Origin of the sequence: Allobosea sp. 47.2.35 (assembly GCF_024655635.1) — a bacterium.
In the GTDB taxonomy this organism is placed as follows: Bacteria; Pseudomonadota; Alphaproteobacteria; order Rhizobiales; family Beijerinckiaceae; genus Allobosea.
The window spans coordinates 1-57152 of sequence record NZ_JANLGI010000007.1; the positions used below are offsets into that span (position 1 = coordinate 1).

Below are 57152 nucleotides of genomic sequence, written 5' to 3' on the forward strand. Positions count from 1 at the left end.
CGTTGAGCGCGAGCAGGTTGGTCTGGAAGGCGATGTCGTCGATCACGCGGATGATGTCGGAGATCTTCTGCGAGGCGGTCTCGATGCGGGCCATGGCGTCGACCGCCTGGCCGGCGATGGCGCCGCCCGACTGCGCCGCCTGCATCGCCTCGTCGGCGATGCGCGCGGCATCCTTCGAGGCCTGGGCCGAGGCCTTGACGGAAGCGGCGAGCTCCTCGGTCGTGGCCGCGGTCTCCTCCAGCGAGGAGGCCTGTTCCTCGGTGCGCTTCGACAGGTCGTCGGCGCCCATGTTGATCTCGCGCGCCGCCAGCCCGACATCGGCCGAGGTCGTCTGGATCGTCGCCACCGTGTCCGAGAGGCGGTCAACCGTCTCGTTGATCGCGCCCTTGAGATCGGCGAAGCGGCCGCGATAGGCCGTCTCGACCCGGTTGGTCAGGTCGCCACCCGCGATCCCCTGCAGGATCTCCGCGAACTCCGTCGTCGCGCCGTCAACAACCGCGTTGATCTCGTTGATGCCGGCCACCAGCCGCTGCATCTGCTCGTCGGCATCCTCGATCTGGAGCCGTGCCGAGAAATCGCCGGCCGCAGCGGCGGCGACGACTTCGCCGACATCGGAGACCACCGCTTCCATCGACTGCGCCCGGGCAAGGCGCGCTGCGGCGGCAGCGCGTTCCTGCTCCTGCAGCAAGGCGACCTGCTCGGTGCTCTGGCGCAGCACGGAGACCGCGCGCGCCATGGCGCCGATCTCGTCCGGACGGTTGGAATGAGGGACGTTGACGCTGGTATCGCCTGCGGTGAGCTTCTCCATGACCTGGCTGAGGTCGAGGATCGGCTTGGTGATCGAGCGCTGCGCGAACACGAGCGCGACGCCGACCGAAACCAGCAGCGTCGTGAGCAGCACGAGCGGCATCAGCCACTGGATCTGCTGAGAGAAGACTGTGGCTTCATCGCCGACTGCGATACCGGCCTGCTCAATGCGCTGGCTGAAGCCGATCAACAGGTCGTTGAGGGCCTTACGATTGGCGCGATTGGCTTCGTTATTGCCCTGCTCATTCGCGGCTGCGGCGGAAACCTCGCGGCCGAGCCGAGCAGTTTCGGCCCGGAACGTGATGAATTCCTCGACGGCCTTGGCGATTTTCCCGACCGTTTCACGCTCTTCCGCCGGAGCGGCCTTCTGAAGGTCGGCGGTGAACTTGCGCAGTGTCGGGAGACGGTCCTCAATGCCCTTGCCGTATGCCTGCATTTCCTGCGGCGTTTTCGCCATGTAGACGCCGCGCGATTCCATCACCACGGCGGTGACGACGCCGTTGATGCGCTGGGTAAGCAACGCGACATTGCCCTGCATCTGGGAGCGCGAATTCAAGTCGTCCGCCTTTTGCAGGCCATAGATACTGATGATCGCCGACAGGATGGCGCCGCCGGCGACGATGGCCAGCATGGCGAGGATTTTCAGCCGGATTGATTTCATGATGACGCCCCGAGGCGGCTTCCCGACGATGGAAGCCGATCTAAACCCTGACCTTTGGGCGTTAATGATAAAAAACTGCTTAAAAGTTTATCATTAAGGCAATCCCGAATTCTGCTGCGGATGCTCTACGGCAGAGGCCAAGGACTCGCGTGCATGTGGTGGAGCTTATCGCTGATATGGCTTCGCATATGCCACGAAAGCTGAAATTCAACTGCAAGTGAATATGGTCATTCAAGCGCAGGTTGTGTATTTCACTATACCCTTCACAAGTGGCATGCTGGCGCCCCCCTTGATAGTGCGGCCTCTCCTGAACATGTTTGGCAGCATCCGCTGCCCTGTCTCGACCTCCGGTTGGCCATCTCATGTCTGAAAACAGCACCACCCCCGTGATGCACGCCACCACCATCCTCATGGTGCGCAAGGGCGGGCGCGTCGTCATCGGCGGCGACGGCCAGGTTTCGCTCGGCCAGACCATCATGAAGGGCAATGCCCGCAAGGTCCGCCGTCTCGCCAAGGGGCAGGTGATCGCGGGCTTCGCCGGTGCCACTGCCGATGCCTTCACCCTGTTCGAACGCCTGGAGAAGAAGCTGGAGCAATACCCGACCCAGTTGCTGCGCGCCTGCGTCGAGCTCGCCAAGGACTGGCGCACCGACCGCTATCTGCGCCGGCTGGAGGCGATGCTGCTCGTCGCCGACAAGGAGGTCTCGCTTTTGATCTCCGGCACCGGCGACGTGCTGGAGCCGGAAGCCAGCGAGCATGGCGCTGTGATGGCGATCGGCTCCGGCGGCAATTACGCGCTCTCGGCGGCACGCGCCCTGATCGATGTCGAGCCCGATGCCGAGGCGATCGTGCGCAAGGCGATGAAGATCGCCGGCGACATCTGCGTCTACACCAACCACTCGCTCGTCATCGAGACGCTGGAGGCGGCGTGACGCAGCGCGATCACGGCGAAATCGCCTTTCAGCCGGTCGAGCGGGGCGATTATGCGCTGCTGGCCGAGTGGCTACGCCGCCCCCATTGGCAGGAATGGTGGGGCGAGCCGGAGACCGAGCTCGGCTATATCCGAGACATGGTCGAGGGGCGCGATCTGACCTGCAGGCCGTTTCTGTTCGCAGTGACGGACAGGCCTGCCGGCTATATCCAGTTTTGGCATGTCGCGCCGCATCAACGACCCGAATGGGCGGATGACAATCCCTGGCTGATGCAGGTGCCGGCCACGGCGGTCGGCGTGGATCTGTCATTGGCCGATGGCGACCGGCTTGGTCAGGGTATCGGCTCGGCTGTGCTGCGCCGCTTCTGCGAGCAGCTCTGGTCTCAGGGCTATCGCACCATCGTCATCGATCCCGACCCCGGCAACGGACGTGCGGTCGCGGCCTATCGCAAGGCTGGCTTCCGGCCGATGCCGGAGGTCACGAGCGGCACTGATGCCGCTCTCATCATGCAGTTTCATTCGGACAAGCCAGCATCATGACTTCTTTTTCCCCCCGCGAGATCGTCTCGGAGCTCGACCGTTTCATCGTCGGCCAGAAGGACGCCAAGCGCGCCGTCGCTATTGCGCTCCGCAACCGCTGGCGCCGCCAGCAGCTCGAAGGGCCGCTGCGCGAGGAGGTCTCGCCGAAGAACATCCTGATGATCGGGCCGACCGGCTGCGGCAAGACCGAGATCGCGCGACGCCTTGCGAAGCTCGCCAATGCGCCCTTCCTCAAGGTCGAGGCGACGAAGTTCACCGAGGTCGGCTATGTCGGCCGCGACGTCGAGTCGATCGTGCGCGATCTTCTTGAGGTGGCGATCGCGCTGGTGCGCGAGAGCCGGCGCAAGGATGTCCAGGCCAAGGCCCATGTCGCGGCCGAGGAACGCGTGCTCGATGCCCTCGTCGGCGCCAATTCCAGCCAGGCGACGCGCGATTCCTTCCGTCGCAAGCTGCGCAACAACGAGCTCGACGACAAGGAGATCGAGGTCGAGGTGGCGGCAGGCAGTGGCGCCTCCGCGCCGATGTTCGAGGTTCCCGGCATGCCCGGCGCCTCGATCGGCGCGATCAACCTTTCCGACATGCTCGGCAAGGCCTTCGGCCAGAAGGGCAAGCCCAAGCGCGTCCTGGTCAAGGACGCCTATCAGCCGCTGCTGGCCGAGGAGAGCGACAAGCTCATCGACCAGGATGCGATCATCCAGGCTGCGATCCGCGAGGTCGAGGAGAACGGCATCGTCTTCCTCGACGAGATCGACAAGATCTGCGCCCGCGAGGGCAAGGGCGGCGCCGATGTCTCGCGCGAAGGCGTGCAGCGTGACCTGCTGCCGCTGATCGAAGGCACCACCGTCGCGACCAAGCACGGCGCCGTGAAGAGCGACCATATCCTCTTCATCGCATCAGGCGCCTTCCACGTCTCGCGCCCCTCCGATTTGCTGCCGGAATTGCAGGGCCGCCTGCCGATCCGCGTCGAGCTCAACCCGCTCGACATCGAGGATTTCAAGCGCATCCTGACCGAGACGGAAGCGAGCCTGATCAAGCAGTCGGTGGCGCTGATGGCGACCGAGGAGGTCAGCGTGACCTTCACGCCGGACGCGATCGACGCCATCGCCCGCATCGCCGTCGAGGTGAATTCCACGGTCGAGAACATCGGCGCCCGCCGGCTCCAGACGGTGATCGAACGCATTCTGGACGAGATTTCGTTCACGGCGCCGGATCGTTCCGGTGAGGTCGTGACGATCGATGCGGCCTATGTCGAGGCCCGCATCGGCGATCTCGCCAAGAATGCCGACCTGAGCCGGTTCATTCTCTGATGGAGAAGCCGGCGGCATCGACGCCGGAATCCTCCCGTCTGGCCCGCGATTCCGCGGTCGTCGGCGCGGCCACGATCGCCTCGCGCCTGCTCGGCTTTGCCCGTGACGTTCTGATCGCGCGGCTGCTTGGCGGCGGGCCGGTGGCCGATGCTTTCCTCGCGGCTTTGCGCCTGCCCAATCTCGTCCGGCGCGTGCTCGGCGAGGGCGGCCTCAATGCGCCCTTCGTGCCGCTCTATCTCTCCATCAAGGGCGAGCGTGGCGAAGCGGCGGCACGCGGCTTTGCTGGCGAGGGGGCCGGGCAGATCGGCCTGTTGCTGCTGGTGCTCGTTGGATTTGGTGAGCTGTTCGCGCCCTGGCTCGTGCTCGGCCTGGCCGGCGGCTTCGCCGATGCGCCCGAAACCCTGGCGCTGGCGGCGTCTTACACGCGATTGATGCTGCCCTTCCTGTTCCTGACCACGCTGGCTGCCATGCTGGCCGCGTTGCTCAATGCCGAGAAGCGCTTTGCCGTCGCGGCCTTGGCCCCGGCCCTGATGAACGCGATCCTGCTCGTCGTGCTGCTGCTGCTGCACGCGAAGGGCGCGCCGCCGGAAACGGGCGCGCGCTGGCTCGCGCTCTGCACCAGCCTGACCGGCCTCGCTCATCTCGTCATGATCTTGCTGGCACTGCGCGGCCCCGGTCTGCCGCGGCCGCGCCTGCGCTGGTCGCCGGACATGACCCGGCTCGTCCGCACCGGTGGAGCCACCCTGCTCGCGGCTTCCGCCGCGCAGCTCGTCCTGCTGGTGGCGACGCAGATCGCCTCGACCGGCCCGGGCGCCGTCGCCGCGCTCTATTATGCCGATCGCGTCTTCCAGCTCCCGCTCGGTTTCGTCGGCGTCGCGATGGGCACCGTCGTGCTCTCCGACATGGCGCTGGCTGCAGACCGGGAAGGCCCTGACGTCATGCTCGGTCAGGCGCTGGCGCTGGGCCTCGCGCTGGCATTGCCCGCCGCTACCGCGCTGGTCGCGCTGGCTGAGCCGATTGTTTCCGTGCTGTTCGAGCATGGCCGCTTCGATGCCGCCGATCGCGATCGCACGGCGGCGGCGCTTGCCGCCTTCGGTTACGGCCTGCCCTTTGCCATCGCCGCAAAAGTCTTCGGACAGGTCTATTTCGTCCGTCGTGCGCCGCGCCTGCCTTTGATCTCCGGCGGCCTCGCGGTGCTGATCGCCGCCATCATCGGCTTCTGCCTGGCGGACGAGAGCAATGCTGCCGGGGTGGCTGCGCTTGCGGCGACCTGCGCCTTCGTTGCGCAGGCCTGCCTGCTCGGCGGAATGCTGCTGCGGGACGGCATCTGGCGCCCGAGCCTCATTGCCTTGCGGCCGATCGCCGCCAGCCTCGGCGCCAGCGCAGTCATGCTGGCTGTGCTGGAACTGCTGCTCAGACTGCTGAACGGGCCTTTGGCCTCCGATCAGCCGGCCTTGCACCGGGTCGGAGCGCTCGGACTGCTCTGCCTTGCGGGGCTCGCGAGCTACGGCGCCGCGGGCTGGGCGCTAGGGGCCTTCGGCGCTCTCCCCTTGCGCAAGCGGCGGGGTTGAGCCAGAAGCGCCGCTTCCCTTCTCCATCGTGACGACGGAGTGCCCCATGTCGGGTTTTCATCAGCGCGTATTCTCAGGCATGCAGCCGACTTCGACGCTGCATCTCGGCAATTATCTGGGCGCGCTGACCAACTGGGTCGCGATGCAGGATACGCATGAATGCATCTATTGCGTCGTCGACATGCACGCGATCACGATGTGGCAGGACCCGGCCGACCTGAAGCGTGCCATCCGCGAGGTCACGGCCGCCTATATCGCGGCCGGCGTCGATCCCAAGCGCAGCATCATCTTCAACCAGAGCCAGGTGCACGGCCATGCCGAGCTCGCCTGGGTGTTCAACTGCGTCGCCCGCCTTGGCTGGCTCAACCGCATGACCCAGTTCAAGGAAAAGGCCGGCAAGGACCGCGAGAACGCCTCGGTGGGCCTCTATGCCTATCCGAACCTGATGGCGGCCGACATCCTGCTCTACAAGGCGACGCATGTGCCCGTCGGCGAGGACCAGAAGCAGCATCTGGAGTTGACCCGCGACATCGCCCAGAAGTTCAACAACGATTTCGGGGCTCAGATCGCCGAACGCGGCCTCGGCACCGGCGAGCTCGGCTTCTTCCCGCTGCCCGAGCCGATGATCCAGGGCCCGGCGCCGCGCGTGATGAGCCTGCGCGACGGCACCAAGAAGATGTCGAAATCGGATGCCTCCGACTATTCGCGCATCAACCTGACCGATGATGCCGAGGCGATCGCCCAGAAGATCCGCAAGGCCAAGACCGATCCGGAGGCGTTGCCCTCCGAGGAGAAGGGCCTTGAGGGCCGTCCGGAGGCGGAGAACCTCGTCGGCATCTATGCCGGTCTCTCGGGAGCGTCGAAGGATGCCGTGCTCAAGCAGTTCGGCGGCAGCCAGTTTTCCGGCTTCAAGGCGGCGCTGGTCGATCTCGCGGTCGAGAAGCTCGCGCCCATCGCCGGCGAGATGCGCCGCCTGCTGGCGGACCCCAAGCATATCGACGATATCCTCGGCGCGGGCGCCGATCGGGCCGATGCGATCGCCGCGCCGATCATGCGCGAGGTCAAGGACATCGTGGGCTTCGTCCGGAGTCGGTGACGTAAGGGTCTGCCCTCGCTATGGGCGCTGTTTTGACGCTGGGCATTTTTGGTCGGCGGGCAGGAGCGTGGCCGCAGCAAACCGCCCGGTTTGCAAGGCCGCGCGACGCACCAGCCGCCCAAAATGCCCGCGCCCCTTCGGGGTCGAACCAAAACGGGCGATAGCTGTGTCGGTCCCTTGCCCGATACCTCGGGTATCGGGCGGCGGGCTCCTCCTTGCTCTCGACCGTTTTGGTTCGATCAAAATAGTGCCCATAGCGAGGGCAGACCCTGGGTGCACTTGCGCCGGGGTACCGGCGCAGGCCACCATGCCCGTCCCTGAAGCGGCGGCAGGACAGTTCATGGTCAAGAGACGGCGGTCCTACGAGACGGGCCATCGCCCGAAATTCCTCGCCGTGGTCGACGGCAGCGAGGAATGCGGCAAGGCGATTCGCTTCGCCGCGCGTCGCTGCGCCCGTGTCGGCGCGGCGATCGTTCTGCTCGGCGTCGCGACCCCGCCCGAGCACGAGACCTGGCTCGGTGTCGGCGAAGTGATGCAGGCCGAAGCCGAGGCCGAGGCCGAAAAGCGCCTTGAAGGCGCTGCCGCGGCGGTGCGTGCGCTGGCCGGGCTCGAACCCGAGATGGTCGTGCGCGTCGGCAACAAGGCCGACGAGCTCGTCAAGCTGATCGAGGAGGACGAGGATATCTCGCTGCTCGTGCTGGCGGCTGGTACGAGCAGCAAGGGGCCGGGCCCGCTGGTCTCGGCGCTTGCCGGCAAGTCCTCGGCGAGCTTCCCGATCCCCGTCGCCATCGTGCCGGGCCATCTGGAGGATGAGGAAATCGACGCCCTCGCCTGAAGATGGCGGCCTGCGCGTCCATGCCGCTGGAATGATTCCAGCCGGCAGCCTATATCGGAGCCAGGAACGGCGACCTTGAATCGCCGGTACCGGAGGCAAGCCCATGTTCATCCAGACCGAAGCGACGCCGAATCCGGCGACCCTCAAGTTTCTTCCCGGCCGCGCGGTCATGCCCGACGGCACGCTCGACCTGCGCGACGTCATCGACGCCGAGCGCTCGCCGCTGGCGCAGCGCCTGTTCGGCGTCTCCGGCGTCTCCGGTGTCTTCCTCGGCTCCGATTTCATCACCGTCACCAAGTCGGACGGTGAATGGCCGCATCTGAAGCCCGCGATCCTCGGCGCGATCATGGAGCATTTCATGTCGGGCGCCCCGGTCCTGGCTGCCGGCTCGGCCGCCGACGTGATCGAGGAGGGCGAGTTCTTCGATCCCGCCGATGCGCAGACCGTCGAGACGATCAAGGACCTGCTCGAAACCCGCATCCGCCCGGCGGTGGCCGGCGATGGTGGCGACATCACCTTCCGCGGCTATCGCGACGGCACAGTCTATCTGGCGATGAAGGGCTCCTGCTCGGGCTGCCCCTCCTCGACCGCGACGCTGAAGCACGGCATCCAGAACCTGCTGCGCCACTTCCTGCCGGATGTGCGCGAAGTCGAAGCCATCTGAGCGAAACGGAACCGTTGGTGACGATGAGCCGGGCCTTTCGCGGAATGACATCCTGATGCGCATTCTCGCGATCGATACCGCGCTTGGTGCCTGCTCGGCCTGCGTGATGGACACCGCCGACATGGTGAAGCCGCTGGCGGTCGAGCAGGTCGCCATGGATCGCGGCCATGCCGAGGCGCTGATGCCGCTGGTCGAGCGGGTCATGAAGGATGTCGAGGGCGGCTTCGGCTCGCTCTCCCGCGTCGCCGTCACCGTCGGCCCCGGCAGCTATACCGGCCTGCGTGTCGGCGTCAGCGCGGCCCGCGCCATCGCCTTCGCGGCCGGCATCCCGGCGGTCGGCGTCACCACCGTCGCGGCCTGTGCCGCGCCCCTGATCGGGCGCGAGTCGGGCCGCGTCATCGCCGCTGCGCTCGACGCCAAGCACGGGCAGGTCTGGTTCCAGGCCCTGACGGCCGAAGGCAAGCCGCTGGTCTCGCTCCGGCAGGTCAGCTATCGCGATGCGGCCCGCGCCATCGGCGCCGGCCCCGTCAGCCTCGTCGGCTCGTCGGCTCTGGCCGTCGCCAACGAAGCCTGGGCGATCGGCCTCGACGCGCTGGTGATCGACGATGCCAAGGCGCCCGATATCGCCTGGGTCGCCCGGCTCGGCTTCATCGCCGATCCCGAAAGCGCGCCGCCCCGCCCGCTCTACCTGAAGGCGCCCGAGACGACGCCGCAGGACAAAGCCCGCCTGCCGCGCCGGTGAGCGCATCCTCCAAATGGTGGTTGCCGTTGCGTCAATCTGTGCGAACAGGAGGCATGGCTTGGCTGCGCAGATTGCTTCACGCTGATTCGGTCCCGCTGCGGACGATGCGGCTCGATGCCGGGCACGCGCTCGATGTCGCGACCCTGCATCATCATGGCGGCTTCGCCCGTGGCTGGGAGCCTGCCGAGTGCGCGGCGTTGATCGCCGATCCCGCGGTCATGACGGACGGCGTCTTCAGCGGCGGCGGCAGGCATCCCGAAGGCTTCGTCATCTCCCGCAAGGCCGCCGACGAGGCGGAGATCCTGAGCATCGTCGTCGCGCCCGCCCGTCGCCGCGATGGTTTCGGCCGCGCCCTGCTCGCCGCACATCTTGCCCGTCTGGCCGAAGAGGGCGCCGCGCAGGTCTTTCTCGAAGTCGAGGAGGGCAACCTGCCGGCAGAGCGGCTCTACCGCCATTTCGGTTTCCGCGAGGTAGGCCGGCGCAAGGGCTATTACCCCAAGCCCGATGGGACGCGCGCGACCGCGATCGCGATGCGGCTCGATCTTGCGTGACAAGCCGGCGCAATCGCGCCATTGACGGCACTCCAGTTTCCACGAGATCGCCGCTTCGCCGATGACCGGACCCGCCTGCGCATGAACGGACTCCGCATTGGCGCGCTCGCCCGGCTGGTGATGCTGTGCACGGGTACGCTCGGGCTCGTCCTCGCCCAGCTGGTCGTCATGCGAGTCATGCCCTCGCGGCGAGGGGCCTTGCCGCTGCGCTTCCACCGCCTGACCTGCTGGTGCCTCGGCGTTCGGCGAAAGGTCCAGGGTGCTCCGCCACCGGCCGGAACCGGGGCGCTGATCGTCGCCAACCACGTCTCCTGGCTCGATATCGGCGTGATCGGCGCCGAGCGCGAGCTCGCCTTCGTCGCCAAGAGCGAGGTCGGCGAATGGCCGGTGGTCGGCTTCCTCGCCAATCTACAGCGCACGCTCTACATCGACCGGCAGCGCCGCAGTGCGACCGCCGGCATGGCCGCCACCATGGGCGCGCGCATCGCCAATGGCGAGGAGGTCGTGCTCTTCGCCGAAGGCACGACCGGCGACGGCACGCGCATCCTGCCTTTCCGCTCCTCCCTGCTCGGCGCCGCGCATCAGGCGATGGGCGATGCCACGGCGGATGTGACGGTCTATCCGCTGACCCTCACCTATACCGGCTGGCAGGGCCTTCCGGGCGGGCGCGGCGGGCGCGCGTCCCTGGCCTGGTATGGCGATACCGAACTCTGGCCGCATCTCAAGCATGTGCTGGAATGCGGCGCGGTCGATGTCGAACTGGTCTGGGGCGAGCCGATCGTGATGGGTCGAAAGACCTCGCGCAAGGAAGCGGCGCGGCTGGCCGAAGCATCCGTCCGCAAGGCCCGCCAGCGGGCTGTCACCGGCCGCGCGGAGGCGTGACACCGGTTGGTCCGCCGCTTGCTTATCTTGCCCTTGCGCCCTGCGGCCGTTCCCAAGGCGCCCGATCCGCAGTAAAGAATGCGCTTTGGAGACCCGATCCGCACCGATGAAGAAAGTCCATATCAAGTCTTTCGGCTGCCAGATGAACGTCTATGACGGGCAGCGCATGGCCGATATCCTGAGCCATCAGGGCTATGAGGAGACGGCGACGCCGGAGGGTGCGGACCTCATCCTGCTCAACACCTGCCATATCCGCGACCGCGCGGTGCAGAAGGTCTATACCGAGCTCGGCAAGCTCCGCGACATCAAGAAGGCGCAAGGCGCCGAAGGCCAGGAGACGAAGATCGTCGTGGCGGGCTGCGTTGCCCAGGCTGAGGGCGGCGAGATCCAGCGTCGCCAGCCTGCCGTCGATCTCGTGGTCGGGCCGCAGGCCTATCACCGCCTGCCCGAATTGCTGGCCGAGGCGGGCAAGCGCCGCGTCGTCGATACCGATCTGCCGGTCGAGGACAAGTTCGGCTTCCTGCCGGCGCCGAAGCGTCAGGCGATCCTGGCGCGCGGCGTCTCGGCCTTCGTCACCGTGCAGGAAGGCTGTGACAAGTTCTGCGCCTTCTGCGTCGTGCCCTATACGCGCGGCGCCGAGTTCTCGCGGCCGGTCGCGCAGATCATGGCCGAGGTCGAGCGCCTCGCCGAGGCCGGCGTGCGCGACGTCACCCTGATCGGCCAGAACGTCAACGCCTATCATGGCGAGGGGCCGGACGGCGCGGTCTGGAGCCTGGCGCGCCTGATGCACCGGGTCGCCGCGGTGCCGGGCATCGCCCGCATCCGCTATACCACCAGCCATCCCCGCGACATGGACGACGACCTCATCGCCGCCCATCGCGACCTGCCGCAGGTCATGCCTTTCCTGCACCTACCGGTGCAGGCGGGTTCGGACCGCATCCTCGCCGCGATGAACCGCAAGCATACTGGCGACGAATACCGCCGCCTGATCGCGCGCATCCGCGACGCCCGGCCCGATATCGCACTCTCCTCGGATTTCATCGTCGGCTTCCCCGGCGAAACCGATGCCGATTTCGAGGATACGATCCGTCTCGTCGACGAGATCGGCTTCGCGTCCAGCTATTCCTTCAACTATTCGCCGCGCCCCGGCACGCCGGCGGCCGATCTCGACGCGCAGGTTCCGCGCGAACTGATGAAGGAGCGGCTCTACCGTTTGCAGGAGCGCATCGAGCATCACCGGCAGGCCTTCAACCGGGCCATGGTCGGACGGACGGTGGATGTCCTCCTGGAAAGAGCGGGACGCTATCCGGGACAGCTTGCCGGCAAGTCGCCCTATCTGCAGGCTGTGCAGATCGAGAGCGACGCGAATCAGATCGGCGACATCGTGCGGGTGGTGATCGAGAAGACGAGCACGAATTCCCTGTTCGGCCGGCTGGTGGAAGCCGGAGAGACCGATGGAAAGGGGCTGGCCGCTTGAGCGCGCCCGGGCTCATCACCATTTGCCAGGGACGGGCGCCGGCCTGTCATCAGGCTGAGATTGTTGCGTCCGGTTATGCTGCGAGACGACCCGGCCGGGCGCTCCTGCCCGGCTGGAATAGGTACCGGAACCGGATCATCCGGCTCTCGGACCTGAAGCGAGGCGACGCATTTGGCACAGGCTGATTCGACGCAAAGACCCGATCGGAACCCGCGGCGCGATCTCGCGCCCGCCCGCCCCGAGGGCGGCGTGCGCGAAAGCGCGGTCCGTGAAGGGCTTTCGGCGACGGAGGTCGTGCTCTCCTTCGACGACAACCGGCTCGCGAGCCTGGTTTTCGGCCAGTACGATCAGAACCTCGCCCATCTCGAGCGCCGGCTCGGCGTCGTGGTCAGCCCCAACGGCAACCACGTCACGGTGAAGGGCGCCCGCGAGACGGCCGAGCAGGCCGGGCGCGTGCTGAAGACGCTCTATGCCCGTGCCAAGGCCGGCGCGCCGGTCACGCTCGGCGAGGTCGATGGCGCGATCGAGGAAAGCAACGTGCAGCGCTCGCTCTTCCCGACCGCCGATGCCGGCAAGACCTCCTTTGACGCGGTCGTGACCCGCAAGCGCGGGCCGGTCCGGGCGCGCAACGCGGCGCAGGATGCCTATCTGCGCCAGCTCAAGCGCCACGAACTGGTGCTTGCCGAAGGCCCGGCCGGCACCGGCAAGACCTGGCTTGCGGTCGGCCACGCCGTCTCGCTGATCGAGCAGGGCGTGGTCGAGCGCATGATCCTGTCGCGCCCGGCCGTCGAAGCCGGCGAGCGCCTCGGCTTCCTGCCCGGCGACATGCGCGAGAAGGTCGATCCCTATCTGCGCCCGATCTATGACGCGCTGAACGACTTCATGGAGGCGCGCCATGTCGAGCGCGGCCTGCAGACCGGCATGATCGAGATCGCGCCGCTCGCCTTTATGCGCGGGCGCACCCTCTCCAATGCCGTGGTGCTGCTCGACGAGGCCCAGAACACCACCTCGATGCAGATGAAGATGTTCCTCACCCGCCTGGGCGAGGGCTCGCGCATGATCATCACCGGCGATCCCTCGCAGATCGACCTGCCACCGGGCCAGCGCTCGGGCCTGATCGAGGCCGTCAAGCTGCTCAAGGATGTCGAAGGCGTCGGCTATGCCCGCTTCGAGGAGGGCGACGTCGTCCGGCATGATCTGGTGCGACGCATCGTCATGGCCTATGAGAGCGCTGCGCGCCATGAGCGTGCGGAACGGGAAGAGCGCTTGCGCAATCCCGAGGCGCCCCCGGATCTCAACCGGGAAGGCGACAGCGAAGGGCTGAAGCGGATGTTGGCGCGGGAGCGGCCGCGATGAAGGATCGACCTCGCGGGCGGCGCTTGGCGCCGCCACCCGAGAAGACGTCTCCGGAGATCCATCTCGACGTCAGGGCGCAGTCCCGCCGCTGGCATGAGCTCGGCAAGCTGCCGGGCCTGCGCGCCTTGTTGAACGAGGCGCTGGAAGCCGGGATCGCGGTGGCCCCGCGCAAGCCCATGCCCGGCGCCGAGCTCAGCCTGCTGCTCACCGACGACAAGCGCATCCGCATCGTCAATCGCGACTGGCGCGGCTTCGACAAGGCGACGAACGTGCTCTCCTTTCCGGCCGCGCCGCCGGAGCGCATCGCGCAGAGCCCGCTGCTGGGCGACATCGTCATCGCCTATGAGACGGTACTGCGCGAGGCGGAGGCCGAATCCAAGAGCGTGACGGACCATCTGCGCCATCTCGCGATTCACGGCCTGCTTCATCTCCTCGGCGAGGATCACGAGACAGAGGCCGAGGCGCGCCGCATGGAAGCGCTCGAAGTCGAAGCTCTTGCCCGCCTCGGCGTGGCCGATCCCTATGCCGGTGCCGAGCTCGTCACGGCGCCCGTTCCTTCTTCCGTGTAAGCCCCCACGATCATGAGCGACGACAGTCGACAATCCCAGACCGAAACCGCCGGCCGTGGCCTCGGCCACTGGCTCGGCCAGTTCCTTGACCGGCTCGGCCTGCGCGGCGGCGGCACCGCCCGCGAGGAGATCGTCGAGGCCCTGGCCGAGGAGAACGGCGAACTCGCCGACCTGTCCGCCCAGGAACGCGCGATGCTCACCAATGTGCTGAGCCTGCGCGAGCGCCGTGTCGGCGATGTCATGATCCCGCGCGCCGATATCGTCGCCGTCCCGGCCGAGGCGACGCTGGACGAGTTGCTCGCGCATTTCCGCACCGCCGGCCATTCGCGCCTGCCCGTCTTCGACGATACGCTCGATGACCCCCGCGGCATGGTTCATATCCGCGACTTCCTCGAATATATCGCCGAGAAGGCCCGCCCCGGAGAAAACGGGCCGCCGGACGAGAACGGCAAGCTCGCGATTCCGCACACGCTGTCCGCCGTCGATCTTTCGACGCGCCTGTCCGAGACCAAGCTGCTGCGACCCGTCCTCTACGTGCCGCCCTCGATGCCGGCGGTCGACCTGCTCGTCCGGATGCAGTCGACCCGCACCCATATCGCGCTCGTCATCGACGAATATGGCGGCACCGACGGCCTCGTCTCGATCGAGGACCTGATCGAGATCGTCGTCGGCGATATCGAGGACGAGCATGATCTCGAGGAAACGCCGATCGTCCCGGCCGGCGAGAACCGCTTCACGGCGGATGCCCGCGCGACGCTGGCCGAGCTCAAGATCGCGACAGGCGTCGATCTCTCGGGCAACGAGATCGCCGACGACATCGATACACTGGGCGGGCTGATCGTCACGCTTGCGGGCCGCGTTCCCGCACTGGGAGAGACGGTGAGGGGGCCGGACGGGCTCAGCTTCGAGATCCTCGATTCCGATCAGCGCCGCGTGAAGCGCCTGACCATCCATTGTCGCAGCGAACCTGAGGCCGAAGAACCGGCGATGGAGCCGGGTTGATGGGGCTCTCCGGCGTCGCGGAAGCCGTCATCCTGGGCTGGGGCTGGCGGAAGCGCCTGATCGCGCTTTTCGCTGGCGCGAGCGGCGCTCTCGCCTTGCCGCCGCTCGACCTCTGGCCTGTTATCGTCGTACCGATGACCGTCGCGGTCTGGCTGATCGACGGCGCCGTCGGCACCAGTCTCTGGCGCCGGTTCCGGGCTGCTTTCGCCGTCGGCTGGTGGTGGGGTTTCGGCTTCTTCCTCGCCGGCCTCTGGTGGCTCGGCGCCGCCTTTCTCGTCGAGGCCGACAAATTCGCCTGGGCGATGCCGCTCGGCGTTGTCGCCTTGCCGGCCTTTCTCGCCGTCTTCCCGGCCTTCGCCTTCGGCTTCGCCCGCCTGGCCTGGCCCAAGGGCGCCGGGCGCATCCTCGTGCTTGCCGCGATGCTGGCGCTCAGCGAATGGCTGCGCGGCCATGTCCTGACCGGCTTCCCCTGGAACGTCTATGGCATGATGCTGGCGGGCGAAATTCATCTTGCGCAGGCTGCGTCGCTGATCGGGCTCTATGGCCTGACCCTGTTCGCCGTGGCGATCGGCGCGGCTCCGGCGGTGCTTGGAACCGCGGAGACCCCGGCCGGGCGCCGCCTGCCGCCGCTTCTGGCGCTCGCCGCATTGGCCGGCCTCTTCGCTTTCGGGTACTGGCGCGTGCCGTCCGCTCCCGCGCCGCTCGTGGCCGGGGTGAAGCTGCGGCTGATGCAGCCCAATCTGCCGCAGGATGCCAAGTTCAATGGCCGCAACGGCGAGGCGATCCTGAACGGCTACCTCGCCCTGAGCGACCGGGCGACCAGCCCGACCACGCCCGGCCTTCAGAACGTCACGCATCTGATCTGGCCGGAATCGGCCTTTCCCTTCCTGCTCGGCCGCACGCCCGGCGCCCTGTCGCGCATCGGGACCGTGCTGCCGCCCGACGTGACGCTGATCACCGGCGCGGCGCGGGCCGGCGAGACGCTGCCCGGCGAAAGCCGGCCGCCGATCTACAATGCGATCCAGGTGGTCAATGACGAGGGCGTCATCGTCGCCAGCTACGACAAGGTCCATCTCGTTCCCTTCGGCGAGTATCTGCCGCCATTCCTCGATGCGCTGATCCGCGGTGTCGGCCTGTCGGAATTTGTCTCGATACCCGGCGGGTTTGCGTCGGGAAACGTACGAACGCCGCTTGCAATCAAGGGTCTTCCGACGGCGGCGCCGCTGATCTGCTACGAGGCGGTGTTCCCGGGCGAGGTCGCCGCGCGCGGCCCTCGCGCCGGCTTCTTCCTGAACCTGACCAATGATGGCTGGTTCGGCCAGACCAGCGGCCCCTACCAGCATTTCGCTCAGTCGCGGTTGCGCAGCATCGAGGAAGGCTTGCCGTTGGTGCGCGTCGCCAATACCGGCATTTCGGCCGTGGTCGACGCCTATGGACGGACGATCGCGAGCCTGCCGCTCGGTGTCGAAGGCGTGCTCGATTCGGGGCTGCCGCGCGCTGGTCCCGTCACGCCCTACGCCCGGTTGGGCGATAGCCTCTTTGCTGGGCTTGTGCTTATTTTTCTTGCACTTTCCCGGTTTAGGGTTCGAGAATGATCCCAATTGGAACTTTTTCGCGCTGGAGGGTGGATTAGCTGCGGCGCCTATAATAAAGGGACGATTACCGCGCCGACCAGGATGGCGGCTCCTGGTCATGACACTGATGCCTAAGCAGGGTGAATCATGATCAAGAAGGTCCCGAATCCGATCGATAAGCACGTCGGTAGTCGCGTTCGCATGCGTCGGATGCTCGCGGGCGTCAGCCAGGAGAAGCTCGGAGAAGCGCTCGGGCTGACCTTCCAGCAGGTCCAGAAATACGAGAAGGGCTCGAACCGCATCAGCGCGAGCCGCCTGCAGCAGATCGCCAAGATGCTCGACGTGCCTGTCTCCTTCTTCTTCGACGGTGCGCCGACCGGGGACATGCCGGAACTCGGCTTCGCCGATTCCGCCGCGACGACCTATATCTCCGAATTCCTCGCCACCAGCGAAGGCGTGCAGCTGACCAAGGCCTTCACGCGGATCAAGAGCGGTCGCGTGCGCCGCCGGATCATCGATCTCGTCGAGGCCCTGGCAGAGGAAGACGCTGGAACGGCGTAATTTCGCGCTCATTTCGTTCGATGTGACGAACGATCTTCCCGATAAGCGGATTTTAGCGCTTGACGGCGAACGCGTCCGCTGCAATGACGGGCCCTTCGTTTGGCTGGCGTCGCTGCGCCGGCCTTTTCCATGTGCCGATTCAGGGAATCCCCGACCGTGTCACGCCAGAATTACCTGTTCACCAGCGAGTCCGTCTCGGAGGGGCATCCCGACAAGGTCTGCGACCGTATCTCCGATGAGATCGTCGATCTCTTCTTCAAGGAAGCGGCCAAGGCGGGCATGGATGCGAGCAAGGTCCGCGTCGCCTGCGAGACGCTGGCGACGACCAATCGCGTCGTCATCGCCGGCGAGGTTCGCACCTCGCTCGACGAGAAGGCGATGAAGAGCAAGGTCAAGTCGGCCGCCCGCAAGGCGATCAAGGCGATCGGCTACGAGCAGGACGGCTTCCATTGGAAGAAGTGCAAGATCGACGTGCTGCTGCATCCGCAATCCGCGGATATCGCCGTGGGCGTGGACGAGTCCGGCAACAAGGACGTCGGCGCCGGCGACCAGGGCATCATGTTCGGCTATGCCAGCCGCGAGACCCCCGAGCTGCTGCCCGCCCCGATCTACTATGCTCACAAGATCCTCGAGACCCTGACGCTCGCCCGCAAGAAGGGCGAGGGCGACGCCGCCAAGCTCGGCCCGGACGCCAAGAGCCAGGTCACCGTCAAGTACGAGAACGGCAAGCCGGTCGGCGTCACTCAGATCGTGCTCTCCACCCAGCACCTCGACGAGACGCTGACCTCGGCGGATGTCCGCAAGATCGTCGAGCCCTATATCCGCCAGGCGCTGCCGGATGGCTGGATCTCCAAGGACACGGTCTGGCACATCAACCCGACCGGCAAGTTCGTGATCGGCGGCCCGGACGGTGATGCCGGCCTCACCGGCCGCAAGATCATCGTCGACACCTATGGCGGTGCGGCCCCGCATGGCGGCGGCGCCTTCTCGGGCAAGGACCCGACCAAGGTCGACCGTTCGGCGGCTTACGCGGCGCGCTACCTCGCCAAGAACGTCGTCGCGGCCAAGCTCGCCGACCGCGCCACGATCCAGCTCTCCTACGCCATCGGCGTCGCCAAGCCGCTGTCGATCTATGTCGATCTGCACGGCACCGGCAAGGTCGACGAGGCCAAGCTCGAGGACGTGCTGGGCAAGCTGGTCGATCTCTCGCCGAATGGCATCCGCAACCATCTCGGCCTCAACAAGCCGATCTATGCCAAGACCTCGGCCTACGGCCATTTCGGCCGCAAGGCCGGCCGTGACGGCTCCTTCTCCTGGGAGAAGACCGACCTGGTCGACGCGCTGAAGAAGGCCGTCGCCTGATCCTTCAGGCACGATCGGACGATCAAACCGGGGCGCGAGCCCCGGTTTTTTGTTTGGGCTGTGGCATCGAGGGACTTGATGTCCGCCTGTCGAGCAGCCAAGGCGGGGCCATGATCGAACACGACAACGACCGCGCCTTCTATGGCCGCCGCAAGGGCAAGGCGCTGCGCGACGGCCAGAGCCATCTGATGGAGCACACCCTGCCGCGCCTGCGCCTGCCGGAGGGCGAGATCGCCGATCTCAAGGCCCTGTTCCCGGGACCAGTCGAGGCTGTCCGGCTGGAGATAGGCTTCGGCGGCGGCGAGCATCTCCTGATGCGGATGCGCGAGAGTCCGCAGATCGGCTTCATCGGCGTCGAGCCCTTCATCAACGGCATGGCCAAGTTCCTGGCGGTGGCCCAGCGCGAGGGCCTGACCAATATCCGCGTCTGGGACGACGATGCGGCGTTGTTGCTGCCGCGCTTTCCGGCCGGCAGCCTCGACGCGATCGATCTGCTCTATCCCGATCCCTGGCCGAAGCGCCGCCAGCGCAAGCGCCGCTTCGTCTCCGAGCATACGCTCGGCCTCTTCGCCAGGGCGCTCAGGGCTGGCGGGCGCTTCCGCTTCGCCAGCGATATCGACGACTATATCGGCTGGACGCTGTCGCGTCTGATGGCCTCGCCGGATTTCGACTGGACCGACGAGCGTCCGGGCGACTGGCGCACGCCTTATCCCGGCTGGATCCGCACCCGCTACGAGGCGAAGGCGGTCCGCGAGGGGCGCATCTCCAGCTATCTCACGGCTTTGCGTCGCGCATCCTGAGGAAGCCGAGCACGCGCTGCGCGGTGCCCTGGGCGAGGGTGCGGAAGCTCTCGCGGGCGCGGTCGACCGCCGCCTGCGACTTGCCGAAATCCTTGCGCAGCGAGATCAGCGCCGCCGTGGTCTCCCACGACCAGCCGAGCGCGCGCGCCACCAGCAGCACGGCCTCGCGGTCGCTGCCGAGGATGATCTGCTCGCTCGCCGGCAGGCCGAGCTGCGCCAGCACGGCCACGCCGCAGATCGCATGTTCGGTCGCGCCCTCCTGGGCATAGGCACGGACCTTGGCCTCGTCGAGCAGGCCGGCCTCGTTGAGCTCGCGAATATTGACGAGCGCAGCGCTGATCGCGCCGAGCTCTCCCGGCATCTGGCCGCCGGCGGTGATGGCATCCGCCCCACGCTCGACCGCGCTGTCGACATCGCCGGCAAGCGTCGGTTCGAGGCTCTCGCTGAGCCGGCGCCGGGCCGAGTTCTTCGCGGCGGTCATAAGCTGGGCGACGAGCTCGGCCGGGATGTCGCGCCGCAAGCCCAGCGTCGCCTGCAGCGCATCGTCCTGTGCCGCCCGCATCACCAGCACGCCCATGCCATGGCGGGAGAAACGCGCCGTCTGGTTGGCGGCGACCGCATGGGTGACGACGCGGCCACCACGCAGGATCAGGAAATCGGTGACGGGTTCACCGAGCTCGGGCCGCTCGGTGATCGCCAGCATGTGGTCGCGCCCCTTGGCTGCGGAGACCGCGACGAGATCCTGGTCGTTCAGGCGCGGCGACTGCACCAGCACGGCGCGCGCCACGGCGATCTCGTCGAGCGCGAGCTGGCGGACGACGCCGCTCGGCGCGTTCGGCACCGGCGCGATCCGCTCCGACAATTCGACGCGTGCGCGCAGTTCGATCGCGCGCGACAGGCGCCCGATCACCACGTCGAAGACGCCGACCTGCTCCTCGTCCATATGGACGGCGGTGGCCAGGAACAGGTCCGTCAGCCGCGACAGGATGTCGGCGCGCTCGTCGCTCGAGCCGCGCAGCATCGTGGATTCGAGATCTCGCAGCAGCGAGCCGACCGCACTCATACCAAGTCCTCAACCGGTATCCCGTTGCGTAATCTGCCACGCGAAGGATGACCATCGGGTTAGCGCCGCCGCAACCGAGCTTGCATATCGGGGCGATGCGGACTAAATAGCGGCCAACAGCTCTGGTATCGGTTAACGCCGATGATCAAGAGCGGGCCCACCGGCCCGCTCTTTTTTATTGGCCGCGACCCGCCGGAGGCAGACGGAACGGTCTCAGGCCATGAGCGAACCCACCCACGCGCCGACAGCGGCACCCGATCATGAACCCCGCCTCGTCGTCGAGAGCGGCGTCGCGGCGCGTGTCGCCGTGATCATCGAGCCGGCGATCGTCGATCTCGGCTACCGCTTGGTGCGCGTGCGCGTCACCGGCCAGAACGGCTGCACCGTGCAGATCATGGCCGAGCGGCCGGACGGCACGATGAATGTCGAGGGTTGCGAGGAGATCAGCCAGGCGGTCTCGCCGACGCTCGACGTCGACGACCCCATCCAGGCGGCCTATCATCTCGAAGTGTCGTCGCCGGGCATCGACCGGCCGCTGGTGCGCGCCAGCGATTTCGAGCGCTGGGCCGGTCACCTCACCAAGATCGATACCAGCGAGCCGGTCGCCGGCCGCAAGCGCTTTCGTGGTATCCTGCGCGGTGTCGCCGGCCAGGACGCACTGCTGATGCGCGACGACGCCAAGAGCGAGGAAGAGCGTGACGTCGCGATTCCGATGCGGGCGATCGCCGAGGCCCGCCTCGTGCTGACCGATGCGCTCATCACCGAGGCGCTGCGCCGCGGCAAGTCCGGCCTGCCGCCGGAAATGCCCCCCGCCGAAGACATCGCCGGCCCGAAGAAGGGCCGAGGAAAATCACTGGGACCGCGGCCGAAGAAGGCCGGCAAGACGGACCCGCAAGACAATAACGAAGAGGAGTGAGCGTCATGGTCGTCAGCGCCAACCGGCTCGAACTGCTGCAGATCGCCGACGCGGTCGCCCGCGAGAAGTCGATCGATCGTCAGATCGTCGTCGATGCCATGCAGGACGCCATCGCCAAGGCCGCCCGCTCGCGCTACGGCATCGAGACGGACGTCCATGCCGAGATCAACACCAAGACCGGCGAACTGCGCCTCGCCCGCCATCTCCAGGTCGTCGACACCGTCGAGAACCCGGCGATCGAGATCACCGTCGACGAGGCCAAGCGCCATAATCCTGCTGCGCAAGCAGGGGACGTCATCGCCGATCCGCTGCCGCCCTTCGATTTCGGCCGCATCGCCGCCCAGTCGGCCAAGCAGGTCATCGTCCAGAAGGTGCGCGAGGCCGAGCGCGACCGTCAGTACGACGAGTACAAGGATCGCATCGGCGAGATCGTCAACGGCGCGGTCAAGCGCGTCGAATACGGCAATGTCTTCGTCGATCTCGGCCGTGGCGAAGCCATCATCCGCCGCGACGAGATGATCCCGCGCGAGACCTTCAAGGTCGGGGACCGGGCCCGTGCCTATGTCTACGACGTGCGCCGCGAGCCGCGCGGCCCGCAGATCTTCCTGTCGCGCACCCATCCGCAGTTCATGGCCAAGCTCTTCGGCCAGGAAGTGCCGGAGATCTATGACGGCATCGTCGAGGTGAAGGCCGTCGCCCGCGATCCCGGCTCGCGCGCCAAGATCGCCGTGATCTCGCGCGATTCCTCGATCGACCCGGTCGGCGCCTGCGTCGGTATGCGTGGTTCGCGCGTGCAGGCCGTCGTCGGCGAGCTCCAGGGCGAGAAGATCGACATCATCCCGTGGTCGCCTGATGTCGCGACCTTCGTCGTCAACGCCCTGCAGCCGGCCGAGGTCGCCAAGGTCGTGCTCGATGAGGAAGCCGACAAGATCGAGGTCGTGGTGCCCGACGAGCAGCTCTCGCTCGCCATCGGCCGTCGCGGCCAGAACGTCCGCCTCGCCTCGCAGCTCACCGGCTGGGACATCGACATCCTGACCGAGCAGGAGGAGTCCGAGCGCCGCCAGAAGGAATTCGTGCAGCGCACGGACCTGTTCATGAACGCGCTGAACGTCGACGAGACGGTCGGCCAGCTGCTGGCTTCGGAAGGCTTCCGCAATGTCGAGGAGCTCGCTTATGTCGATCTCTCCGAGCTCGCCTCGATCGAGGGCTTCGACGAGGACACCGCCGGCGAGATCCAGAGCCGCGCCCAGGAGCATCTCGCTGCCGTCGAGGCGGAGCTGGACGAGAAGCGTAGGGCGCTCGGCGTCGAGGACGCCTTGCGCGAGGTCGATGGCGTCACCACTTCCATGATGGTCGCGCTCGGCGAGAACGATGTGAAGACCGTCGAGGATCTCGCGGGCTGCGCCACGGACGATCTCGTCGGCTGGACCGAGCGCAAGGACGGCGAAACCACCCGTCACGCCGGCTATCTCGACGGGTTCGACCTGTCGCGCCAGGACGCGGAAGCGATCATCATGGCCGCCCGCATTCATGCCGGCTGGGTCGAGGCGCCGGCCGAGGAGCCTGAAGCGGAAGCCGACGAGGCGGCCGAGGCCTGAGCGGGATCGTCGCGGTGAAGGCGGCTCAGAAGGACGGACCGGAGCGGAGCTGCGTCGTGACGCGGGCCGCGAAGGCGCCTGACGATCTGATCCGCTTCGTCGCTGGGCCGGACGGCACCTTGGTGCCAGATCTGCGCCGGAAATTGCCCGGACGTGGTGTCTGGGCGAGCCTCAGCCGCAAGACGGTGGCCGAGGCGATCAAGCGCAAGGCCTTCGAGCGTTCGCTCAAGGCGAAGGTCGCGGTTCCCGCAGACCTTCCGGAGATGATCGATGCGCTGATGCTGCGCGATGCGCTGCAGGCGCTGTCGATGGCCAACAAGGCGGGGCTCGTGATCGCTGGCTTCGCCAAGGTCGAAGCCCTGATCGGCTCAGGCCGCTGCGTCGGCGTCATCGCCGCCAGCGACGGCGCCGAGGATGGCAAGCGCAAGATCGGCCAGGCCGTCAGGCGGCTTGGCGCCGCGCGCGAGGCCGAAGGGCTCAAGGCCCGTGAACTGCCCGTCGTCACGATTTTCGCGGCGGCGGATTTGGAATTGGCGTTGGGGCGGGCACATGTGATACATGCCGCGCTTGCTCCGGGACCGGCGGCCGAGGGTGTGCTCTCCCGCTGGCGTCGGCTCGTCCGGTATCGGACGGACGATACCGCCGCATCCGACCAGAACGACACCGAAGACACGACCGAACCGGCAGGACCGAACGCGGAATGACCGATACCAAGAACCCGGGCGACAAGACACTCTCCGTCAACCCGCCCAAGACCCTGTCGCTGAAGCGGCCTGTCGAGCAGAGCACTGTTCGCCAGAGCTTCTCGCATGGGCGCACGAAGCAGGTCGTCGTCGAGGTCAAGCGCCGCGCCGCCGGGCATGAGGTCAAGGAGCCCGTCGCGCCGCGTGCGCCGCAGGCCCCGGCTCCGCAGGCGACCCCGCCGCGCCCCGCCGCTCCGCAGCCGCCCCAGCGTCCCGCCGGCAGCATGCTGCTGCGCACCCTCTCCGACGAGGAGAAGGACGCCCGTCAGCGCGCCCTTTCGGAAGCCCGCAGCAGCGAGGCCGAAGCCCGCCGCATCGCCGAGGACGAGGCGCGCCAGCGTGCTGCCGCCGTCGAGCGCGAGCGCCAGGAGCGCGAAGCCGCCGCCGCCCGTCAGCGGCAGGAGGAAGAGCGCCGCCGTCAGGAAGACGACCAGAAGCGCCGGGTCGAGATGGCCGCGCGCCAGCGCGACGAGCAGCCGGCCCGCCCGGCCGCTCCGCCGCCGCAGGCACGCGAAGCCGCGCCTGCGCCCCAGGCTCCGGCGCCGCAGCCGACCCAGTATTACGGCCGTCCGGCCCCGTCCGGCCCGCGCGAGTTCACCTCGCGCCCGCCGATGCGCGACACCGGCGCCCGCCCGCCGCGTCTCGACAGCCGCCCGCCGCGCTCCGATTCGCCGCGCCCGCCGCGTCTCGACACCACGGCTCCGTCCGAGCCGGCGGTCGCGCGTCCGGCGCGTCAGGCGCCTTCGGCCAACACCACCCGCAATCGCTCGGATGATGTCGACGTCAAGGCCGCCTTCCGCCGTCCCGGCCTGAGCGCCGGCCCCGGCCGTGGCCCGGCTCCCGCCGCGCCCAAGACCCCGAAGACCAGCAACGACAAGCCCCGCGGCCGCCTGACGCTCGCCACCGCCACCGGCGGCGACGACGAGCGGACACGCTCGGTCGCCTCGTTCCGCCGGCGCGTGCAGCGCATGACCGGCCACCGGGCTTCCGACGCGCAGAAAGAGCGCGTGATGCGCGAGGTGATCATCCCCGAGACGATCACCATCCAGGAACTCGCGAACCGCATGACGGAGCGCGGCGTCGATGTCATCCGCCTGCTGATGAAGCAGGGCGCGATGCACAAGATCACCGACGTGATCGATGCCGATACCGCGCAGCTCATCGCCGAGGAAATGGGCCACACTGTCAAGCGCGTCGCCGAATCCGACGTCGAGGAAGGCCTGTTCGACACGCCGGACACCGACGAGACCCTGGAGTCGCGGCCGGCCGTCGTGACCATCATGGGCCATGTCGACCACGGCAAGACCTCGTTGCTCGATGCGATCCGCAAGACCAAGGTCGTCACCGGCGAGGCCGGCGGCATCACCCAGCATATCGGCGCCTATCAGGTGACGACCCCGCTGGGCTCGGAAGTGACCTTCATCGACACCCCAGGCCACGCCGCCTTCACCGCCATGCGCGCCCGCGGCGCCAAGGTGACGGATATCGTCGTGCTGGTCGTGGCGGCCGATGACGGCGTCATGCCGCAGACGGCCGAGGCGATCCATCACGCCAAGGCGGCCGGCGTGCCGCTGATCGTCGCGATCAACAAGGTCGACAAGTCCGACGCCAATCCGGATCGCGTTCGCGCCGAGTTGCTGCAGTACGAGATTCAGGTTGAGACGCTGGGCGGCGAGACGCTCGAAGTCGAGGTTTCCGCCAAGACCGGCCACAACCTCGACAAGCTGCTCGAGGCGATCTCGCTTCAAGCTGAACTGCTCGACCTCAAGGCTAACCCCGATCGCGCCGCCGAAGGCACGGTCATCGAGGCCAAGCTCGATCGTGGCCGCGGCCCGGTCGCGACCGTGCTCGTCCAGCGTGGCACGCTGCGCACTGGCGACATCGTCGTGGCAGGCGCCGAATGGGGCCGCGTCCGCGCCCTGATCGCCGATACCGGCGCGCAGGTGAAGGAGGCTCCGCCCTCCATGCCGGTCGAGGTTCTCGGCTTCAACGGCACGCCCGAGGCTGGTGACCGCGTCGCGGTCGTCGAGTCCGAGGCCCGCGCCCGCGAGATCACCGATTACCGCGAGCGTCAGCGTCGCGACCGCCTCGCCGCGCGTGGCGCGGCTTCGGGCGCCGGCCGCTCGCTCGCCGAGATGATGCGCGAGCTCAAGGAAGGCGCCGGCCGCAAGGAGTTCCCGCTCGTCGTCAAGGGCGACGTGCAGGGCTCGGTCGAAGCCATTGTCGGCGCGCTTGAAAAAGTCGGCAACGAAGAGGTTCGTGCCCGCGTGCTGTCCTCGGGCGTCGGCGCCATCACCGAGTCGGATGTCACACTCGCCCAGGCTTCGGGCGCGGTGGTCGTCGGCTTCAACGTGCGCGCCCACAAGGAAGCGCGCGAGGCGGCCGACCGGGCCGGCGTCGAGATCCGCTATTACAACATCATCTATAACCTCATGGATGACGTGAAGGATGCGATGTCGGGCCTGCTGGCGCCGACTCTGCGCGAGACCATGCTCGGCAACGCGACGATCCTCGAGATCTTCAACGTCTCGAAGGTCGGCAAGATCGCCGGCTGCCGCGTCACCGATGGCACGATCGAGCGTGGCGCCAATGTCCGCCTGATCCGCGACAACGTCGTGGTTCACGAGGGCAAGCTCGGCCAGCTCAAGCGCTTCAAGGACGATGCCAAGGAAGTCGTGGCCGGCCAGGAATGCGGCATGGCCTTCGAGAACTACCAGGACATGCGTGCCGGCGACGTGATCGAGTGCTATCGCGTCGAAGAGATCAAGCGCAGCCTCTAAAGGCTGCGCTTCCTGAAACAGCGCGTCATGGCCGGGCCTTGGTGTCCGGCCATCTCGTGACGAGAAGAGCGCGTCCAGCGCCTCATCTTTGAAGAGACGGCGGGCCTGGCCCGCCGGGACGTTTGGTCCGGTCCGATCCCGGAGAAACGAGAACCATGGCTAAACCTGCAAAACCTTCCGGCCCGTCCCAGCGGCAATTGCGCGTCGGCGAATTGATCCGCCATGCGCTGGCCGAGATGCTCGCACGGGGCGACATCCATGACGACGTGCTGGCGAAGCATGTCGTGACCGTGCCGGAGGTGCGCCTCTCGCCGGATCTCAAGCTCGCGACCTGCTACATCATGCCGCTCGGCGGGCTGGACATTGCCCCGGTGCTCAAGGCGCTCGACGCCAACAAGCGCTATCTGCGCGGCGAGATCGCGCATCGCGTGAACCTGAAATACGCACCGGACCTGCGCTTCCGCGCCGATGAGAGCTTCGCCGAGGCCGAGCGCATCGACGCGCTGCTCGACACCGAGGCCGTGCGCCGCGACACGCAGGTCCAGCGCCTGAAGATCGACCAGGACCACGAAGACGAAGCCCCTGAAGACGACCGCCGTGACGATGACCGCTGAAAATCCATCCGAAGCCGCTCCGAACCAGGACGCCGCGCCGGCGCCGCGCCCGAAGAAGCGCGATGTCCATGGCTGGGTCATCCTCGACAAGCCGATCGGCATGACCTCGACCCATGCGGTCAGCGTCGTGAAGCGCGCCTTCGGCGCCAAGAAGGCCGGCCATGCCGGCACGCTCGACCCGCTGGCCTCGGGCCTGCTGCCGATCGCGCTGGGCGAGGCGACCAAGACCGTCCCCTTCGTCATGGACGGCCGCAAGGCCTATCAGTTCACCGTCGCCTGGGGCACGCAGACCAATACCGACGATACCGAGGGCAGCGTCATCGCGACCTCGGACAAACACCCCGACGAGGCGGCGATCCTGGCCCTGCTGCCGCGCTTCACCGGCACGATCCTGCAGACGCCGCCAAAATTCTCCGCGATCAAGATCGCCGGCGAGCGCGCTTATGACCTTGCCCGCGATGGCGAGGAGGTCGAGCTGGAGGCGCGGCCCGTCGAGATCGACGCGCTCCGCATCGTCAGCCATGACGGCGCCACCACGACCTTCGAGGCCGAGTGCGGCAAGGGCACCTATGTCCGCGCTATCGCCCGCGATCTAGGCCTGGAGCTCGGCTGCCTCGGCCATGTCGCGCATCTGCGCCGCACCCGCGTCGGGCCGTTCACTGTCGCCGATGCCGCGAGCGTCGAGACCCTGCGCGAGAGCCCGGAAAGCGCACTGACTGCGCTCCAGCCGGTCAAGGCGGCGCTGACGCTGATCCCGGAGATCGTGCTCCACCGCGACGCCGCCGCCCGCCTCAAGCGCGGCCAGAGCGCCCTGCTGCGCGGCGCCGGCGCTCCGATCGAGCTGGAGGCCGCCTACGCCACTTGTGCCGGCACGCTGGTCTCGACGGGTTCGGTCCAGAACGGCGAATTCGTTCCCCACCGCGTCTTCAATCTCTGAAGCATGGCGTCATGTTCGGGCTTGCCTGAGAATGACGCCTTGGACGCCCCTCAGGCCGCCCGCTTCAATCCGTCACGCACCCAGATCGCACTGAGCGCCGCCACCAGCGCGTCGATATCGGCGTCGGAATGGAAGGGTGAGGGCGTGATCCGCAGCCGCTCCGTGCCGCGCGGCACGGTCGGGTAGTTGATCGGCTGGACATAGATGTCGAAGCGGGCGAGCAATTCGTCGCTGATCGCCTTGCAAGCCTTCGCCTCGCCGACCATCACCGGCACGATATGGCTGGGATTGGCGAGATGCGGGATGCCGGCGGCGTCGAGCTTCGCCCGCAAGGCCGCGACGCGGTCCTGCTGGCGCTCGCGCTCGACGGAGCTGTCCTTGAGATGCCGGATCGCCGCGATCGCGCCCGCCGCCACGGCGGGCGGCAGCGAACTGGAGAAGATGAAGCCGGAGGCGAAGCTGCGGATGAAGTCGCAGAGCGCCGCCGAGCCGGTGATATAGCCGCCGATCACGCCATAGGACTTCGCCAGCGTGCCCTGGATCAGGGTCAGCCGATCGGTCAGCCCCTCGCGCTCCGAGATGCCGCCGCCGCGCGCTCCATAGAGGCCGACGGCATGGACCTCGTCGATATAGGTCATCGCGCCGAATTCGTCGGCGATGTCACAGAATTCCCGGACCGGGGCGATGTCGCCATCCATCGAATAGACCGACTCGAAGGCGACGAGCTTCGGCCGGGCGGGATCGAGCGTTGCGAGCTTCCGGCGCAGGTCGGCCGGGTCGTTATGGGCGAAGATGTGCTTCTCGGCGCGCGAATGGCGAATGCCCTCGATCATCGAGGCATGGTTCAGCCCGTCCGTCAGCACGATGCAGCCGGGAATGCGCGCGGCCAGCGTCGAGAGCGAGGCCCAGTTCGAGACATAGCCGGAATTGAAGATCAGCGCGGCTTCCTTGCCATGCAGGTCGGCAAGCTCGCGCTCCAGCAGGACATGGTAATGGTTGGTGCCGCCGATATTGCGGGTGCCGCCGGCGCCGGCGCCGCTGCCGTCGAGCGCCTGATGCATCGCGGCGAGCACCTTCGGGTGCTGGCCCATGCCGAGATAGTCGTTCGAGCACCAGACGGTGACGTCGCGCGGGCCGCTCTCGCCATGATAGGTCGCAAGCGGAAAGCGGCCGGCCTGGCGTTCCAGGTCGGCGAAGACGCGATAACGGCCTTCGCGGCGCAATCCGTCTAGCTCTTCGCGGAAGAAACTCTCGAAATCCATTCCAGCCTCCTGCGGCGCGCCTCTCCTAGGCCTTTCGGGCCTCTGGTGGAATGGCGCGCGGTGTCGCGGCTGGAATCGTTCTACTGTGAGTGCCCGGCCAGTTCCAGAATCGTTTCGATGAGGACGCGGATGGCGATGCCCGCATCGGCCTCGCTCATGTTCTCCAGCGGCGAGTGGCTGATGCCCTTCTCGTTGCGCACGAAGAGCATGGCGACGGGCGCGACCTGCGCGATCGCCATGGCATCATGCCCGGCGCCGGAGGGCAGGCGCCGGCCGGCGAGATTGCTGCCGGTGCGGGCGATACCGGCGGCGAAGGCATCCTGCAGCCTGGGCTCCATCGGCACCGCCGCGGCCCTGGCATAGGGGACGATCTCGAGCCCGACGCCGCGCCGCGCCGCGATTTCGCCGAAGCGGCTTTGGATCTGCGCCTCCATCGAGGCGAGCGTCTCATTCTGCGGAGCGCGATAGTCGATGGTGAACTCGGCCGCGCCGGGGACGACATTGGTCGCGCCGGGCTCCGGCCGGAGCACCCCGACCGTCCCGACGGCAAGCTCATGAGCGCTCGCGATCTGTTCCAGCGCCAGCGCCATCTCGGCGGCAGCTGCCAGGGCGTCCTTGCGCAAGGCCATGGGTACGGTGCCGGCATGGCCGGCCTCGCCGGTGACGCGCACCCGTGCGCGACTCTGCGCGTTGATGGTGGTGACGATGCCGACCGGCTCGTTCTCCGCCTCCAGAACTGGGCCCTGCTCGATATGCATCTCGAGATAGGCCTGGATCGAGCCGGGCTTGCGGGCGAGCGCCGCGATACCCGCCGGATTGCCGCCGAAGGCGAGGAGGGCCTCGCAGAGCTTCACGCCCTCGCTGTCGCGCGCCTCCAGCCAGGCGGGGTCATAGGCGCCGGCGAGCGCCTCGGAGGTCGAGAGATGCGTCGGGAAGCGGACATTCTCCTCGTCGCCGAAGCCGATTACTTCCAGGGGGAAGGGCAGGCTGATCCCGGCATCCCGCAGGGCCTGCGCCGCGAGGATGCCGGCGACGACGCCGAGGTTGCCGTCGAAGCGCCCGCCATCCTTGACCGTATCGATATGCGAGCCGATCAGCACCGCCGGCGCGCCCGGCACGGTGCCCTCGCGCCGGCCCTGCACGGAGCCGGCGGCATCGATGAAGGCGGTCAGCCCCGCCACCTCCATCGCGCCCTTGACCCATTCCGCCGCCTGCCTGTGTGCGGGCGACAGATAGAGCCGCGTCAGCTTGCCGGGCTCGTCGCTGAAGCGATTGAGGCCGGCCAGCGCGGCGAAGGCGCGGGCGCCGAGGACGGCGGCGGAGGGAAGCGTTTGCGTCATGCCATCAAGCTAGATCAGGGTTCTGAAAACTGCGACGGGCAATTTCGCCAAGCAGCTTCTCCCCGGCGGCATGATCCGCCCCGGTTCGCCTCAGTAGGTCGCGCGGCCGCCCGAAAGGTCGAACACGCCGGCCGTGGTGAAGCTGTTCTCGGCCGAGGCGAGGAAGGCGACCATCGAAGCGACCTCGTCGGGCAGCAGGAAGCGGCCGCGCGGGATCTTGGCCAGCATGTAACCGATATGCTCCTCGCTCATCTGGTCGAAGATGCGGGTGCGCGCTGCCGCGGGCGTGATGCAGTTCACGGCGATGTCCTTGTCGGCGAGCTCCTTGCCGAGCGACTTGGTCAGCGCGATCACCGCTGCCTTCGAGGCGGAATAGGCGGAGGCGTTGGGGTTGCCCTCCTTGCCTGCGATCGAGGCGACCAGGACGATGCGCCCGTAATTGCGCTTGACCATGCCGGGGATCACCGAGCGGCAGCAATGCAGCGTGCCGTCGACATTGAGCTTCATGACGCGGGCCCAATCTTCCAGCGGATATTCCCAGGTCTTGTGATTGGGCCCGGCGATGCCGGCGCTGGTGACGAGGATGTCGATACTGCCATGCTGGGCTTCCAGCGCGTCGCTCGCCTTCTGGACGGCCTCCGCATCGGTCACGTCGACGCCAACGCCGATCGCGCCATGGCCGATCTCGCTGGCGGCCTTGGCTGCGAGCGCGGCGTCGACATCCCAGATCGCGACGGTCGCGCCGCTCTGTGCGAAACGCTCGGCGACGGCGCGGCCGATGCCTTGCGCCCCGCCGGTCACGATGGCGACGCGCTTCTTTAAATCGATTTGGTTCATGCCGGCCCTCCCGAATTTTATGCGGCCACCCTAGCCGGGCGGATCGGCACCGGCCAAGAGGGCATGGCCGTTTCGGTGAAATGCGCAGGGCCGCCATGCGTTTCGTTAAGGATGATGACAAAAAAATCGGCGAGGGATGGTCGCGTTCCTGTGTCGGATCGGGGCAGTTCGGGAGGCTGGCTGTACCGGGGTGGGGCGGCGCTCGGGAGGGGTGGCGCGATCGCCGGCGCTTTCGTTCCGGTTCGGTACAAGGCCTTGTTGCTGCAAGAGGATTGCCATTAACGCGGCTTCGCGGAACGCGGGAATAAGCCATTCACCTTTCAGCCGGCTTTGCCTTGACCCCGGGCCCGGATCGACCAAGGAATGGCGGCATTCGGAATGGGCCTTGTGCCCCTCATCGAGATCGCCGTGCCCGCAACCGCCTCCATCACGATCGCCAGCGAAGCCGGAAGCCGGAAGCGGCCGGGCTATGCCAAGCGCGATATCGGCGGCATCGGCATCGCCGTGATGGAGCGCGACGCGGCGATCGCGGAGGTGACCGACGCGGTGTCGACCGGAAGCCACATGAAGATGGCTTTCTGCAACGCCAACCTGGTGAACGTCGCCGCTGGCAACGCCGCCTTGCTGCGCAGCCTCGCGACCTTTCTCGTGCTCGCCGACGGCATCGGCGTCGATGTCGGCAGCTGGATACTCTACGGCAAGGCCTTCCCGGCTAACCTCAACGGCACGGATTTCTTCCCCGCGCTCTTTGCCGGAGCCCGGCGGCCGATGCGCGTCGCCTTGCTCGGTGGTCGCCCGGGCGTCGCGGATCGCGCGGCGGCAAACCTGACGCAGCGCTATCCTGACCATCGTTTCAGCGTGGTCTCGCACGGCTATTTCACGGCCGAAGAGGAGCCGCGCCTTCTCGACGGCCTCAAGACGGACCGCCCCGACCTGTTGCTGGTGGCGATGGGCAATCCGCTGCAGGAGCACTTCATCGCCGACAAGCTCGGGCCGCAGCATTGCTCGGTCGCGGCCGGCGTCGGCGCACTGTTCGACTTCTTCGCCGACGAGGTGCAGCGTGCTCCCGAGTTCGTGCGCAAGGCACGACTCGAATGGATATTCCGTCTCTGGCTCGAGCCGCGCCGTCTCTGGCGGCGCTACGTGCTCGGAAATCCCGCTTTCCTGATGCGCATCGCCCGGCAATATGCCATGGGCGGCCGGCGGAGCGGGTGAGACACCGATATTGAGCACGACCTATGCCTTGGCGACGCCGAGCTACAGGGGCGATATCGAGCGTTGCCGGCTGCTCTGCGCCAGCATCGATCGCTTCGTCAGCGGTCACGCCGTTCATTATCTCCTCGTCGAGGACCGCGACGTCCCGTTGTTCCGGGATCTCGAAGGGCCGCGCCGGCGCATCCTGCCGGAATCGCAATTGCTGCCGGGCTGGCTGAAGCCGCGCCCCGATCCGCTGAGCCTGGGCAAGCGGCGCCTCTGGACGGGATTGCGGGCTTTGGCGCGGGGTATCCCGCCGCTGCGCGGCTGGCATGCCCAGCAGCTCAGGAAATTCGCCGTGGCCACGGTCTGCGCCGAGGACGTCATCCTCTTCGCCGATTCCGACATGCTGTTCCTGCGCCCCTTCGACGTGACCAGCCTGTCGGATGACGGGGCCGTCAGGCTCTATCGCAAGCCGGACGCCATCACGGCCGACATGGCGCGACATGTGCCGTGGTGCACGCATGCCTCGGCCCTGCTCGGGCTCGACGCGCCGACCTTCCCGAGCCCCGATTACATCAACAATCTCGTGAGCTGGCGGCGCGACCACGTGCTGGCCCTGCTCGACCATGTCGAAAGCGTCAGCGGCCGCGACTGGGTCTCGGCCATCGCGCGCGAGCGCCATTTTTCGGAATACCTGATCTACGGCTATTTCGTCGAACGCGTGCTCGGGCTCGAGGCCGCCGGCCACTGGCCGGATGCGCGCGAGCTCTGCAAGGTCTACTGGTTCAGCGAGGATGTCGCCGGCATGGAGGGGCTCGCCTCTTTCGAGGAGGTGCTGGAGCCCTGGCAGGTCGCCGTCGGCGTCCAGTCCTTCATCGGCCAGCCGCTCGACCGCATCCGCGCCCTGTTCGAGCAGCAGGCCTCAGCGTGACGGCCCGCGCTGCGCCCGCGCCAGCAGCGTGTAAGTGAAGCCGGCCGAGGCGAGATAGACAGCGCCGAAGACGAGGTTCATCCAGGCGGCCCAGCTGCCGGCCTCCGGGAAACGCGTCATCACCACCGAGATCAGCCCGGCCTTGATTGCTGTGAGCAGGCACAGGAGTGCGATGCGCGAGCCCGTGCGCTCGCGCGCATAAAGCAGCTCGGCATGGTACTCGACCAGATTGCGGAAGGCGGGGACCAGCAGCATCGGCGCGAACAGATAGGCGGCTTCCGAGACATTGCGGCCGAGCAGGTTCGGGAAGGGCATCAGCGCGACGATCACGGCGACGAGCCCGCCGACCGAGACCAGCGCGATCCCGGCCTCGTAGGCCGCGAGCCGCCTGAAGCCGCCGACGCCGCGATCCTTCATGATCTTCTGGACGAGCATCTGGTTGAAGCTGCGCACCGGCATGGCGGTGAGGTCGATCACCCGGAGCGCGATGGCGTAGAGGCCGGCGGTGCGCTCCCCGGCAAGCCCGAGCACCAGCAGCTTGTCGAGCTCGGACTGGACGTAGAACACGATATCGGCGGCGCCGGCGAAGACCGCATCCGCCATCCGGCGCGGATAGAGGCTGCGCACGAAGCGCCAGCGCGCCCTCGGCAGGAAGGCAAGAAGCGCGATCAGCGCGCTCGCCATTGTCGCCCCGCAATAGGCGAAGGCCCAGATTTCCAGGCTGGCATGGCCGAAACCGGCGAAGAGCAGGGCCGCCATAGTCCGCAGGCCGGAGCCGATGATGACGAGCAGCGCCGCCTGCCGGAAGCGCCTCAGGCCGTTATTGACGATGGCGACGACCTCGACGAGCCGCCAGCCCAGCACCTCCGCGACGATGATCACCGCGAAGGGTAGGAGCGCGAGGCGCTCCGCGAAGAGCAGCAGATAGGCCGCGCCGGCCGCCGCGACGATCAGCGGCAGCGACAGGGCGGAAAGGCCCGCGAAACCGGAGAGATAGGCGCCGAGCAGGCGCGGCTTGACAGTGGCGACCCGGTAGAGCGGCGAGATGAAGCCGAAGGCCAGCAGCCGCGACAGGATGAGCCCGGTCGAGGACGCCGTGGCGAACAGACCGAATTCGCCGAGGGTCAACGTATTCGCAACGATGAGGAAGTAGACAAGGGAGATCACGAGCCGGCCAGCGGAGCCGCTCAGGATGGTGAGGTAGGCGAAGATGGTGGCGCGATCCGGCAGCATGACCCGTTTCCGCGGCGGCTGGCCCGGCGCGTGCCTTTGCGTTGCAACGTGACGATCACCTCTTAGACCAGAGGCGTTGAACGACCCTAAACGACACGGAAGCGTCCCGATTGACCAAACGGAAAGCTGAAACGGACCGGAATGAGGCAGCGCCGACGCGCCGCGGCGTGCTGCGTGGCGCGTCCGCCTGCCTGATGGCCGGCGCCATGACGGGGACCGGTGCAGCCGCGGTGCGGCCGATCCCGTTCGGCTCCGCGGCGGAGATCGGCGCCTTCCGGGATGATGTGCGCTATCGCGACGCGCTGAAGCGCTATTGCGACGTCATCGTCCCCATGAACGACCTGAAATGGGAGGCGCTGCGGCACGACCAGTCCCGCTTCGACTTTTCCGGCGCCGACGAACTCGTCGCTTTCGCCGAGGTGAACAAGAAGACCCTTCGGGGCCACACGCTGCTCTGGGGCGAGGCGCTGCCTGACTGGGCGCGAGAAATGACGACACGCGCCCAGGCCGAACGCGAGCTTGTCCGCCACATCGAGACCGTCGTCGGCCGCTATAAGGGTCGGATCGCGACTTGGGACGTGGTCAACGAGGTCATCAAATATGATCCTCTCGAGGGTGGGCCCTGGCGCGATACCATCTGGCAGCGCCTGCTCGGGCCGGAGCATGTCGACATCGCCTTCCGCACGGCGGCGCGGGTCGATCCCAAGGCACGGCTCGTGCTCAACGATTTCCATTTCGAGGAGCCGGTTCCCGGCGCCGCGGCCCGCCGCAAGGTCGCGCTCGATATCTGCCGCCGCCTCAAGGACAAGGGCATCCCGATCCATGGCGTCGGCATGCAGGCCCATCTCTATGCCGACAAGGGCATCGACGTGGAGGGCGTGCAGCGCTTCATGCGTGATCTCGACGCGCTCGGTCTCGATGTCGAGATCACCGAGCTCGACGTCATCGACTGGAAGCTGCCGGCCGATGCGGCGCAGCGCGACAAGACCGCCGCCGCCCTGGTCTCGACCTTCCTCGAAGCGGTCGTATCGGCCAAGCGTCCGAAGGCGATCGTCGCCTGGGGGCTGACCGACCGCTATTCCTGGGTTCACGAAACCTTCCCGCGCAAGGACAGCGCCCGTGCCCGGCCTCTGCCGCTTGATGCCGATTACAGGCCCAAGCCGATGATGGCCGTGCTCGAACGCTACCGGCGCGGGATCGCGTGATGTGGGACAGTGAAGCGTAGCGTCATGTTCACCACCGGGTCCGCCACGAGCGAAGCACAGGACAGGCCGGACCGCGCTGAGCGGCCGGCCTCGGCCTTGCCTGCCCAGCTCGCGCGGCTCGCCGACCCCCTCTGGATTCTCGGGACGCTCTGGGCGCGGCGCTGGCTGATCGTGCTCATGGCCGTGCTCGGTCTGGCGCTAGCGATCCTCGGCGGCCTGCTGATGACGCCGAAATACGTTTCGACGGCGCAGCTCTTCATCGATCCGCGCGACCTGCGCGTGCTCCAGAACGACGTCTCCCCCAACAACGTCGGCAGCGATCCGACCTCGATCACCGGCTATCTCGAAAGCCAGGCGCGCGTGATCGCTTCCGAAAGCATCAAGTCGCGGGTCGTCGAGCGCCTCGGCCTCGATCGCGATCCGGATTTCGGCGGTCCATCGAGCAGCTTCCTGTCCCGCTTGCTGGGGGCCGACACCGGCCCCTCGCCGAAGGCGACGCTCTACGCGTTGGCGGCGCTTGACCGCACGGTCTCGGTGCGCCGCGGCGAGCGCACCTTCGTCATCGACATCTCCGCGACGGCGCAGGACCCGGACAAGGCCGCCAAGATCGCCAATGCGCTGGCCGAGGCCTATCTGGAGGACCAGGCCGCGGTGCGCGCCGAAGCCGCGCAGAAGGCGACGGCCGCACTGACCAGTCGCCTCGAGGAATTGCGCAACCGCTTGCGCATCGCCGAGGAAAAGGCCGAGAAATACAAGGAAGCCAACAATATCGTCGGGGTCGGCGACCGCTCGCTCGGCGAGCAGCAGTTGTCGCTCAACAGCGCGCAGCTCGTCGCGGCCCGCACCCGCACGACCGAGACCAAGGCGAAATACGACCAGATCGCCGGCACGCGCGCGTCCAGCATCGAGGCCGGGGCCATTCCCGAAGCGGTCGCCTCCAACACGATGACCGCCTTGCGCGCCCAGCTCGGCGCGGCGCTGGCGCGCGAGGCCGATCTCGTCTCCTCGCTCGGCGCGCGTCATCCGGCGCTGACCTCGGCGCAATCACAGGTGCGCGATGCGAGGCGCCAGATCAGCGATGAACTCGCCCGCATCGGGCGCGCCGCCAAGGTCGAGTATGACCGTGCGGTCGAGGCCGAACGCCAGCTGGCCCGTCGCGTCGATCAGCTCACGGCCGGTCAATACGCCGCCGGCCGGGCCTCCGTGCAGTTGCGTGAGCTCGAGCGCGAGGTCGAATCCTCCCGAGCCATCTATGACGCCTTCCTGAGGCGCGCCCGCGAGACGGGCGAGCTCGGCGGCATCGACACCACCAATGCCCGTATCATCAGCCCGGCCATGCCGCCGCTGGAGAAGAGCGGCATGAGCCGCCGGACGCTGGCGCTGCTCGGCGCTTTCGGCGGCGGCGGGGCGGGCGTCCTGCTGGCGCTGGGCCTTGCCGTGTTCGCCGTGCCGCGTCCGCCGGAGCCCCCACCACCTCCGAAGCGCAAGCCGTTCTGGCGCCGTGCGCCGCGCCCGGTCGCGACCGAACCGGTCGAAAGCGCGCGTCCGGCCCAAGCCCCGGCGCCTGCGCCGGCTGTCGCGGTTACGCCGCCTCCGCCCAGGCCGGTGACGCCAGCGGCTGCGCCCGCAGAGCCGCTTCCGACGCAGCAGCCCGCTCAGGCAAGCGCAAGGCCGGCGAACTGGCGGCGCCTCATGGCGATCCCAGGCGGCTCCGCGAAGCGCGCCGCAAGCCCGTCGGAACCCGCGCCCGTTCCCGAGGCCACTTCCGAACCTGTGTCCGAACCGGCACCCCTGCCCATGCTGGGCACCATCCCGCAGGTGCGCAACCGCCGCTGGCGGCGCGACGTGGCCGAGGCGCGCTCGGTCTTTCAGGGTCAGGCCCATCTCGTCGATGTCATCGACAAGCCGCAGTCAGGCTTCGCAGCGGCCGTTGCCGCGACCCGTCGCGAGCTGGCCCGGGCCGCTGGCGGCGAGCCGCGCCGCCGCATCCTGGTCGTCGGCCTGGAGCCGCAGGCGGGCGCGACCACTCTTGCCCTCAATCTGGCGCTCGACGCGGCCCAGTCCGGCCTGCCGGCGCTGCTCGTCGATGCCGCCGAGGGCGCTCATGGCCTGACGACGGTCTTTGCCGCGGATGCATCGATCGGCCTTGGCGATGTCATGTCCGGCCAGGCGGCGCTGGGCCGCGCGATCATGAAGGACGAGGGGACCGGACTGACCTTCATGCCCTATGCGGGGGCGATCCCGCCGGCCGGGGCTGGCTCGCTGCGGACGGGCGCCTTCGCGGCGACACATCGCTTCGGGCCGATCATCGTGGATGGCGGCCATCTAGCAGCAGACAGCCTGATCGGGCGCTTCGCCGAGGTGGTGGACGACATCGTGCTGGTCGCGCGCGACGGCAAATCCGCCGAGGCCGGGGCCGAGCGCCTGAAGGCGCAGCTTGGAACGCATGCGGGCAAGCTGCGCGGCGTCGTGGTCAACGCCGCCTGAGCGCTGCGGCCCGGCGCGATCCCGTCAGTTCTTTTCGGGCTTGCGATACTGCTCGTTGGCGACGCCGAATTCCGACATCAATCGGCCGATCGCGACCTGGGCATGGTAGAACCCGATCAGCCCCGAGCGCGTGCGAAGCCCCAAGGCGAGCCCGCGTGGGACCGACGCGGCAAGCAGGGCGAGCGATTTCGTGAGCACGCGAAGCCTACCGCCCGGTCCCGGATTCTGCCGCCGTTCGATCGCCGCCGAGATCGCGCCGTTGCGCAGGCCGCGCGCATGGATCCAGTCGAACTCGCTGCGCCGTTCCGGCATGGTCTCGCGCTGCGCGGCCTCCTGCACCCACCAGAAGCGGAAGCCGGCGGCCTTGGCGCGGGTGAAGAAATCCGTATCGCCACCGCCGGTGAAGTCGAAGCTTTCGTCGAGGAAGGGGAAGCCCAGCTTGTCGAGCACGCTGCGCCGGATCAGGTAATTCGCGCTCGAATAGAGCATCGGCACCGGGCCGCTCGTTCCGTAATGCGAGCGGAACACCGGGTGCGCCGAAAGCCAGGCGCGCGAAGCGTCGGCGAAGACGGCCGTGACCGAGCCGCCGAACAATTCAGCGGGCGCCGTTCGGGCTGCCGTGACGAAGGCGTCGAGCCAGCCGGGCTCAGCCTCCTCATCGTCGTCGATGCCGAGCACTTGCTCCAGCGCCGGGAAGCGCGTCAGCGCGCAGCGCCAGGCCGCGTTATACGCCTTGCAGTTGCCCTGTCGCGGCTCGACGATGACGAAACCCTTGAACAGCCCTGCTGCGTGCAGGGCGCTGGCGCGCGCCGCGCCAGCCCGCTCGATCCCCTCGTTCTCGACCACGATCACCGCGAAATCATGCCCGCCCTGCTGGGCGGCGAGCGAGCGCAGCGTCGCTTCCAACATGTCCGGTCGCTTGAAGGTCGGAACGCAGACGACGCTCGTGACGCCCGCCAGCGCCTCCGGCGCCGATCCGGCCGTGATCTCGAAGCTTTCGGGCACGGCGAAAACCGGGAGGGCAGAATGGCCTCGTTCGCCCCTTTGCGCATCGTCTCTGGTCTGGCTGGCCATCGTCATCACCCGGAAAACTAGGCCGCGGCAGCTTAAGGTTCCGTGTTTGCCGCAGTCGAAACAAGGGCCGGTCCGGCCAGCCCCCGTTGATCATAGTCAAGGACGCCGCTTGACCTGCCCGGCCAATGAGAGGAGTGGAATATCACCTGCCGACGAGCTGTCCTCCTTGCGTCTTGCTTTCCTGACCTCGCTGATCCCGGTCGCCCGGCCGGATACCGGCTTCGAGATCGCCAATGCGGCGATCCTGAAGGCGCTGCGCGATGCCGGACATGACGTCACGGCGATCGGTTTCCTGCGCCCCGGCGAGGTTCCGGCCGATCCGGATCAGGCGGTCGTCGTTGCCGAGGCCGATATCGAGAACGCGGTCGTGCCTGCCGGAGCGAAACTGCGCTGGCTCGCTGCGGCCATGCGATTGGGAATGCCGGTCGCCTGCGCCAAGCTCCGGCTGATCGGGGAAGGACGCCTCGTCGAGGCCGTGACGGCACATGGGCCCTTCGATGCGCTGATCCTGAATTCGGTGTTGTTGCCCGGTGCCTTCCCGGAGCTCACGCGGATCGCGCCCTGCATCCTGGTCGAGCACAATATCGAGCATGTCTCGGCCGATCAGAACGCCGACCATGCCGGAAACCCTGTCCTGCGCTGGCTCTACCGGCGCGAGGCGCGATTGCTGGAGCGGCTTGAGCGCGGGCTCTGGGACGAAGCCCGCTTCATCTGGACGCTCGCCGAGGAGGATCGCCATGTGCTCGGGCCGGTCTATCGGGAGAAGTCCTGTGCCCTGCCGCTCGTGTCCGGCGAAGGCGCAGCCGCCATGCCCGACGACGGCGACGCGGCGCCGGCCTTCGATGTCGGCCTGATCGGCACCTGGACCTGGGGGCCCAATCTGATCGGCCTCGAATGGTTCCTGCGCGAAATCTGCCCGCTATTGCCCGATGATATCCGCATCGCGGTTGCCGGTCGCGTGCCGCCGGAGTTGCGCCCGCCGCTCAGCGTGACGCTTGTCGGTCGCGTGCCGTCGGCCGAGCATTTCCTGCGCTCATGCCGCCTCGTGGCGCTATCGAGCCGGGCTGGCACCGGGGTGCAGCTCAAGACGATCGAGGCGATGCAGCTCGGCCTGCCGGCTGTCGCGACCACGCTGTCCTGTCGGGGGTTCACGGCCGTGCCCGCGAATTTCACCCTGGCCGACACGGCGGTCGACTTCGCCCGGGCCGTGATGGAGCGGGTCGCATCGATCCGCGCCGGCGACTGGGAGCGGATCGACGGCGCCGCCTTCATGGCGGAACAGCGCATCGCGCTTGCGGAAGGGCTCGCGCGCGGGCTTGCCGCCGCGCTGGTGTAAGGCGGCTATTCCACTGCCGCCTTGCGGTTACGGCGGCCGATCAGGCCGAAGATCGGCCCGGCCGAGACCATCACGAGGAAGACGCGGATGATGTGGTGGGCCGCCACGAAGGCGACTTCGGTATGGAGCGCCAGCGCGATCAGGCTCATCTCGGCCAGGCCACCCGGCGAATAGGCCAGGATCAGCGGCACGTGGCCGTGTACGGAGACCAGCGCGACCAGCCAGGCGAAGCCCAGCGTCAGCGCCAGCAGGATCACGGTCGAGCCGACGGAGAGCAGGAGCACGCGCAGGATGATGCGCGGTGCCGTGCCGACGAAGCGGCAGCCGATCGTCACGCCGAGCACGAGCTGCGCCGCATTGACGATCTCCGAGGGCGGCATCGCGGCGCTCAGGCCCGTGACATGCACGATCGCGCTGACCAGCATCGGCCCGAGCAGGTATTTCGCCGGCATCCGCAGCCAGTGCCCGACGATCACGCCCACGATGCCGCAGCCGATCAGCCAGAGCTCGGAGCTGACAGGCGTCTGCGAGATGGATGGGCCAGCGACGCGTCCGCCGCTCAAGCTGACGCCGCCGATCCACTGCACGATGAAAGGCAGCGTCATTACCACGAGGAGGATGCGGGCCGAATGGATCAGGGCGATGATGCGGGCGTCGCCGCCCTTCTCCTCGCCGACCGTGACCATCTCGATCAGCCCGCCCGGCATGCCCGAGAAGAAGGCGGTGACGGGATCGAACCCGGCGACGCGCCGGAAATAGCTGACGCAGCACAGCCCGCAGGCGACCATGAAGAGCACGAGCCCGGCCAGCGTTGGCAGCCAGTTCGGCAGTTGCGCGACGACCTCCGGCTTGAAGGAGGCGCCGAGCATCACGCCGATCACGGCCGTCATCGGCGGGCGGATCACGGCTGGTGCGGCCACGGGCAGGCTGATCACGGCGGCGAAGGTGCAGAACACCATCGAGCCCAGCATCCAGGGCAAGGGCAGCCTAGCCTGCACGAAAAGCCAGCCGCCGAGCCCGCCGAGCGCCAAGGCCAGAGCGAAGCGCCGGTAGGGGAAGCGGCTGGGAGCCAGCGCCTTCAGGCCACCGATGAAATCGTCGAGCAGCACCTTCATCGAATGGGCTCGCCGCGCCCGGTTCGGCGGCATGCGCCGGTCGGGTTAGCCTCCACAGCGCAGCGGCAGGGATATGGGCGGTCTTGAAGCGTCAAGCGGCAGGTCCCTCTCGGACTCGTCCTAGAATCTGTTCGCGTCCTTGCACAGCCCGCGCCGGGTATGCCGCCCCTGCGCGTCGCGCGGCCGGGACAATGCGGCCATGTGACTTTGTCATTGGCCGAATTGCCACGTTTCCTCAATGATTTGCGCCAGGGAATGAAATGCCGGGCCGGTCATCGGCCGCGACCACTGGTTGAGGGCGATGAGCGAGGATCGGCAGTCCGGCCGCCAGGAGCGGCCGGGTTTCGAGGGCGAGGCCCCTGCATGGCAGGAGCCGGCCGCTTCCGTTCCTTCCGAGTTCGGATCGCCCCACTCCGTCCCGATCGTCGAGACAGCCCCGCGGGGCGGCTCAAGCGAAAGCTGGTTTGCGAGCCGCCGGGCGCGCTTGCGCTATTGGTGGCGCGGTGCGAGCCCGAACCTGCGCGGCTCGGTCTTCATGTTTGCCTCCATGCTCGTCTATGCGGTGATGGTCGCCGGCATCAAGCATGTCGGCCAGGGCATCCCGCTGGTGCAGATCCTGCTGATCCGGCAGGTGATCATGACCGCGATCCTGCTGCTCTTCGCCGCCGGCAGCCTGCGGCAGGCGCTGCATACCGACCGGCTCGGCCTCCAGATCTTCCGCAGCGTGGTCACGCTGCTCTCCATGCTCTGCGGCTTCACGGCCGTCGTCAAAATCCCGCTCGCGCAAGCGACCGCGATCGGCTTCAGCCAGGTGCTCTTCGTCACCATCGCGGCGGTGCTCGTCCTCAAGGAGGTGGTCGACGGCCGGCGCTGGGCGGCGACCGTGATCGGCTTCGTCGGCGTGCTGATCATGCTGCGGCCGAGCTCCGAGGGGCTGGATATCTACGCCCTGCTCGCCGTCGCCGGCGCGGTCTGCGGCGCCGCCATCACGGTCAGCGTCCGCAAGCTCGCGGCGAGCGAGCGCACCGACACGATCCTGCTCTATCAGGGCATGGTGCTGATCGTGCTTCTGGCCGTGCCGACCCTGCTCTGGTGGCAGACGCCGACGCCCAACCAGTGGTTCTGGCTGATCACGCTCAGCCTGTTCGGCACGGCCGGGCAATGGCTGATCACCCGCGCCTATCAGGTCGGCGAGGCGGCGGCGCTGGCGCCGCTCGATTTCAGCCGCCTGCTGCTGGCGAGCTTCACCGGCTTCGTCTTCTTCGCCGAGATCCCGGCGCTGACCACCTGGGCGGGAGCGGCCATCGTCATCGGCGCGACGCTCTACACGATCCGCAAGAACGCCCGCACCACGGTCCCGCCGCCTGCCACCGCCTGACCGCGCCCGGGATTGCGCCGGCCCCGTCGCGGGCGCTATGAATCGGCGCACGCCTCTCCGCATGCGTGCCGCCGGGCCTTTGCCCGGCGACATCGACAGCCAGAGGCCTGCTCATGCGCATCGAAAACGACCCGAAGCTCGATTTCCGCGACGTGCTGATTCGCCCGAAGCGCTCGACGCTGGGCAGCCGCGCCGAGGTCGATGTCGAGCGCAGCTTCCGCTTCGCCCATACCGGCAAGGAGTGGAAGGGTTTCCCGTTGATCGCCGCCAACATGGACGTGGTCGGCACGATGGCGATGGCCCGCGCGCTCCTGAAGCACGGCGCCATGGTCGCCCTGCACAAGCATTACAGCGCTGATGAACTGATCGCCTTCTTCCGCGAGCCCGGCTCGGCCAATGCCTTCTATTCGCTGGGCACGACCGATTCCGACCATGACAAGCTGAAAGCCGTCCACGCCCAGTCGCCGATCACCAAGATCTGCCTCGACGTCGCCAACGGCTATACCGAGAAATTCGTCGACACCGTCAAGGCAACGCGTGCCGCCTTCCCGGATGCGGCGATCATGGCCGGCAATGTCGTGACCGGCGACATGACCGAGGCTCTGATCCTGGCTGGCGCCGATATCGTCAAGGTCGGCATCGGGCCGGGCTCCGTCTGCACCACCCGCAAGATGACCGGCGTCGGCTATCCCCAGCTCTCCGCCATCATCGAATGCGCCGATGCCGCCCATGGCCTCAAGGGCTTCGTCTGCGGCGATGGCGGGCTCACCGTGCCGGGTGACGTCGCCAAGGCCTATGGCGGCGGCGCCGATTTCGTGATGATGGGCGGCATGCTCGCCGGCCATGACGAATGCGAGGGCGAGATCCGCTACGAGGAGCGCAATGGCGAGAAGGTGCCGGTGGCGATGACCTTCTACGGCATGTCCTCGGATACGGCGATGAACAAGTATTCCGGCGGGGTCGCCAAATACCGGGCCTCCGAGGGCAAGACCGTCGAGGTGCCCTATCGCGGGCCGGTCGAGGGCACGATGCAGGAACTGATGGGCGGCGTGCGCTCGGCCATGACCTATATCGGCGCCGTCCGCCTCAAGGAGGTGCCGAAGCGCACCACCTTCATCATGGTCGGCAGCCAGCTCAACACCATCTTCGGCAACTGAGGCGGGACCGGCCCGCCGGCCCCTGACAGCATCCGACAGGGAGGATCGGTCTGGTCCTCCCCACGCCTTTCGATACGCTATCGCTTTCCCCGCGCCTGTTGCATAGTCGCGCTTGCAACACAGAAAGCCGCCCGACGGCTTCGGGGAGACGGATATGACTTTCAGGATTTTGGGAGCGGCGGTTTTGCTGGCCGCAGGGACTTCGCTGGCGCAGGCGCAGCAGCTGTCGCCGAGCCCGACGCTGGACGCGATCAAGGCGCGCGGCAATCTCGAATGCGGCGTGCATCTCGGTCTGCCAGGCTTCTCCTTCGCCAATGACAAGGGCGAGTGGAGCGGGCTCGACGTCGATTACTGCAAGGCGCTCGCCGCCGCGGTGCTCGGCGATGCCAACAAGGTGAAGTACACCCCGACCTCGGTGCAGCAGCGCTGGCCGATCCTGCAATCGGGCCAGGTCGATGTGCTCTCGCGCAACTCGACCATCACCTTCTCGCGCAACGCGACGCTCGGCCTCAATTTCCAGGGCATCAATTTCTACGAGGGCCAGACCTTCATCGTCCGCAAGTCGGCCAATGCCAAGACGGCGGCCGATCTCGACGGCGCCTCGGTCTGCGTCGCCGCCGGCTCGACCGAGGAGAAGAACGCCGCCGACTGGTTCCGCGAGCGCAACCTCAAGACCACCATCACCAATTTCCAGAAGAACGACGACGCCATCGCCGCCTATGACGCGGGCCGCTGCGACGCCTATACCGCCGGCGTCGGCGCGCTCGCCGGCCAGCGCGCCAAGCTCAAGACCCCCGAGGATCACGTCATCCTGACCCAGCCGATCTCGAACGATCCGCAGGGCCCGGTGACGCGCTGGGGCGACGAGCGCTGGCAGCTCATCGTGCGCTGGGTGCTGAACGGCATGATCGCGGCCGAGGCGCTCGGCGTCACCTCCAAGAACGTCGACGACATGAAGGCGAACTCCAAGAACTCGGAAGTCCGCCGCTTGCTCGGCGCCGAGGGTGGCTTCGGCGCGATGATGGGGCTCTCGAACGACTGGATGTACAACGCCATCAAGCAGGTCGGGAATTACGGCGAGAGCTTCGAGCGCACCGTCGGCATGGGCTCGGGCCTGAAGATGGAGCGCGGCCAGAACCAGCTCTGGACCAAGGGCGGCCTGCTCTTCACCCCGCCCTTCCAGTGAGAGCGGGTTAAGGCTCGTCATGGCCGGGCTTGGCCCGCCATCTCGGAATCCAGCCAAAGCGTCACGAGATTCCCGGGTCAGGCCCGGGAATGACGTCCGCGAACCTCGATCGAGGTGGTCGTGAGCAGCTTCCTATCCGTCATCAACGACAAGCGTGTCCGCGACTGGTTCTACCAGATCGCCCTGATCCTGCTGCTCGTCGGCTTGACCGTTTTCTTCGTGCGCAATGCCTCGGAGAACATGGTCAAGGCCGGCATCGCCTCGGGCTTCGACTTCCTCTGGCGGACATCGGGCATCGAGGTGCCCTTCGTCCTGACCGGCTACACCCAGTCCGACGACATCTTCGCCCTGTTCTGGGTCGGCGTCGCCAACACCATGCTGGTGACCGTGATCGCGATCGTGCTGGCGACCGTCCTCGGCTTCGCGCTCGGCATCGCGCGCCTGTCCTCGCACTGGCTGCTCTCGACCATCGCCGGCGCCTATATCGAGTTCGTTCGCAACATCCCGCTGCTGTTCTTCGTGCTGTTCTGGTATTTCGGCGTCATCGCCGCCCTGCCGCAGCCGCGCCAGAGCATCGGCCTGTTCGGCGTCGCCTTCCTCAATAATCGCGGCCTCACCATTCCGCTGCCGGATGCGCCCGGCAATTTCCGCTGGGCGGCGCTAGCGATCCTCGTGTCCTGGCTCGGCTACTGGCTGGCCAGCGCCTGGGCGCGCCGCCGCAAGGACCGCACCGGGCAGGATGCGCCGCTGCTCGCCATCGGCATCGGCCTGATCGTGGTCGTCCCGGCGCTCGCCATCGCCTGGGCCAGCCTCGCCACGCGCTGGGACATCCCCGTGCTGCGCGGCTTCAACTATCGCGGCGGCTTCGTCGTGATCCCTGAATTCGTCGCGCTGCTCGCCGCACTCGTCACCTATACCGCCGGCTTCATCGCCGAGATCGTGCGCGGCGGCATTGAATCCGTGGCGAAGGGGCAGAGCGAGGCGGCATCGGCACTGGGCCTGCGTCCCGGCCGCATCCTCAGCCTCGTCGTCATTCCGCAGGCGCTGAGGGTGATGACCCCGCCATTGACCAACCAGTATCTTAACGTGCTCAAGAACTCGTCCTTCGGCGCGGCTATCGCCTATCCAGACGTGGTCAGCCTGTTCATGGGCTCCGCGCTCAACAATACCGGCCAGGCGATCGAGATCATTGCCATGACGCTCGCGGTCTACCTCGTCATCGGTCTTGCCGTTTCGGCACTGATGAACTGGTACAACGCCCGCATCGCCCTGGTGACGCGATGACCCGCACCTCCGCCCTCTCGATCTGGCGCGAGCGCCTCTTCGCCACGCCCTTCACCGGCTTCACCTCGGTGGTGTTGGTCGTCCTCATGGCCTGGATTGCCGTTCCGCTGATCCGCTGGGCCGTGATCGATGCGACCTGGGTCGGCTCGACGCGGGCCGATTGCGCCGCTGGCGGCGCCTGCTGGGTCTTCATCCGCGCCCGCTTCGGCCAGTTCATGTACGGGCTCTATCCCGTAGACCAGCGCTGGCGCGTCGACATCGCCGGGATTCTGGTCCTGGCGAGCGTGCTGGCGGTCGTCTTTGCTCCGCAGCGCTTCAAATTGAAGCTCGCGCTGGCGCTGCTGGTCGTCCTGCCGCCGCTCGGAATCTGGCTGCTCTCCGGCGGCTTCGGCCTGCGCCATGTCGAGACGCGCGAATGGGGTGGGTTGACGCTGACCCTGTTCATCTCGATCTATTCGAGCCTGATCGCGATCCCGCTTGGCATTATCTTCGCGCTCGGCCGGCAATCGGAACTCAGGATCATCCGCCTGATCAGCGTGATCTTCATCGAGTTCTGGCGCGGCGTGCCGATCATCGCCGTGATCTTCCTCGCCTCGCTCCTGCTGCCGCTGATCCTGCCCGGCGGCATCGGCATCGACCGTCTGGCGCGCGCCGTCATCGGGCTCGGCTTCGTCATCGCCGCCTATATGGCGGAAGCGGTCCGCGGTGGCCTGCAGGCCCTGCCCAAGGGCCAGCGCGAGGCCGCGACCGCGCTCGGTCTGAACTACTGGAAGGCGACGGGCCTGATCGTCCTGCCGCAGGCGCTGCGCATCTCGTTGCCGGCGATGACGAACGAGTTCATCGCGCTGATCAAGAACACGACGCTGGTGCTGGTCGTCTCGATCCTCGACCTGCTCGGCATCGCGCAGGCTTCGCTGGCCGATCCCAACTGGGTCGGCATGAACATGGAGGCCTATGCCTTCTCGGGCGCGATCTACTGGCTGATCTGCTTCGCGCTCTCGCGCTGGAGCCGCTCGCTGGAGAAGAAAAGGCGGTTGTGACACCACCGTCATTCTCGGGCGGAGCGAAGCGCAGACCCGGGAATCTCTTTCCGGAGGAGGCTCTGGCGTCTCCTGGTCATGAGATGCTCGGTCAAGCCCGAGCATGACGTAACTTTCGACCGTCCAACAAAAAACCGGCCGAAAGGCCGGTTTTTGCTATCGATGTTCCGAAACTTCTCAGGCCCGGGCCTTGCTCCGGTCGCGCCGGCGATCGGCGGCGGGCTGGTAGGCGATGCGGGCGTGGTGGCTGCAATAAGGCAGGCCGGTCTGCGAGCGGGCGCCGCAGAAGCGGAACTCGGGGGTCGTCGGGTCGCCCATCGGCCAGCGGCACATATACTCGCGCAGGTCCATGATGGTGACACGCTCCGAGAACGGGATCACCACGTCTTCCGACGGCAGCGGCGCGGCTTCCACCTCGATCTCCGCCTCGGGGGCGAACTCGGGTGCCAGTGCATGGGCGCCGCGCGTCGGGGTGGAGGCTGCACCGGCCATCGGGTGGCTCGGCGAGCGGGCCGGTGCCTTGCGCGGGGCGCTGTTACGCGGCGCGGCGGGCTGCGCCGCGCTCTTGGCCCGCCCCGAGAGGCCGAGGCGGTGAACCTTGCCGATCACCGCGTTGCGCGTGACGTTCCCCAGCTCGGCGGCGATCTGGCTGGCGCTCAGTCCGTCGCTCCAGAGCTTCTTGAGCTGTTCGACGCGCTCGTCCGTCCATGCTCCGGCTTCGTTCATCCGCATCACCTGTCTTGTCCGGCCGGCCCCTTGCGGGTCCTGCCTTTAAGGGCGCTTCGTGACGGAATCCGGGACCGGCGGCTTTGTCGCAGGGACAAGGCCGTTGCTGCCGCAACAGACGGTACAGGAGGCGCCGCACGAAATGTCGTATCTGACGAAGCCGACCATACAAGCTGCGGTGACTCGCGAACAAGAGTCGGCGAATCGCAATTCGGCTTTTCCCCAGACGATTCGCGTTTGAGCGGTCAAGCGAATCCTTTCGGCAACACTGTCCCTGCGGCATTCAATTGACAGCCGCGGCCGCCTTAAGCATATTTATCCACAAGGTGACGCCGCCCCCGATCGGGCGGCGCTTATGTTTGGCGGATCAAGGTTCCGATGATGCGGATGACGGCGCGACGAGAGGTCAGGAGCTGGGTGCGACGATAACGTCGCCGCCGGGTCGTATCATGGCTGCATCATGCAGCGTTCATCCCCGGATCGTCGTTATCAGTCCAGCGCCAATCCGATCTCACCCCGTCCCCTTCGCGAGGATCTTCGTCTCATGGCTCCCGCCCCTGTTTCCGCCAGCCAGTCCGTGCTCGTTCCGACCTATGCCCGTGCCCCCGTCGCCTTCGAGCGCGGCGAAGGCCCCTGGGCGATCACGGCCGACGGCACGCGCTATCTCGATTTCGGCGCCGGCATCGCGGTCAACGCGCTCGGCCATGCCCATCCGCATCTCGTCAAGACGCTGACCGAGCAGGCCGGCAAGATCTGGCACACCTCGAACCTCTATGGTGCGCCGGATGGCGAGCGGCTGGCGCGGCGGCTTTGCGAGGCGACCTTTGCCGAACGCGTCTTCTTCACCAATTCGGGTGCCGAGGCGAACGAGTGCGCCATCAAGATGGCGCGGAAGTATCATGCCGCGAAGGGCCATCCCGAGCGCTATCGCATCATCACCTTCGAGGGTGCCTTCCACGGCCGGACGCTGGCGACCATCGCTGCCGGCGGCCAGCAGAAATATATCGACGGCTTCGGCCCTAAGGTCGACGGCTTCGACCAGGTGCCCTTCGACGATGAGAAGGCGCTGCGCGCCGCGATCACGCCGGAAACCGCCGCGCTGATGATCGAGCCGATCCAGGGCGAGGGCGGCCTGCGTTCCGTGCCTGCCCGGTTCCTCAAGTTGCTGCGGGAGCTCTGCGACGAGCAGGGCCTGATGCTGATCTTCGACGAGATTCAGACCGGCGTCGGCCGCACCGGCAAGTTCTTCGCCCATGAGATGTACGGCGTTGCGCCCGACATCATGTCGATCGCCAAGGGCATCGGCGGCGGCTTCCCGATGGGCGCCTGCCTCGCGACCGAAGAGGCGGCTTCCGGCATGACGCTGGGCACCCATGGCACCACCTTCGGCGGCAACCCGCTTGCCATGGCGGTTGGCAATGCCGTGCTCGACGTCGTGCTGGCGCCCGGCTTCATCGAGAATGTCGGCCAGATCGCTCTTCGCCTGAAGCAGTCGCTGGCCGAGCTCAAGGACAAGCATCCTGACGTCATCGCCGAAATCCGCGGCGAGGGCCTGATGCTTGGCCTGAAGCTCCACACGCTCAACACCGACTTCGTCAACGAGGCCCGTGCCCACGGCCTGCTCGTCGTCGGTGCCGGCGACAATGTCGTGCGCCTGCTGCCGCCGCTGATCATCACTGAGGCCGATGTGGCCGAGGCGGTGTCGCGTCTCGACAAGACGGCTGGCGCGATCGAAGCCGCGCTGAAGCGGCCGGCTGCCGAATAAGTTCATCCGCAAGCCCCACACCAGCGAAGCGTAAGGAAGCGCCCGTGACGCGCCATTTCCTCGATCTCTCCGATTTCTCCGGCAGCGAGCTGCGCGCGATCCTGCGCACGGGCGAGGAGATCAAGGCGCGACGCCGTACCCCCGCCGCCGCCGGGGACCGCCTGCTCGAGGGCAAGGTCGTCGCGACCATCTTCGAGCAGCCGTCCCTGCGCACCCGCGTCTCCTTCGATGTCGGCATCCGTGAGCTCGGCGGTTCGCCGATGATGGTCGCCGGCCATGAGATCGAGCTCGGCGAGCGCGAGACCATCGCGGATACCGCCCGCGTGCTCTCGCGCTATGTCGACGCGATCATGATCCGCATCCTCGATCACGACTCGCTGGTCGAGATGGCGAAATACGCCACCGTCCCGGTGATCAACGGCCTGACCAAGCGCCAGCATCCCTGTCAGGTCATGGCCGATGTCATGACCTTCGAGCAGCGCAAGGGAGCGATCGAGGGCAAGCGCATCGCCTGGACCGGCGACACCAACAACGTGCTGACCTCCTGGGTCCATGCCGCCGGCCGGCTCGATTTCGAATTGTCCGTCGCGACGCCTGAGGAGCTGGCTCCGCCGCCGGCCCTGATCGCCTGGGCCAAGAAGCAGGGCGCCAGGATCAAGCTGACCCACCGCCCCGAGGAAGCGGTCGAAGGCGCCGACTGCGTCATCACCGATTGCTGGGTTTCGATGGGCGACGACGATGAAGGCACCCGTCACAACCTGCTGCGACCCTATCAGGTCGATGACAGGCTGATGGAGCGCGCCGAGAAGGACGCGATCTTCATGCATTGCCTGCCGGCCTCGCGCGGCGAGGAGGTCACGGACGCGATCATGGACGGCCCGCAATCGGCCGTCTTCGACGAGGCCGAGAACCGACTGCACGCGCAGAAGGGCATTCTCGCCTGGTGCTTCGGCGGAGTGGCGGCCTGATGGCCGTGGACGACACCATGAGCACCGCCGGGCTCGACGATCGGGTCATCCCCTTCGCCGTGCCCGATCTCGACGTGCGCGGCCGCGTCGTGCGGCTGGGCGCCTCGATCGACACGATTCTCGATCGCCACGGCTATCCTGAGCCCGTTTCGCGCGTGCTCGGCGAGGCGGCTGCGCTCACCGTCCTGCTCGGCACGGCGCTCAAGTTCGAGGGCCGCTTCCAGCTCCAGACCAAGAGCGACGGCGCGATCCCGATGATGGTGGTCGATTTCAACGCGCCCGATAATTTCCGCGCCGTCGCCCATATCGACGAGGCCAAGCTCGTCGAGGCGATCGCGCTCGACAAGGTCTCGACCGGCGAATTGCTCGGCGAGGGCCATCTCGCCATGACCGTCGACCAGGGCACGGCCACGACGCGCTACCAGGGCATCGTTGCGCTGAAGGGCCAGAGCCTCGAAGAGGCCGCGCACCAGTATTTCCGCCAGTCGGAGCAGATTCCGACGCGGGTCCGCCTCGGCGTCGGTACCGTGACCACAGGCGGGCGTCCGCAATGGCGCGCCGGCGGCATCCTCGTGCAGTTCATGCCGCATTCGCCGGACCGCCTGCGCGCCGCCGACATCCATCCCGGCGACGTGCCGGAAGGCCACGAGATTCTCGCCAACCCCGACCCGGACGGGATCGCCGACGATGCCTGGATGGAGGCCCGCTCGCTGGTCGAGACAGTCGAGGATCACGAATTGCTCGACCCGACGCTGGAAAGCGAGCGCCTGCTCTATCGCCTGTTCCACGAACGCGGCGCCCGCGTCTTCGAGCCGGTCACCGTGCACGAGGCCTGCCGCTGCTCGCGCGAGCGCGTGCTCTCGATGCTGCGCGGCTTCGCTCCGGCGGATCGCCAGGCGATGATCGCCGATGACGGCAAGCTCGGCGTCACCTGCGAGTTCTGCTCGCGGCGCTACTCCTTCGATCCGGCCGAGGTCGAGGACGGGCAGGCGGCGAGGCAGTAGAGGCATTGGAACTGCGGGGAACCCCTCTCCTGTAAGGAGAGGGGCAGGGGTGAGGTGTCGGCCCCTGGACCAGCAAAACGCAGCCTCACCGCAGCGACCACCTCACAGCAAGCACGGTGAGCGGCCGACCCCTCACCCTGCCCTCTCCCTACGGGAGAGGGTTCCCCGCGCTCTTATTGTCGCGCTTGGTGCGATCGAGGCGCGGCGGGCTGAGACAACTGCCAGCCTTTACCCCGCCTTGCACTCCGCCATCAGCTTGCGCATGAAGGCCTCGCCGGCGGCCAGTTGCTCCAGCGTGATGTACTCGTCCGGCTGGTGCGCCTGATCGATCGAGCCCGGGCCGCAGACCACGGTCGGAAGCCCGGCCTGCTGGAAATGCCCGGCTTCGGTCGCATAGGCGACGGCGATCGTATGGTCGCGGCCGGAGAGCCGCATGGCCAGCCGCTCGGCCTCCGAGCCCGGATCGGGCGCCAGACCCGGCACATCCGAGGTCATCTGCGTCTCGATCGCCGCGCTCGGTGCGGTCGAGCGCATCCGCGCCAGCACCTTGCCGGCCGTCTGCGCGAAGCGGGCCGGGCCGGCCTCGGGATCGGAGCTCGGCACCGTCCGGATCTCCCAGAGGAGTTCGCTGCGATCGGCCAGGATGTTGCGGGCGATGCCGCCATGGAAGGTGCCGATATGAATGGTGTCATAGGGCGGGTCGAAGCGGCCGCTCGTGTCCGGCCGCTGCTTGGCGTCCTCCGCCATCTGGTCGAGCTCGGCGGCGAGCAGCGCGCCGGCATGGACGGCGCTGGCGCCGAGCTGCGGCTTGGAGGAATGGGCCGCAAAACCTTTCACGACGGTCTGGAAGGTTCGAACGCCCTTATGGGCGTCGCAGATATCGAGCATGGTCGGCTCGCCGACGATGACGGCGCGCGGCCGCGGCAGGGTCTTGCCCATCGCATTGATGCCGTCGACCACGCCGAGGCAGGTCACCTCCTCGTCATAGGACAGGAAGAGATGGATCGGCGTGTTGAGATTGGCCGCCAGGAAATCCGGCACGAGTGCCAGCCCGAGCGCCAGAAATGCCTTCATGTCGACGGCGCCGCGGCCATAGGCCTTGCCATCCTCGACATGCAGCGTGAACGGGTCGCGGCTCCAGGCCTGCCCGACCACCGGCACGACATCGGTATGGCCGGACAGCACGATCCCACCGCGATCCTGCGGGCCGACGGTCGCGAACAGCGCTGCCTTGTCGCCGGTCTCATTCGGGAAGCGCACGGCGGAGACGCCCCAGCCGGCGAGATAGTCTTCGACGAAAGCGAGCAGGGCCAGGTTGGACTGGTCGCTCACTGTGTCGAAGGCGACGAGGCGGGCGAGCATCTCGAGCGGCGTATAGCGCTGCCCGGCTGGAGCGGAGGCGGTCAATGCAGAACCTTCTTCACATAGGGGGAATCGAGCGGGAAGAGCGGCACCTCGACATCGAAGATCGTGCCGTTCTCATCCTGCATGGCGTAGAAACCGTGCATCGAGCCGTCCGGCGTCGTCAGCGGGCAGCCTGAGGTGTAGTTGAAGCTCTCGCCCGGCCGCAGCACCGGCTGCTTGCCGACGACGCCCTCCCCGCGGACTTCATGCACCTCGCCGCGCCCGTCGGTGATGAACCAGTGGCGGGTCATCAATTGCACGGTCTGCGTCGACAGGTTCACGATCTCGATCGCATAGGCCCAGAAATAGCGGCCCTGCGCATGCGAGGATTCCGCATCCATGAAACTCGGTGCCGCGGTCACGCGCACGCCATGCGTCTGGGCCTGATACATCGAAGGCTCCGCTTCGGCCGGTCGCGGCCTTGCCGCCGTGATGTGTTACCGGCCGGCCGGCGCCAGCGTCAATGCGGGGATGCGGCGATTCTGGCGTGGACAACCTGTCGGATGGCGCGGGCGATGGCGGCCTGAGCATGCCGTTACATGTAGACTGCCTGCTAGACTCTTTTGGTGTGAGAAACGATGAATTTTGGAATTTGGCCGTCGCAGTGGATCCGGCGAGCTATTGAGGCGGGCGTCATCTGCGCTGGTACGCCGATCAATGAAGCCGCGATCCAACCAGCGAGCCTCGATCTTCGCTTGGGGGACCGAGCGTATCGCGTCCCCACGAGCTTTCTGCCGGGTAAGGGAAATTCAGTCGCGCAGCGCTTGAGCGATCTCGCAACGCATGAGATGGACCTGACGAAGCCTCAGGTCCTTGAACGGAACTGCGTTCACATCATTCCGCTTCAGGAGAGCCTGCGCCTGGAAGCAGGCACCAGTGCACGCGCCAACCCCAAAAGCTCGTCCGGTAGACTCGATATCTTCGTTCGCCTCATCGCAGATTGCGGAACCGCGTTCGACGAGATTCCCGCAGGCTATTCTGGCCCCTTGTTTGCCGAAGTTGTGCCGCGCTCTTTTCCGGTGATTGCGCGGGCCGGCGATTCGCTCAACCAACTCCGGTTCCGTGAAGCTGCTTCAGACCGTGGGCGTCCCACTCGGACGTTTCCTGTTTCGATCGATCTGGAAGGAGCGGCTGCCAACGGCGTAGTCGCGTATCGGGCGCGTAAAACCACTGGCTTGATCGATCTTCAGCAGATCGGAAAGTATGACAGGAACGATTTCTGGGAACCAATCCAATGCCGCCCCGGCAGGCGAGAACTCGTCCTCGTGCCGGACGAGTTCTATATCATGGCCTCGCTTGAGGATATTGAGATCGGCGAAGATGAAGCTGCAGAAATGATAGCTTATGATACTGCGGTTGGTGAGGTTCGCGTACATTATGCCGGATTCTTGGACCCGTTCTTTGGTAAATCAAAATCTAAATCAGGAAACAATAGTAAGGTCGTTCTTGAGATTAGAAGCCATGATGTTCCTTTTATGCTCGATCACGGTCAAAGAGTTGGAACTTTGATTTTTGAAGACATGATTGAAACGCCTGATAAGCTGTACGGTCAACAAATAAAGTCCAACTATCAGGGGCAGGGCCTGAAGCTGTCGAAGCAGTTTTTCTGACCTGTGGGGTGACCTGAGCCCCTGATCCTTCTCCAGATTTGAGGAGAGTCCGTCACTCACGGAGACGGACGATGCGCCCCTCACGATTCACGGAAGGGCAGATCATCGAGGTACTGAAGGAGCAGGAGGCTGGAGGGGCAACGCGCCGCTTGCATTTGCGATATTATGTCGATAAGTCTCGACATATGGAAAGCGAGCAAGTCATCCTCGCCCTGGCGGCGCTGGCGCAGAACACCCGCCTCGACGTCTTCCGCCTGCTGGTGAGCGCGGAGCCGGAGGGGCTGCCTGCCGGCGAGGTCGCCCGTCGTCTCGACGTTCCCCACAACACCATGTCGTCCCATCTGAGCATTCTCAGCCGGGCCGGGCTCGTTCGTTCGGAGCGCATCAGCCGCTCGATCGTCTATCGCGCCGACCTCGACGCGCTGCGATCGACCATCGCTTTCCTCCTGAAGGATTGCTGCGGTGGCCGGGCTGAGATCTGCGCGCCGCTCCTGGTTGAGCTCACGCCCTGCTGCCCAACGAAGGTCACGACCGATGCCTGACCGCATCCACAACGTGCTGTTCCTCTGCACGCACAACTCCGCTCGCTCGATCATGGCCGAGGCCTTGCTCAACCATCTCGGGGAAGGGCGCTTCAGAGCCTTCTCCGCTGGCAGCGACGGCGGTCCCGGGCCGAAGCCGATGGCGCTCAAGGTGCTGGATGCCGAGGGCATCCCGACCGAGGGCCTCTCGTCGAAGACCTGGGACGTCTTCGCTGGGCCCGGTGCGCCTGTCATGGACCTCGTGATCACCGTCTGCGACCAGGCGGCAGGCGAGGCCTGCCCGCTTTGGCCGGGCCAGCCGATCACGGCGCATTGGGGCATCGAGGACCCGTCCAACCTCCAGGGCAGCGAGATCGAGCGCGAGCGGGCCTTCGTGACGGCGCTGCGCTACTTGCGCAATCGGATCAACGTCCTCTTGTCGCTTCCTGTCGCGAGTCTCGACGAGATGGCCCTGGCGCAGCAGGTCCGGCGTATCGGCAGTCTCGAGGGCGCGAGCGGCGGTCGTCCGGAGGTCGCGTGATGGACGTGATCATCTATCACAACCCGGCGTGCGGGACGTCCCGGAACACGCTCGGCCTGATCCGCAATGCGGGCGTCGAGCCGCACGTCATCGAATACCTGAAGACGCCGCCGAGTCGGGCGCTGCTGAAGCTGCTCCTCGGCCGTGCCGGGCTGACCGTCCGGGACATCCTGCGCGAGAAGGGCACGCCCTTCGCTGAACTGGGCCTCAGCGATCCGGGCCTTTCCGACGAAGCCCTGCTCGATGCGATCGAGGCCCATCCCGTCCTGATCAACCGCCCGCTGGTCGTATCTCCCAAGGGCGTGAAGCTGTGCCGGCCGTCCGAGGCTGTGCTGCCGCTGCTGCCACCGCAGCGCGGCGAGTTCCGCAAGGAGGGCGGCGAACTCGTCGTCGATGCCTCCGGTCGCCCTGCGGCTCTCGCCTGAGGTCCTCATGTCCACCTTCGAACGCTACCTCACGGTGTGGGTCGCGCTGTGCATCGTCGTCGGGATCGCGCTCGGCCATGTCATGCCGAGCGTCTTCCAGGCGATTGGCTCGGCCGAGATCGCTAAGGTCAACCTGCCCGTCGCGGTCCTGATCTGGCTGATGGTCATCCCGATGCTGCTGAAGATC

General features: G+C 67.1%; 53 protein-coding genes (1 of these 53 running past the window's edge). 42 read left to right on the forward strand and 11 right to left on the reverse strand.

Annotated features, from left to right (window positions below; genetic code table 11):
• A partial coding sequence (locus NUV79_RS10610) for a methyl-accepting chemotaxis protein (RefSeq protein WP_257733055.1) occupies positions 1-1468 on the reverse strand: 1468 nt, incomplete at its 3' end.
• Between the two features lie 362 nt (positions 1469-1830).
• Between NUV79_RS10610 and hslV the strand changes: the two genes are divergently transcribed.
• From hslV to trmB, 18 genes are all read left to right on the forward strand, one after another.
• Positions 1831-2400, forward strand: coding sequence for an ATP-dependent protease subunit HslV (gene hslV / locus NUV79_RS10615; RefSeq protein WP_308218181.1), 570 nt, complete (start codon positions 1831-1833; stop codon positions 2398-2400).
• Positions 2397-2939, forward strand: coding sequence for an acetyltransferase (locus tag NUV79_RS10620; protein ID WP_257733056.1), 543 nt, complete (start codon positions 2397-2399; stop codon positions 2937-2939). Before hslV ends, NUV79_RS10620 begins: the two co-directional genes overlap by 4 nt.
• Complete coding sequence (hslU, locus tag NUV79_RS10625) at positions 2936-4246, forward strand: ATP-dependent protease ATPase subunit HslU (RefSeq protein ID WP_257733057.1); 1311 nt, start codon at positions 2936-2938, stop codon at positions 4244-4246. The genes NUV79_RS10620 and hslU overlap by 4 nt, the downstream gene beginning before the upstream one ends.
• Positions 4246-5817 carry a murein biosynthesis integral membrane protein MurJ gene (murJ, locus tag NUV79_RS10630; protein ID WP_257733058.1) on the forward strand — a complete coding sequence of 524 codons (1572 nt, stop codon included), beginning with the start codon at positions 4246-4248 and terminating at the stop codon, positions 5815-5817. Before hslU ends, murJ begins: the two co-directional genes overlap by 1 nt.
• Before the next feature lie 46 nt (positions 5818-5863).
• Entirely contained in the window at positions 5864-6913 is a 1050-nt protein-coding gene (gene trpS / locus NUV79_RS10635; protein ID WP_257733059.1) for a tryptophan--tRNA ligase, read from the forward strand.
• 340 nt (positions 6914-7253) lie between these two features.
• Positions 7254-7748, forward strand: coding sequence for a universal stress protein (locus tag NUV79_RS10640; RefSeq protein ID WP_257733060.1), 495 nt, complete (start codon positions 7254-7256; stop codon positions 7746-7748).
• A 103-nt stretch (positions 7749-7851) separates the two neighbouring features.
• Positions 7852-8412, forward strand: a complete 561-nt coding sequence (locus NUV79_RS10645) for a NifU family protein (protein ID WP_257733061.1) — start codon at positions 7852-7854, stop codon at positions 8410-8412.
• A gap of 55 nt (positions 8413-8467) precedes the next feature.
• Positions 8468-9154: a tRNA (adenosine(37)-N6)-threonylcarbamoyltransferase complex dimerization subunit type 1 TsaB gene (gene tsaB, locus NUV79_RS10650; protein ID WP_257733062.1), complete on the forward strand. Its 687-nt coding sequence runs from the start codon at positions 8468-8470 to the stop codon at positions 9152-9154.
• A 71-nt stretch (positions 9155-9225) separates the two neighbouring features.
• On the forward strand, positions 9226-9705 hold the full coding sequence (locus NUV79_RS10655) for a GNAT family N-acetyltransferase (RefSeq protein WP_257733063.1): 480 nt from the start codon (positions 9226-9228) through the stop codon (positions 9703-9705).
• Positions 9706-9786: 81 nt separating this feature from the next.
• On the forward strand, positions 9787-10587 hold the full coding sequence (locus NUV79_RS10660; RefSeq protein ID WP_257733064.1) for a lysophospholipid acyltransferase family protein: 801 nt from the start codon (positions 9787-9789) through the stop codon (positions 10585-10587).
• A 106-nt stretch (positions 10588-10693) separates the two neighbouring features.
• Positions 10694-12064 (forward strand): tRNA (N6-isopentenyl adenosine(37)-C2)-methylthiotransferase MiaB, encoded by a 1371-nt coding sequence (miaB, locus tag NUV79_RS10665; RefSeq protein ID WP_257733065.1) that lies wholly within the window; start codon positions 10694-10696, stop codon positions 12062-12064.
• A gap of 249 nt (positions 12065-12313) precedes the next feature.
• A complete protein-coding gene (locus tag NUV79_RS10670) occupies positions 12314-13420 on the forward strand; it encodes a PhoH family protein (RefSeq protein WP_257733270.1) in 1107 nt (368 codons plus the stop codon).
• Entirely contained in the window at positions 13417-13989 is a 573-nt protein-coding gene (gene ybeY / locus NUV79_RS10675; RefSeq protein ID WP_257733066.1) for an rRNA maturation RNase YbeY, read from the forward strand. Before NUV79_RS10670 ends, ybeY begins: the two co-directional genes overlap by 4 nt.
• Positions 13990-14001: 12 nt before the next feature.
• Positions 14002-14991, forward strand: coding sequence for a hemolysin family protein (locus NUV79_RS10680; RefSeq protein ID WP_257733067.1), 990 nt, complete (start codon positions 14002-14004; stop codon positions 14989-14991).
• Positions 14991-16586 carry an apolipoprotein N-acyltransferase gene (gene lnt / locus NUV79_RS10685; RefSeq protein WP_257733068.1) on the forward strand — a complete coding sequence of 532 codons (1596 nt, stop codon included), beginning with the start codon at positions 14991-14993 and terminating at the stop codon, positions 16584-16586. Before NUV79_RS10680 ends, lnt begins: the two co-directional genes overlap by 1 nt.
• Before the next feature lie 126 nt (positions 16587-16712).
• The gene (locus tag NUV79_RS10690; protein ID WP_257733069.1) at positions 16713-17126 is read left to right on the forward strand and encodes a helix-turn-helix domain-containing protein; all 414 of its coding nucleotides are present in this window, start codon (positions 16713-16715) and stop codon (positions 17124-17126) included.
• A gap of 156 nt (positions 17127-17282) precedes the next feature.
• The gene (metK, locus tag NUV79_RS10695; protein WP_257733070.1) at positions 17283-18488 is read left to right on the forward strand and encodes a methionine adenosyltransferase; all 1206 of its coding nucleotides are present in this window, start codon (positions 17283-17285) and stop codon (positions 18486-18488) included.
• A gap of 110 nt (positions 18489-18598) precedes the next feature.
• On the forward strand, positions 18599-19288 hold the full coding sequence (gene trmB, locus NUV79_RS10700) for a tRNA (guanine(46)-N(7))-methyltransferase TrmB (RefSeq protein ID WP_257733071.1): 690 nt from the start codon (positions 18599-18601) through the stop codon (positions 19286-19288).
• Here trmB and NUV79_RS10705 read toward each other — a convergent pair.
• Complete coding sequence (locus NUV79_RS10705; protein ID WP_257733072.1) at positions 19263-20351, reverse strand: DUF2336 domain-containing protein; 1089 nt, start codon at positions 20349-20351, stop codon at positions 19263-19265. The two genes, trmB and NUV79_RS10705, sit on opposite strands and share 26 nt — an antisense overlap.
• A 220-nt stretch (positions 20352-20571) precedes the next feature.
• Between NUV79_RS10705 and rimP the strand changes: the two genes are divergently transcribed.
• The 6 genes from rimP (at position 20572) to truB (ending at position 27939) form a co-directional block, all read left to right on the forward strand.
• Entirely contained in the window at positions 20572-21267 is a 696-nt protein-coding gene (gene rimP / locus NUV79_RS10710; RefSeq protein ID WP_257733073.1) for a ribosome maturation factor RimP, read from the forward strand.
• 5 nt (positions 21268-21272) lie between these two features.
• Complete coding sequence (gene nusA, locus NUV79_RS10715) at positions 21273-22865, forward strand: transcription termination factor NusA (protein WP_257733074.1); 1593 nt, start codon at positions 21273-21275, stop codon at positions 22863-22865.
• Between the two features lie 14 nt (positions 22866-22879).
• Positions 22880-23569, forward strand: coding sequence for an RNA-binding protein (locus NUV79_RS10720; protein ID WP_257733075.1), 690 nt, complete (start codon positions 22880-22882; stop codon positions 23567-23569).
• The gene (infB, locus tag NUV79_RS10725) at positions 23566-26388 is read left to right on the forward strand and encodes a translation initiation factor IF-2 (protein WP_257733076.1); all 2823 of its coding nucleotides are present in this window, start codon (positions 23566-23568) and stop codon (positions 26386-26388) included. Before NUV79_RS10720 ends, infB begins: the two co-directional genes overlap by 4 nt.
• Positions 26389-26543: 155 nt before the next feature.
• Positions 26544-27002, forward strand: a complete 459-nt coding sequence (rbfA, locus tag NUV79_RS10730; protein WP_257733077.1) for a 30S ribosome-binding factor RbfA — start codon at positions 26544-26546, stop codon at positions 27000-27002.
• Positions 26992-27939, forward strand: a complete 948-nt coding sequence (truB, locus tag NUV79_RS10735) for a tRNA pseudouridine(55) synthase TruB (RefSeq protein WP_257733271.1) — start codon at positions 26992-26994, stop codon at positions 27937-27939. Before rbfA ends, truB begins: the two co-directional genes overlap by 11 nt.
• Before the next feature lie 50 nt (positions 27940-27989).
• Here truB and hemA read toward each other — a convergent pair whose 3' ends face one another.
• The 3 genes from hemA to NUV79_RS10750 all read right to left on the reverse strand — a co-directional run bounded on the left by hemA (position 27990) and on the right by NUV79_RS10750 (position 31378).
• Positions 27990-29201 (reverse strand): 5-aminolevulinate synthase, encoded by a 1212-nt coding sequence (gene hemA, locus NUV79_RS10740; RefSeq protein ID WP_257733078.1) that lies wholly within the window; start codon positions 29199-29201, stop codon positions 27990-27992.
• 80 nt (positions 29202-29281) lie between these two features.
• Positions 29282-30541 (reverse strand): allantoate amidohydrolase, encoded by a 1260-nt coding sequence (locus tag NUV79_RS10745; protein ID WP_257733079.1) that lies wholly within the window; start codon positions 30539-30541, stop codon positions 29282-29284.
• A gap of 90 nt (positions 30542-30631) precedes the next feature.
• A complete protein-coding gene (locus NUV79_RS10750) occupies positions 30632-31378 on the reverse strand; it encodes an SDR family NAD(P)-dependent oxidoreductase (RefSeq protein WP_257733080.1) in 747 nt (248 codons plus the stop codon).
• A 363-nt stretch (positions 31379-31741) separates the two neighbouring features.
• On the opposite strand from NUV79_RS10750, the gene NUV79_RS10755 reads away from it, so the two are divergent.
• A complete protein-coding gene (locus NUV79_RS10755; RefSeq protein ID WP_257733081.1) occupies positions 31742-32593 on the forward strand; it encodes a WecB/TagA/CpsF family glycosyltransferase in 852 nt (283 codons plus the stop codon).
• A 10-nt stretch (positions 32594-32603) separates the two neighbouring features.
• Positions 32604-33506, forward strand: a complete 903-nt coding sequence (locus tag NUV79_RS10760) for a DUF6492 family protein (RefSeq protein ID WP_257733082.1) — start codon at positions 32604-32606, stop codon at positions 33504-33506.
• On the opposite strand, the gene NUV79_RS10765 is transcribed toward NUV79_RS10760, so the two are convergent.
• A complete protein-coding gene (locus NUV79_RS10765) occupies positions 33498-34739 on the reverse strand; it encodes a lipopolysaccharide biosynthesis protein (RefSeq protein ID WP_257733083.1) in 1242 nt (413 codons plus the stop codon). The two genes, NUV79_RS10760 and NUV79_RS10765, sit on opposite strands and share 9 nt — an antisense overlap.
• 110 nt (positions 34740-34849) lie before the next feature.
• Between NUV79_RS10765 and NUV79_RS10770 the strand changes: the two genes are divergently transcribed.
• Both NUV79_RS10770 and NUV79_RS10775 read left to right on the forward strand, forming a co-directional pair.
• Positions 34850-35944 (forward strand): endo-1,4-beta-xylanase, encoded by a 1095-nt coding sequence (locus NUV79_RS10770; protein ID WP_257733084.1) that lies wholly within the window; start codon positions 34850-34852, stop codon positions 35942-35944.
• Between the two features lie 24 nt (positions 35945-35968).
• Entirely contained in the window at positions 35969-38431 is a 2463-nt protein-coding gene (locus NUV79_RS10775; protein ID WP_257733085.1) for an exopolysaccharide transport family protein, read from the forward strand.
• Between the two features lie 24 nt (positions 38432-38455).
• Here NUV79_RS10775 and NUV79_RS10780 read toward each other — a convergent pair whose 3' ends face one another.
• Positions 38456-39436, reverse strand: coding sequence for a glycosyltransferase family 2 protein (locus tag NUV79_RS10780; RefSeq protein WP_257733086.1), 981 nt, complete (start codon positions 39434-39436; stop codon positions 38456-38458).
• Between the two features lie 235 nt (positions 39437-39671).
• On the opposite strand from NUV79_RS10780, the gene NUV79_RS10785 reads away from it, so the two are divergent.
• Positions 39672-40841 (forward strand): glycosyltransferase, encoded by a 1170-nt coding sequence (locus tag NUV79_RS10785; protein ID WP_257733087.1) that lies wholly within the window; start codon positions 39672-39674, stop codon positions 40839-40841.
• Between the two features lie 5 nt (positions 40842-40846).
• On the opposite strand, the gene NUV79_RS10790 is transcribed toward NUV79_RS10785, so the two are convergent.
• A complete protein-coding gene (locus NUV79_RS10790) occupies positions 40847-41956 on the reverse strand; it encodes an AbrB family transcriptional regulator (protein WP_257733088.1) in 1110 nt (369 codons plus the stop codon).
• Positions 41957-42257: 301 nt separating this feature from the next.
• On the opposite strand from NUV79_RS10790, the gene NUV79_RS10795 reads away from it, so the two are divergent.
• The 5 genes from NUV79_RS10795 to NUV79_RS10815 all read left to right on the forward strand — a co-directional run bounded on the left by NUV79_RS10795 (position 42258) and on the right by NUV79_RS10815 (position 48001).
• Positions 42258-43334 (forward strand): DMT family transporter, encoded by a 1077-nt coding sequence (locus NUV79_RS10795; protein ID WP_257733089.1) that lies wholly within the window; start codon positions 42258-42260, stop codon positions 43332-43334.
• Between the two features lie 113 nt (positions 43335-43447).
• Complete coding sequence (locus tag NUV79_RS10800) at positions 43448-44491, forward strand: GMP reductase (RefSeq protein WP_257733090.1); 1044 nt, start codon at positions 43448-43450, stop codon at positions 44489-44491.
• Positions 44492-44645: 154 nt separating this feature from the next.
• Entirely contained in the window at positions 44646-45677 is a 1032-nt protein-coding gene (locus tag NUV79_RS10805; protein WP_257733091.1) for an amino acid ABC transporter substrate-binding protein, read from the forward strand.
• 120 nt (positions 45678-45797) lie between these two features.
• The gene (locus NUV79_RS10810; protein ID WP_257733092.1) at positions 45798-46961 is read left to right on the forward strand and encodes an amino acid ABC transporter permease; all 1164 of its coding nucleotides are present in this window, start codon (positions 45798-45800) and stop codon (positions 46959-46961) included.
• Positions 46958-48001: an amino acid ABC transporter permease gene (locus NUV79_RS10815; protein WP_257733093.1), complete on the forward strand. Its 1044-nt coding sequence runs from the start codon at positions 46958-46960 to the stop codon at positions 47999-48001. Before NUV79_RS10810 ends, NUV79_RS10815 begins: the two co-directional genes overlap by 4 nt.
• Before the next feature lie 177 nt (positions 48002-48178).
• Here NUV79_RS10815 and NUV79_RS10820 read toward each other — a convergent pair whose 3' ends face one another.
• Positions 48179-48727, reverse strand: coding sequence for a GcrA family cell cycle regulator (locus NUV79_RS10820; RefSeq protein ID WP_257733094.1), 549 nt, complete (start codon positions 48725-48727; stop codon positions 48179-48181).
• Between the two features lie 544 nt (positions 48728-49271).
• On the opposite strand from NUV79_RS10820, the gene NUV79_RS10825 reads away from it, so the two are divergent.
• Genes NUV79_RS10825 through NUV79_RS10835 form a run of 3 tightly spaced genes read left to right on the forward strand, consistent with a single transcriptional unit; the run spans position 49272 to position 52464 of the window.
• Positions 49272-50492: an aspartate aminotransferase family protein gene (locus NUV79_RS10825; RefSeq protein WP_257733095.1), complete on the forward strand. Its 1221-nt coding sequence runs from the start codon at positions 49272-49274 to the stop codon at positions 50490-50492.
• A gap of 44 nt (positions 50493-50536) precedes the next feature.
• Complete coding sequence (gene argF / locus NUV79_RS10830) at positions 50537-51460, forward strand: ornithine carbamoyltransferase (protein WP_257733096.1); 924 nt, start codon at positions 50537-50539, stop codon at positions 51458-51460.
• Positions 51460-52464: an Hsp33 family molecular chaperone gene (locus NUV79_RS10835; protein WP_257733097.1), complete on the forward strand. Its 1005-nt coding sequence runs from the start codon at positions 51460-51462 to the stop codon at positions 52462-52464. Before argF ends, NUV79_RS10835 begins: the two co-directional genes overlap by 1 nt.
• 228 nt (positions 52465-52692) lie before the next feature.
• Here the strand turns inward: NUV79_RS10835 and argE are convergent, their stop codons facing one another.
• Together argE and apaG are read right to left on the reverse strand one after the other, a co-directional pair.
• A complete protein-coding gene (gene argE / locus NUV79_RS10840; protein ID WP_257733098.1) occupies positions 52693-53871 on the reverse strand; it encodes an acetylornithine deacetylase in 1179 nt (392 codons plus the stop codon).
• Complete coding sequence (gene apaG / locus NUV79_RS10845) at positions 53868-54260, reverse strand: Co2+/Mg2+ efflux protein ApaG (RefSeq protein WP_257733099.1); 393 nt, start codon at positions 54258-54260, stop codon at positions 53868-53870. Before apaG ends, argE begins: the two co-directional genes overlap by 4 nt.
• 186 nt (positions 54261-54446) lie before the next feature.
• On the opposite strand from apaG, the gene NUV79_RS10850 reads away from it, so the two are divergent.
• From NUV79_RS10850 to arsB, 5 genes are all read left to right on the forward strand, one after another.
• A complete protein-coding gene (locus tag NUV79_RS10850) occupies positions 54447-55478 on the forward strand; it encodes a 2'-deoxycytidine 5'-triphosphate deaminase (protein ID WP_257733100.1) in 1032 nt (343 codons plus the stop codon).
• Positions 55479-55663: 185 nt separating this feature from the next.
• Positions 55664-56020, forward strand: a complete 357-nt coding sequence (locus NUV79_RS10855; protein WP_257733101.1) for an ArsR/SmtB family transcription factor — start codon at positions 55664-55666, stop codon at positions 56018-56020.
• Complete coding sequence (locus tag NUV79_RS10860) at positions 56013-56540, forward strand: arsenate reductase ArsC (protein WP_257733102.1); 528 nt, start codon at positions 56013-56015, stop codon at positions 56538-56540. The genes NUV79_RS10855 and NUV79_RS10860 overlap by 8 nt, the downstream gene beginning before the upstream one ends.
• The gene (gene arsC, locus NUV79_RS10865) at positions 56540-56965 is read left to right on the forward strand and encodes an arsenate reductase (glutaredoxin) (protein WP_257733103.1); all 426 of its coding nucleotides are present in this window, start codon (positions 56540-56542) and stop codon (positions 56963-56965) included. The genes NUV79_RS10860 and arsC overlap by 1 nt, the downstream gene beginning before the upstream one ends.
• A 7-nt stretch (positions 56966-56972) precedes the next feature.
• Positions 56973-57152, forward strand: partial view of an ACR3 family arsenite efflux transporter gene (gene arsB / locus NUV79_RS10870; protein ID WP_257733104.1) — the 5' portion only. It continues 873 nt past the right edge of the window; the window shows 180 of its 1053 coding nt (coding positions 1-180); its start codon is at positions 56973-56975; its stop codon lies off the right edge, out of view.

What these genes read in the sequence shown, in the direction of transcription:
- hslV (WP_308218181.1), top strand. Translation starts at nt 1,831, where the DNA reads ATGTCTGAAAACAGCACCACCCCCGTGATGCACGCCACCACCATCCTC.
- hslU (WP_257733057.1), top strand. Translation starts at nt 2,936, where the DNA reads ATGACTTCTTTTTCCCCCCGCGAGATCGTCTCGGAGCTCGACCGTTTC.
- murJ (WP_257733058.1), top strand. Translation starts at nt 4,246, where the DNA reads ATGGAGAAGCCGGCGGCATCGACGCCGGAATCCTCCCGTCTGGCCCGC.
- trpS (WP_257733059.1), top strand. Translation starts at nt 5,864, where the DNA reads ATGTCGGGTTTTCATCAGCGCGTATTCTCAGGCATGCAGCCGACTTCG.
- NUV79_RS10640 (WP_257733060.1), top strand. Translation starts at nt 7,254, where the DNA reads ATGGTCAAGAGACGGCGGTCCTACGAGACGGGCCATCGCCCGAAATTC.
- NUV79_RS10645 (WP_257733061.1), top strand. Translation starts at nt 7,852, where the DNA reads ATGTTCATCCAGACCGAAGCGACGCCGAATCCGGCGACCCTCAAGTTT.
- tsaB (WP_257733062.1), top strand. Translation starts at nt 8,468, where the DNA reads ATGCGCATTCTCGCGATCGATACCGCGCTTGGTGCCTGCTCGGCCTGC.
- NUV79_RS10660 (WP_257733064.1), top strand. Translation starts at nt 9,787, where the DNA reads ATGAACGGACTCCGCATTGGCGCGCTCGCCCGGCTGGTGATGCTGTGC.
- miaB (WP_257733065.1), top strand. Translation starts at nt 10,694, where the DNA reads ATGAAGAAAGTCCATATCAAGTCTTTCGGCTGCCAGATGAACGTCTAT.
- ybeY (WP_257733066.1), top strand. Translation starts at nt 13,417, where the DNA reads ATGAAGGATCGACCTCGCGGGCGGCGCTTGGCGCCGCCACCCGAGAAG.
- NUV79_RS10680 (WP_257733067.1), top strand. Translation starts at nt 14,002, where the DNA reads ATGAGCGACGACAGTCGACAATCCCAGACCGAAACCGCCGGCCGTGGC.
- lnt (WP_257733068.1), top strand. Translation starts at nt 14,991, where the DNA reads ATGGGGCTCTCCGGCGTCGCGGAAGCCGTCATCCTGGGCTGGGGCTGG.
- NUV79_RS10690 (WP_257733069.1), top strand. Translation starts at nt 16,713, where the DNA reads ATGATCAAGAAGGTCCCGAATCCGATCGATAAGCACGTCGGTAGTCGC.
- trmB (WP_257733071.1), top strand. Translation starts at nt 18,599, where the DNA reads ATGATCGAACACGACAACGACCGCGCCTTCTATGGCCGCCGCAAGGGC.
- NUV79_RS10705 (WP_257733072.1), bottom strand. Translation starts at nt 20,351, where the DNA reads ATGAGTGCGGTCGGCTCGCTGCTGCGAGATCTCGAATCCACGATGCTG.
- rimP (WP_257733073.1), top strand. Translation starts at nt 20,572, where the DNA reads ATGAGCGAACCCACCCACGCGCCGACAGCGGCACCCGATCATGAACCC.
- nusA (WP_257733074.1), top strand. Translation starts at nt 21,273, where the DNA reads ATGGTCGTCAGCGCCAACCGGCTCGAACTGCTGCAGATCGCCGACGCG.
- infB (WP_257733076.1), top strand. Translation starts at nt 23,566, where the DNA reads ATGACCGATACCAAGAACCCGGGCGACAAGACACTCTCCGTCAACCCG.
- rbfA (WP_257733077.1), top strand. Translation starts at nt 26,544, where the DNA reads ATGGCTAAACCTGCAAAACCTTCCGGCCCGTCCCAGCGGCAATTGCGC.
- truB (WP_257733271.1), top strand. Translation starts at nt 26,992, where the DNA reads ATGACCGCTGAAAATCCATCCGAAGCCGCTCCGAACCAGGACGCCGCG.
- hemA (WP_257733078.1), bottom strand. Translation starts at nt 29,201, where the DNA reads ATGGATTTCGAGAGTTTCTTCCGCGAAGAGCTAGACGGATTGCGCCGC.
- NUV79_RS10745 (WP_257733079.1), bottom strand. Translation starts at nt 30,541, where the DNA reads ATGACGCAAACGCTTCCCTCCGCCGCCGTCCTCGGCGCCCGCGCCTTC.
- NUV79_RS10750 (WP_257733080.1), bottom strand. Translation starts at nt 31,378, where the DNA reads ATGAACCAAATCGATTTAAAGAAGCGCGTCGCCATCGTGACCGGCGGG.
- NUV79_RS10755 (WP_257733081.1), top strand. Translation starts at nt 31,742, where the DNA reads ATGGCGGCATTCGGAATGGGCCTTGTGCCCCTCATCGAGATCGCCGTG.
- NUV79_RS10765 (WP_257733083.1), bottom strand. Translation starts at nt 34,739, where the DNA reads ATGCTGCCGGATCGCGCCACCATCTTCGCCTACCTCACCATCCTGAGC.
- NUV79_RS10775 (WP_257733085.1), top strand. Translation starts at nt 35,969, where the DNA reads ATGTTCACCACCGGGTCCGCCACGAGCGAAGCACAGGACAGGCCGGAC.
- NUV79_RS10790 (WP_257733088.1), bottom strand. Translation starts at nt 41,956, where the DNA reads ATGAAGGTGCTGCTCGACGATTTCATCGGTGGCCTGAAGGCGCTGGCT.
- NUV79_RS10795 (WP_257733089.1), top strand. Translation starts at nt 42,258, where the DNA reads ATGAGCGAGGATCGGCAGTCCGGCCGCCAGGAGCGGCCGGGTTTCGAG.
- NUV79_RS10800 (WP_257733090.1), top strand. Translation starts at nt 43,448, where the DNA reads ATGCGCATCGAAAACGACCCGAAGCTCGATTTCCGCGACGTGCTGATT.
- NUV79_RS10805 (WP_257733091.1), top strand. Translation starts at nt 44,646, where the DNA reads ATGACTTTCAGGATTTTGGGAGCGGCGGTTTTGCTGGCCGCAGGGACT.
- NUV79_RS10815 (WP_257733093.1), top strand. Translation starts at nt 46,958, where the DNA reads ATGACCCGCACCTCCGCCCTCTCGATCTGGCGCGAGCGCCTCTTCGCC.
- NUV79_RS10820 (WP_257733094.1), bottom strand. Translation starts at nt 48,727, where the DNA reads ATGAACGAAGCCGGAGCATGGACGGACGAGCGCGTCGAACAGCTCAAG.
- NUV79_RS10825 (WP_257733095.1), top strand. Translation starts at nt 49,272, where the DNA reads ATGGCTCCCGCCCCTGTTTCCGCCAGCCAGTCCGTGCTCGTTCCGACC.
- NUV79_RS10835 (WP_257733097.1), top strand. Translation starts at nt 51,460, where the DNA reads ATGGCCGTGGACGACACCATGAGCACCGCCGGGCTCGACGATCGGGTC.
- apaG (WP_257733099.1), bottom strand. Translation starts at nt 54,260, where the DNA reads ATGTATCAGGCCCAGACGCATGGCGTGCGCGTGACCGCGGCACCGAGT.
- NUV79_RS10850 (WP_257733100.1), top strand. Translation starts at nt 54,447, where the DNA reads ATGAATTTTGGAATTTGGCCGTCGCAGTGGATCCGGCGAGCTATTGAG.
- NUV79_RS10855 (WP_257733101.1), top strand. Translation starts at nt 55,664, where the DNA reads ATGGAAAGCGAGCAAGTCATCCTCGCCCTGGCGGCGCTGGCGCAGAAC.
- NUV79_RS10860 (WP_257733102.1), top strand. Translation starts at nt 56,013, where the DNA reads ATGCCTGACCGCATCCACAACGTGCTGTTCCTCTGCACGCACAACTCC.
- arsC (WP_257733103.1), top strand. Translation starts at nt 56,540, where the DNA reads ATGGACGTGATCATCTATCACAACCCGGCGTGCGGGACGTCCCGGAAC.